This window comes from Caulobacter sp. CCG-8, from assembly GCF_037402475.1.
Lineage (GTDB): Bacteria > Pseudomonadota > Alphaproteobacteria > Caulobacterales > Caulobacteraceae > Caulobacter.
Map to the genome: position 1 here is coordinate 1 of NZ_JBBEUD010000009.1, position 56847 is coordinate 56847.

The 56847-nt window shown below is 69.3% G+C and carries 50 protein-coding genes and 1 tRNA gene (1 of these 51 only partly in view); 29 read left to right on the forward strand and 22 right to left on the reverse strand.

From position 1 onward, the window contains the following. The first annotated feature begins 149 nt into the window (after positions 1–149). The gene (locus WAE60_RS10365; protein WP_029914524.1) at positions 150–644 is read left to right on the forward strand and encodes a nuclease; all 495 of its coding nucleotides are present in this window, start codon (positions 150–152) and stop codon (positions 642–644) included. Positions 645–692: 48 nt separating this feature from the next. On the opposite strand, the gene WAE60_RS10370 is transcribed toward WAE60_RS10365, so the two are convergent. The 4 genes from WAE60_RS10370 to WAE60_RS10385 form a co-directional block, all read right to left on the reverse strand. Next, positions 693–3812: an efflux RND transporter permease subunit gene (locus tag WAE60_RS10370; RefSeq protein ID WP_337686196.1), complete on the reverse strand. Its 3120-nt coding sequence runs from the start codon at positions 3810–3812 to the stop codon at positions 693–695. After that, positions 3812–4888 (reverse strand): efflux RND transporter periplasmic adaptor subunit, encoded by a 1077-nt coding sequence (locus WAE60_RS10375; RefSeq protein ID WP_051695817.1) that lies wholly within the window; start codon positions 4886–4888, stop codon positions 3812–3814. The genes WAE60_RS10370 and WAE60_RS10375 overlap by 1 nt, the downstream gene beginning before the upstream one ends. Next, on the reverse strand, positions 4885–6405 hold the full coding sequence (locus tag WAE60_RS10380) for a TolC family protein (RefSeq protein WP_337686200.1): 1521 nt from the start codon (positions 6403–6405) through the stop codon (positions 4885–4887). The genes WAE60_RS10375 and WAE60_RS10380 overlap by 4 nt, the downstream gene beginning before the upstream one ends. Before the next feature lie 61 nt (positions 6406–6466). Next, complete coding sequence (locus WAE60_RS10385) at positions 6467–6877, reverse strand: MarR family winged helix-turn-helix transcriptional regulator (protein WP_337686201.1); 411 nt, start codon at positions 6875–6877, stop codon at positions 6467–6469. Between the two features lie 765 nt (positions 6878–7642). On the opposite strand from WAE60_RS10385, the gene WAE60_RS10390 reads away from it, so the two are divergent. Continuing rightward, entirely contained in the window at positions 7643–10648 is a 3006-nt protein-coding gene (locus WAE60_RS10390; RefSeq protein ID WP_337686203.1) for a TonB-dependent receptor, read from the forward strand. Positions 10649–10691: 43 nt separating this feature from the next. Here the strand turns inward: WAE60_RS10390 and WAE60_RS10395 are convergent, their stop codons facing one another. From WAE60_RS10395 to WAE60_RS10405, 3 genes are all read right to left on the reverse strand, one after another. Beyond that, positions 10692–11738, reverse strand: coding sequence for a hypothetical protein (locus tag WAE60_RS10395; protein WP_337686204.1), 1047 nt, complete (start codon positions 11736–11738; stop codon positions 10692–10694). Between the two features lie 72 nt (positions 11739–11810). Further along, positions 11811–13046, reverse strand: a complete 1236-nt coding sequence (locus tag WAE60_RS10400) for a TetR/AcrR family transcriptional regulator (protein ID WP_337686207.1) — start codon at positions 13044–13046, stop codon at positions 11811–11813. Between the two features lie 168 nt (positions 13047–13214). Next, positions 13215–15173 carry a response regulator gene (locus WAE60_RS10405; RefSeq protein WP_337686208.1) on the reverse strand — a complete coding sequence of 653 codons (1959 nt, stop codon included), beginning with the start codon at positions 15171–15173 and terminating at the stop codon, positions 13215–13217. 143 nt (positions 15174–15316) lie between these two features. On the opposite strand from WAE60_RS10405, the gene WAE60_RS10410 reads away from it, so the two are divergent. Then, the gene (locus WAE60_RS10410; protein ID WP_337686209.1) at positions 15317–16543 is read left to right on the forward strand and encodes a serine hydrolase domain-containing protein; all 1227 of its coding nucleotides are present in this window, start codon (positions 15317–15319) and stop codon (positions 16541–16543) included. Here the strand turns inward: WAE60_RS10410 and WAE60_RS10415 are convergent. Continuing rightward, a complete protein-coding gene (locus tag WAE60_RS10415; RefSeq protein WP_029914503.1) occupies positions 16540–17445 on the reverse strand; it encodes a LysR family transcriptional regulator in 906 nt (301 codons plus the stop codon). The two genes, WAE60_RS10410 and WAE60_RS10415, sit on opposite strands and share 4 nt — an antisense overlap. A gap of 126 nt (positions 17446–17571) precedes the next feature. Between WAE60_RS10415 and WAE60_RS10420 the strand changes: the two genes are divergently transcribed. The 4 genes from WAE60_RS10420 (at position 17572) to WAE60_RS10435 (ending at position 23942) form a co-directional block, all read left to right on the forward strand. After that, positions 17572–18594: an NAD(P)-dependent alcohol dehydrogenase gene (locus tag WAE60_RS10420; RefSeq protein ID WP_337686211.1), complete on the forward strand. Its 1023-nt coding sequence runs from the start codon at positions 17572–17574 to the stop codon at positions 18592–18594. Positions 18595–19005: 411 nt separating this feature from the next. Then, positions 19006–21096, forward strand: a complete 2091-nt coding sequence (locus tag WAE60_RS10425; RefSeq protein ID WP_197026723.1) for a 3-hydroxyacyl-CoA dehydrogenase NAD-binding domain-containing protein — start codon at positions 19006–19008, stop codon at positions 21094–21096. A gap of 180 nt (positions 21097–21276) precedes the next feature. Continuing rightward, positions 21277–22827 (forward strand): class I adenylate-forming enzyme family protein, encoded by a 1551-nt coding sequence (locus WAE60_RS10430; protein WP_337686215.1) that lies wholly within the window; start codon positions 21277–21279, stop codon positions 22825–22827. A gap of 131 nt (positions 22828–22958) precedes the next feature. After that, on the forward strand, positions 22959–23942 hold the full coding sequence (locus WAE60_RS10435) for a DegT/DnrJ/EryC1/StrS family aminotransferase (RefSeq protein WP_337686216.1): 984 nt from the start codon (positions 22959–22961) through the stop codon (positions 23940–23942). Between the two features lie 138 nt (positions 23943–24080). Here the strand turns inward: WAE60_RS10435 and WAE60_RS10440 are convergent, their stop codons facing one another. Then, positions 24081–25100 carry an adenosine deaminase gene (locus WAE60_RS10440; protein ID WP_337686218.1) on the reverse strand — a complete coding sequence of 340 codons (1020 nt, stop codon included), beginning with the start codon at positions 25098–25100 and terminating at the stop codon, positions 24081–24083. A gap of 887 nt (positions 25101–25987) precedes the next feature. On the opposite strand from WAE60_RS10440, the gene WAE60_RS10445 reads away from it, so the two are divergent. Further along, a complete protein-coding gene (locus WAE60_RS10445; protein ID WP_337686220.1) occupies positions 25988–26410 on the forward strand; it encodes a hypothetical protein in 423 nt (140 codons plus the stop codon). A 100-nt stretch (positions 26411–26510) separates the two neighbouring features. Beyond that, a complete protein-coding gene (locus WAE60_RS10450; protein WP_337686222.1) occupies positions 26511–26891 on the forward strand; it encodes a hypothetical protein in 381 nt (126 codons plus the stop codon). 3 nt (positions 26892–26894) lie between these two features. Here the strand turns inward: WAE60_RS10450 and WAE60_RS10455 are convergent, their stop codons facing one another. From WAE60_RS10455 to WAE60_RS10475, 5 genes are all read right to left on the reverse strand, one after another. Further along, positions 26895–27785 carry a pirin family protein gene (locus tag WAE60_RS10455; RefSeq protein ID WP_337686225.1) on the reverse strand — a complete coding sequence of 297 codons (891 nt, stop codon included), beginning with the start codon at positions 27783–27785 and terminating at the stop codon, positions 26895–26897. A 114-nt stretch (positions 27786–27899) separates the two neighbouring features. Beyond that, positions 27900–28313 (reverse strand): GFA family protein, encoded by a 414-nt coding sequence (locus tag WAE60_RS10460; protein WP_337686227.1) that lies wholly within the window; start codon positions 28311–28313, stop codon positions 27900–27902. Between the two features lie 42 nt (positions 28314–28355). Next, a complete protein-coding gene (locus tag WAE60_RS10465) occupies positions 28356–28838 on the reverse strand; it encodes an SRPBCC domain-containing protein (RefSeq protein WP_029914484.1) in 483 nt (160 codons plus the stop codon). Next, positions 28835–29164, reverse strand: coding sequence for a metalloregulator ArsR/SmtB family transcription factor (locus WAE60_RS10470; RefSeq protein ID WP_337686231.1), 330 nt, complete (start codon positions 29162–29164; stop codon positions 28835–28837). The genes WAE60_RS10465 and WAE60_RS10470 overlap by 4 nt, the downstream gene beginning before the upstream one ends. 130 nt (positions 29165–29294) lie before the next feature. Further along, complete coding sequence (locus WAE60_RS10475) at positions 29295–29792, reverse strand: Lrp/AsnC family transcriptional regulator (RefSeq protein WP_029914476.1); 498 nt, start codon at positions 29790–29792, stop codon at positions 29295–29297. A 142-nt stretch (positions 29793–29934) separates the two neighbouring features. Here WAE60_RS10475 and WAE60_RS10480 point away from each other — a divergent pair, with 142 nt between their 5' ends. Then, positions 29935–33366 carry an indolepyruvate ferredoxin oxidoreductase family protein gene (locus WAE60_RS10480; protein WP_029914474.1) on the forward strand — a complete coding sequence of 1144 codons (3432 nt, stop codon included), beginning with the start codon at positions 29935–29937 and terminating at the stop codon, positions 33364–33366. 96 nt (positions 33367–33462) lie between these two features. Here WAE60_RS10480 and WAE60_RS10485 read toward each other — a convergent pair whose 3' ends face one another. Further along, the gene (locus WAE60_RS10485) at positions 33463–34590 is read right to left on the reverse strand and encodes a hypothetical protein (protein WP_337686240.1); all 1128 of its coding nucleotides are present in this window, start codon (positions 34588–34590) and stop codon (positions 33463–33465) included. A 154-nt stretch (positions 34591–34744) separates the two neighbouring features. Here WAE60_RS10485 and WAE60_RS10490 point away from each other — a divergent pair, with 154 nt between their 5' ends. The 3 genes from WAE60_RS10490 to WAE60_RS10500 all read left to right on the forward strand — a co-directional run bounded on the left by WAE60_RS10490 (position 34745) and on the right by WAE60_RS10500 (position 36624). Beyond that, on the forward strand, positions 34745–35044 hold the full coding sequence (locus tag WAE60_RS10490) for a hypothetical protein (RefSeq protein ID WP_029914471.1): 300 nt from the start codon (positions 34745–34747) through the stop codon (positions 35042–35044). Between the two features lie 22 nt (positions 35045–35066). Continuing rightward, a complete protein-coding gene (locus tag WAE60_RS10495; RefSeq protein WP_337686243.1) occupies positions 35067–36182 on the forward strand; it encodes an NAD(P)/FAD-dependent oxidoreductase in 1116 nt (371 codons plus the stop codon). A gap of 70 nt (positions 36183–36252) precedes the next feature. Further along, entirely contained in the window at positions 36253–36624 is a 372-nt protein-coding gene (locus WAE60_RS10500; RefSeq protein ID WP_029914468.1) for a hypothetical protein, read from the forward strand. A 156-nt stretch (positions 36625–36780) separates the two neighbouring features. Here the strand turns inward: WAE60_RS10500 and WAE60_RS10505 are convergent, their stop codons facing one another. Beyond that, positions 36781–37998: a PQQ-dependent sugar dehydrogenase gene (locus WAE60_RS10505; RefSeq protein ID WP_337686246.1), complete on the reverse strand. Its 1218-nt coding sequence runs from the start codon at positions 37996–37998 to the stop codon at positions 36781–36783. Between the two features lie 189 nt (positions 37999–38187). Here WAE60_RS10505 and WAE60_RS10510 point away from each other — a divergent pair, with 189 nt between their 5' ends. After that, positions 38188–39252: a glycosyltransferase gene (locus WAE60_RS10510; RefSeq protein WP_337686249.1), complete on the forward strand. Its 1065-nt coding sequence runs from the start codon at positions 38188–38190 to the stop codon at positions 39250–39252. A 44-nt stretch (positions 39253–39296) separates the two neighbouring features. Further along, positions 39297–39373: transfer RNA gene (locus WAE60_RS10515), tRNA-Met, on the forward strand. Positions 39374–39455: 82 nt separating this feature from the next. On the opposite strand, the gene WAE60_RS10520 is transcribed toward WAE60_RS10515, so the two are convergent. Next, entirely contained in the window at positions 39456–39587 is a 132-nt protein-coding gene (locus WAE60_RS10520; protein ID WP_255347302.1) for a hypothetical protein, read from the reverse strand. Positions 39588–39791: 204 nt separating this feature from the next. Here WAE60_RS10520 and WAE60_RS10525 point away from each other — a divergent pair, with 204 nt between their 5' ends. From WAE60_RS10525 to WAE60_RS10545, 5 genes are all read left to right on the forward strand, one after another. Further along, complete coding sequence (locus WAE60_RS10525; protein ID WP_029914462.1) at positions 39792–40196, forward strand: YciI family protein; 405 nt, start codon at positions 39792–39794, stop codon at positions 40194–40196. Positions 40197–40200: 4 nt separating this feature from the next. Beyond that, on the forward strand, positions 40201–41463 hold the full coding sequence (locus tag WAE60_RS10530) for an RNA polymerase sigma factor (RefSeq protein WP_337686251.1): 1263 nt from the start codon (positions 40201–40203) through the stop codon (positions 41461–41463). Between the two features lie 71 nt (positions 41464–41534). Next, positions 41535–41969: a nuclear transport factor 2 family protein gene (locus tag WAE60_RS10535; protein WP_337686253.1), complete on the forward strand. Its 435-nt coding sequence runs from the start codon at positions 41535–41537 to the stop codon at positions 41967–41969. A gap of 24 nt (positions 41970–41993) precedes the next feature. Beyond that, positions 41994–42416: a VOC family protein gene (locus WAE60_RS10540; RefSeq protein ID WP_029914457.1), complete on the forward strand. Its 423-nt coding sequence runs from the start codon at positions 41994–41996 to the stop codon at positions 42414–42416. 57 nt (positions 42417–42473) lie between these two features. Beyond that, the gene (locus tag WAE60_RS10545) at positions 42474–43001 is read left to right on the forward strand and encodes an SRPBCC family protein (protein WP_337686256.1); all 528 of its coding nucleotides are present in this window, start codon (positions 42474–42476) and stop codon (positions 42999–43001) included. A 157-nt stretch (positions 43002–43158) separates the two neighbouring features. Here WAE60_RS10545 and WAE60_RS10550 read toward each other — a convergent pair whose 3' ends face one another. Then, complete coding sequence (locus WAE60_RS10550; RefSeq protein ID WP_029914451.1) at positions 43159–44151, reverse strand: glucokinase; 993 nt, start codon at positions 44149–44151, stop codon at positions 43159–43161. 258 nt (positions 44152–44409) lie between these two features. Between WAE60_RS10550 and WAE60_RS10555 the strand changes: the two genes are divergently transcribed. After that, positions 44410–44739 (forward strand): PilZ domain-containing protein, encoded by a 330-nt coding sequence (locus WAE60_RS10555; RefSeq protein WP_231499491.1) that lies wholly within the window; start codon positions 44410–44412, stop codon positions 44737–44739. 85 nt (positions 44740–44824) lie between these two features. Here the strand turns inward: WAE60_RS10555 and WAE60_RS10560 are convergent, their stop codons facing one another. Together WAE60_RS10560 and WAE60_RS10565 are read right to left on the reverse strand one after the other, a co-directional pair. Next, a complete protein-coding gene (locus WAE60_RS10560) occupies positions 44825–45265 on the reverse strand; it encodes a helix-turn-helix domain-containing protein (RefSeq protein ID WP_029914447.1) in 441 nt (146 codons plus the stop codon). Positions 45266–45454: 189 nt separating this feature from the next. Next, the gene (locus WAE60_RS10565) at positions 45455–46279 is read right to left on the reverse strand and encodes an acyl-homoserine-lactone synthase (protein ID WP_029914445.1); all 825 of its coding nucleotides are present in this window, start codon (positions 46277–46279) and stop codon (positions 45455–45457) included. Between the two features lie 132 nt (positions 46280–46411). Here WAE60_RS10565 and WAE60_RS10570 point away from each other — a divergent pair, with 132 nt between their 5' ends. The 4 genes from WAE60_RS10570 to WAE60_RS10585 all read left to right on the forward strand — a co-directional run bounded on the left by WAE60_RS10570 (position 46412) and on the right by WAE60_RS10585 (position 50552). Beyond that, positions 46412–46741: an Mpo1-like protein gene (locus WAE60_RS10570; RefSeq protein ID WP_337686259.1), complete on the forward strand. Its 330-nt coding sequence runs from the start codon at positions 46412–46414 to the stop codon at positions 46739–46741. Positions 46742–46832: 91 nt separating this feature from the next. Beyond that, positions 46833–48821, forward strand: coding sequence for a protein meaA (locus WAE60_RS10575; protein WP_337686262.1), 1989 nt, complete (start codon positions 46833–46835; stop codon positions 48819–48821). Between the two features lie 33 nt (positions 48822–48854). Continuing rightward, positions 48855–49634, forward strand: a complete 780-nt coding sequence (locus WAE60_RS10580; protein ID WP_337686263.1) for a hypothetical protein — start codon at positions 48855–48857, stop codon at positions 49632–49634. Between the two features lie 3 nt (positions 49635–49637). Then, positions 49638–50552: a hypothetical protein gene (locus tag WAE60_RS10585; protein WP_337686265.1), complete on the forward strand. Its 915-nt coding sequence runs from the start codon at positions 49638–49640 to the stop codon at positions 50550–50552. Here the strand turns inward: WAE60_RS10585 and WAE60_RS10590 are convergent. Beyond that, on the reverse strand, positions 50549–51937 hold the full coding sequence (locus WAE60_RS10590) for an MFS transporter (protein ID WP_337686267.1): 1389 nt from the start codon (positions 51935–51937) through the stop codon (positions 50549–50551). The two genes, WAE60_RS10585 and WAE60_RS10590, sit on opposite strands and share 4 nt — an antisense overlap. 140 nt (positions 51938–52077) lie before the next feature. Here WAE60_RS10590 and WAE60_RS10595 point away from each other — a divergent pair, with 140 nt between their 5' ends. Continuing rightward, a complete protein-coding gene (locus WAE60_RS10595; RefSeq protein WP_337686269.1) occupies positions 52078–52830 on the forward strand; it encodes an extensin family protein in 753 nt (250 codons plus the stop codon). A 179-nt stretch (positions 52831–53009) separates the two neighbouring features. Here WAE60_RS10595 and WAE60_RS10600 read toward each other — a convergent pair whose 3' ends face one another. Further along, the gene (locus WAE60_RS10600) at positions 53010–53492 is read right to left on the reverse strand and encodes an SRPBCC family protein (RefSeq protein WP_337686270.1); all 483 of its coding nucleotides are present in this window, start codon (positions 53490–53492) and stop codon (positions 53010–53012) included. A 191-nt stretch (positions 53493–53683) separates the two neighbouring features. Between WAE60_RS10600 and WAE60_RS10605 the strand changes: the two genes are divergently transcribed. From WAE60_RS10605 to WAE60_RS10615, 3 genes are all read left to right on the forward strand, one after another. Then, the gene (locus tag WAE60_RS10605; RefSeq protein WP_337686272.1) at positions 53684–54427 is read left to right on the forward strand and encodes a hypothetical protein; all 744 of its coding nucleotides are present in this window, start codon (positions 53684–53686) and stop codon (positions 54425–54427) included. Between the two features lie 92 nt (positions 54428–54519). After that, entirely contained in the window at positions 54520–55287 is a 768-nt protein-coding gene (locus tag WAE60_RS10610; RefSeq protein WP_029914427.1) for an SDR family oxidoreductase, read from the forward strand. A 151-nt stretch (positions 55288–55438) separates the two neighbouring features. After that, positions 55439–56847: the 5' portion of a response regulator gene (locus WAE60_RS10615; RefSeq protein ID WP_337686274.1), read on the forward strand. Its footprint extends 1156 nt past the window's final position; 1409 of the gene's 2565 nt are visible here — the first part of the coding sequence; it begins with the start codon at positions 55439–55441; its stop codon lies beyond the right edge, outside the window.

The following is a 56847-nucleotide window of genomic DNA, read 5'->3' on the forward strand; positions in this document are numbered from 1 at the left end:
GATCCGATCTCAGCGACTAGCTGACTAAGCGAAGGCCCCGGAGGAGACTCCGGGGCCTTTTGCTTTGGTGGCTCACCCGAGGAGGGCCTTCACCGGTTCACGGCTCCGGACGAACACGTTATCCTGGTGTCCGAATTCGGGGTGAGCTCTTGATCCGCAAACGCCATATCGTGCTGGCCCTGGCCGTCCTGACGACCGCCTGCCAGAAGACGCCCGATCCGCCGTCCACGCTCGACGTCCCGCCCGGGCTGGGTGATCGCGTGCGGGTGCTCAGCGCCGACGCCCTGGTCATCGACGGCAAGCACGTGCGCCTGGCCAACGCCTATGCGCCCCAGGGCGTACCCGACGCCCGGTGCTGGGCCGAGGCCGCCGCCGCCAAGCAGGCCACGCAGTGGGTGCGCCAGCGCATGCACGAGGCGCGCGACGTGACCGTCCAGCCGACCGGCGGCTTCGACGAGTTCCATCGCGAGCTGGCCGTGGTCCAGCTGGACGGCGTGGACCTAGGCCAGCTGATGTTCGAGACCGGCCTGGCCAGCCGGCGCAGCACCGGCCGCGACAGCCGCTTCCCCTGGTGCGAGCCGATCAGCGCCAAGGCCCCGGACGCCCCGGTGGTGGGCTCGCTGCTGGACGACAGCAAGCGCTAGGACGGCTCGGCGCCGTCCGTCACGAACGGACGGACGACGCCGGCTTCATCACAGACGATCGACCGGCGACAGCGTCCCCTCGGCCTCGCGCGGGGTGGTCATGCGCGAGAGCTTGGGGGTCAGCCAGCGCTCGATGTCGTCGACGATCTCGTAGACCACCGGCACCAGCACCAGGGACAGCACGGTCGAGGTGATCAGCCCGCCGATCACCGCCACGGCCATCGGCTGGCGGAACTCCGAACCGGTGCCGATGCCCAACGCCGTCGGCAGCATGCCGGCCATCATGGCCAGGGTGGTCATGATGATCGGCCGGGCCCGCTCGTGGCAGGCGTCGAGGATGGCCTCGCGCTGGCTCATGCCGGCCCGCTCCTGCTCGATGGCGTACTCGACCAGCAGGATCGAGTTCTTGGCCGCCAGGCCCATCAGCATCAGGAAGCCGATCAGCGACGGCATCGACAGCGACTGGCCGGTGACCAGCAGGGCGAAGAACGCGCCGCCGATCGCCAGGGGCAGGGCCGACAGGATGGTGATCGGCTTGAAGAAGCTGCGGAACAGCAGGACCAGCACGCCGAACACCAGCCCCACGGCCGAGAGCAGGGCGACGGCGAAGCCGGTGAACAGCTCGACGAACGCCTCCTGGTCGCCGGCCGTGGCCGGGCCCACGCTGGCGGGCAGGTGCTTCATGGTCGGCAGCTTGCCCACGTCGCCCATCGCCTGGCCCAGCTGGGCGCCGTTGGCCAGGTCGGCCTCGATGGTCACCTGACGCTTGCGGGCGAAGCGGTCGATCTTGGCCGGACCGGCCTGGAACGACAGGTCGGCCACGGTGTCGAGCCGGGTGGTGCCGCCGCTGGCCGTGGGGATGCGCAGGGCGCCCAGGGCGTCGAGGTCGGCGCGGGTCTCGGCCGGCAGGCGCACGCGGATCGGGATCCGCCGCTCGCCCTGGGTCATCTTGGCGACGTTGGCGTCGATGTCGCCCACCGTGGCCACGCGGGCGATGGCGGCGATGTCGGCGGCGCTGACGCCCAGGCGGGCGGCCTCGTCGGGCTTGGGCCGGATGACGATCTCCGGACCGCTGGGCGGCGAGGAGGGGCGCGGATCGGCCACGGTGGCCAGGCCTTGCATCTCGCGCTCGATCTGGGCGGCGGTGCGCTCCAGCAGCGGGCCGTCGTCCGAGATCAGGATGGTCTGGACCTCCGACGTGCCCCAGTCGCCCAGCAGGTTGACCCGGGCGTCGGGGATGTCGTGCAGGCCGTTGCGCACCGCCTGCTTGATTTCGGTCACCGTCATGTCGCGCTTGCCGTTCAGCACGATGGTGACCGTGGCGTCGCGGATGTCGGCCCCGCTCTGGCCGCCCCAGCCGCTGCCGATGTTCGACCCGACCTGGGCGAAGACGTGGGCGGTCTCGGGACGCTTGCGGAACATGGTGGTCACCGCCTGGACGGTGCGGTCCATGTCGGCCGTGGTCGCCCCGGGCGGGCCCTGGACCTTCAGGTAGTAGTAGTTGGCGTTGCCGGCCGGCTGGAAGGCCGTGGGCAGGAAGGCGGCCAGGGCGAACGAGCCGATCAGGATCACCGTGCCGATGATGATGCTGAGGAAGCGGTGATCCAGCGACCAGTCCAGCACGCCGCGATAGAAGCCCTGGAAGTCGCGCCGCGGGTGCGGGTCCTTGGAGGGCTTGAGGAAGTAGGCGGCCAACAGCGGCGTCAGCAGGCGGGCGACCACCAGCGAGAACAGCACGGCCACGGCGACGGTCAGGCCGAATTCCTTGAAGAACTGGCCGGGCGTGCCGGGCATGTACGAGACGGGCACGAACACCGCCACGATGGTGAAGGTGGTGGCCACGACCGCCAGGCCGATGGCGTCGGCCCCCTCCATCGCCGCCATGAACGGCCTCTGGCCGCGCGCGACGCGTTTCTCGATGTTCTCGATCTCGACCACGGCGTCGTCGACCAGGATGCCGATGACCAGGGTCAGGGCCAGCAGGGTCACGACATTGAGCGAGAAGCCCATGATCGACATGAAGGCGAAGGTGGGGATCAGCGACACCGGCATGGCGATGGCGGTGATCAGGGTGGCCCGCCATTCGCGCAGGAACAGGAACACCACCAGCGAGGCCAGCAGCATGCCTTCCAGCAGGGTGTGCTCGGTGGCCGCGAAGCTGGCGCGGGTCTCGTCGACGGTCGAGAAGATCTTCACGAACGTCACGCCCGGCTGCTTGGCCTCCAGGGCGTCCACGGCCTTCTTCACGCGGTCCTCGACGGCCACGTCGCTGGAGTCGCGGGTCTTCATCACCTGGAAGGCGACCACGGGCTTGCCGTCGAGGCGGGCGAAGCCGCGCTCCTCTTCCGAGCCCTGGCCGACCTGGGCGACGTCGGTCAGCTTCACATAGCGGCCGCCGGCCACCGGGATGGTGATGGCGCGCAGCTGCTCGACCGTGGTGGCCGCGCCCAGCACGCGCAGAGTCTGCTCGCGGCCGCCGATCTTGGCGCGGCCGCCGGGGGCGTCGACGCTGAAACTGGCCAGGGCCTGGTTCAGCTGGGGCGCGGTGACGCCGAAGCTGGCCATGCGGTCGGGATCGATGATGACGTTGATCTCTCGATCCACGCCGCCGACCCGGGCCACCTGGGCCACGCCCTTCTCGCCCTGCAGGGCGCGGGTGACGGTGTCGTCGATGAACCACGACAGCTCGGTCGCGCTCATGCCCGGGGCCGAGACGGCGTAGGTGATGATCGGGGCGCTGGTGATCTCCAGGCGCTGGACGATCGGCTCGTCCACCTCGCGGGGCAGCAGCGAGCGGGTCTGGTCGACCTTGGAACGCACCTCGTCGGTGACCTTCTGCAGGTCCTCGCCGAGGTTGAACTCGATCGTCGTGGTCGAGGCGCCCTGGACCACGGAAGACCTGATGGTCTTGACGTTGGAGATGCTGGCCACCGCGTCCTCGATGGGGCGGGTGACCTGGGTCTCCATCTCGCCGGGCGCGGCGCCGCTCTGGGTGACCGTCACGGTCACGGCCGGGAACTCGACGTTCGGGAACTGCTTGATGGGCAGGCCCAGATAGCAGCCGACGCCGGCGATGATCAGGGCGATGAACAGGACCGCGACGGGGATCGGGTTCTTGATCGCCCAGGCCGAGACGCGGAGTTCGCCTGTCTTGTGTTCGTCGGCCATCAGCGCGCCGCCTGCTGAGTGGTGGCCGCGGGACGGATGACGTCGCCGTCGGTGACGAACGAGGCGCCGCCCAGCACGATTCGGGTCCCGGCCGGCGGGCCCTGGACCAGCTGGGCCCAGCCGCCGCCCTTCTGGCCGACCTTGATGGCGACCTGATGGGCCTTGTTGTTGCTGTCCACGGTCATGACGTACAGGCCGTCGGCCTCGTAGCGGATGGCGGACTCGGGGACGGCGGTCACCGACGCGCCCGAGGCGCCGAAGGTGGCGCGGCCGAAGCCGCCGGGGCGCAGGTCGGGCCGGACGGGCAGGCGCACGCGCACCTTGCCCAGGCGGCTGGCGCTATCGACCCGGGGGCTGACCAGGCGCACGACGCCGGACACGGCCTGGCCGCTGGGCAGACTGACCTGGACCGGCTGGCCGGCGCGGATGCCCGCCAGGTCGGCCTCGTTGACTTCGGCGTCCAGCTCGACCAGGCCGTCGCGGGCGATGGTGAACCAGGGCGTGGTCCCGCCACCGGCGATCTGGCCCGGCTGGACGCCGCGCTGCAGGACCAGGCCGCTGACGGGCGCGGTGATGGTCATGCGCGAGACGCGGGTGCGCAGCTCCTTCAGGGCCGCTTCCTGGGCCTTGGCCTGGTAGCGGCGGGTCTCGATCTGCTCCTGGCTGAGCACGCCCTGGCCGTCCAGGCCCGAGACGCGCCGGGCCTCGGCGTCGGCCTGGGCGGTGACGGCGGCCTGCTGGTCGACCTGGGCCCGCAGCAGGGTGTCGTCCAGCTGGGCCAGAGGTTGGCCGGCGCGGACATAGTCGCCCTCGTCGGCGTAGAGGCGGGCGACGCGGTAGCCGGAAAGCTCGGAGCCGACGGCGGCCTCCTCGCGCGAGACCAGCAGGCCCGAGGCCTCGACCCCGCCGCCCAGCGGCCGGGTCTCGACCGAGCCGACGCTGACGGCGCGGGCCGCGGCGGCGGGGGCTTTCGGAGCGGCTTTGTCCTTCTTCTCGCCGCAGGCGCTCAGGCCCGTCGCGGCGATCAGGATCATGGCGGCGAGCGCGGTGCGGGTCGTCATGGGGGAGGGGCTCATTTGGCGGAGACTTGGGTCGGGGTGGTGTTCTGGGGACTGTTCTGGGCGGACACGACGGCGTCGGGCGTCCAGCCGCCGCCCAGGGCCTTGTAGGTCTGGACGGCGTGCAGCAGGGCGTCGGTGCGCGCGTCGGTCAGGGCCGTGCGCGACAGGCGCCAGGACTGCTCGGCCTGCAGGGTGGTGGTCAGGTCGATCAGGCCCAGGCCGTAGCCCTTGCGGTTGGCCTGATAGGCGCGTTCGGCCCGCGCCTCGCCGGCGGTCAGCACCGCCACGCGGCGCTGGTCGGCGGCCAATTGCAGCATGGCGTTCTCGGCCTCGCCATAGGCGGTCTGGATCGACTTCTCGAAGGCGATCGCCGCCTGCTGGGTGCGGGCGTTCTGGGCGTCGATGTCGGCCAGCAGGGCGGGGATGTTCAGCACGGGGATCGAGACGTTGGCCCCTATGGTCCAGGCCGAGCTGGTGGTCGAGGTCTTGCCGCCGCCGCCGCCCGCGAACGGAAACGAGGGCTGGACGCTCTTGGTCAGGCCCACGCCCGGCGTGATGTTGAAGGTCGGCAGCAAGGCCAGTTCGTCGATCTTCAGCGTGCCGGAGGCCGAGGCCAGGCGGGCCTGGGCTTCGCGGACGTCGGGACGGCGGCCCAGCAGCTCGCCCGGGATGGTGGCGGGGACCGGCGGGGCCAGGTCCAGGCGGGCGTCCACCGGCAGGCTGGCCAGCGGATCGGTTCCACGCCCGATCAGGATCAGCAGGCTGCGCCGGGCCGAGTCCAGCTGGGCCTCCAGGTTGGAGACCCGGGCCTGGGTCGAGGCCAGGTCGGACTCGGCGCGGTCGGCTTCCGACGTGGCGATCAGGCCGGCGTTGGCCTTCTTGACCGCGAAGTCGCGCAGCGAGGCGTTGATGCGCTCGGTCTGGCGGGCGTCGTCCAGCTGGACGGCCAGGCCGCGCGCCTGGAAGTAGGACTGGGCGACATTGGCGGCCAGCGAGGCGCGGGCGCCCTCGTAGGCGAAGCGGGCGGCGGCGAAGTCGTTGTCGACGATGCGCATGCCGGCGCGCTTGCGGCCGAACAGGTCCAGCTCCCACGACACGTCGAAATTGGCGGCGTAGTTCTCGCTGTCGCCGCCCTGGGTGAAGCCGGCGGCGCCGCTGCTGTCGAGGATCTCGGTGTGGGTCTTGCCGGCGCTGCCGGTCAGCGGTGTGCCCGGGATCCAGATCTGGCGCACCTGGCCCTTGCGGACGGCGCGCGCCTCGTCCAGCCGCGCCGAGGCGGTGCGGGCGTCGGGGGCCTTCTCCAGCGCCGTCTCGATCAGGCCAGTCAGCTGGGGGTCGTTGAAGCTGGTCCACCAGTGGTCCAGGTCGGCCTGGGCCGCACCGGCAGGCGCCTCGTAGGCGGCCGGCAGGCGGGTGTCGGGCGTCGGGCGCGGGGTGTTCACGCAGCCGGCCAAAGCCAGACCCGCCAGGCTCAGCGCCAGAAGCGAGGCTCCGGATCGGAATGGCCGAGGGCGCTGGCGCTCTCCGGTCATGATTTCACTCATCAACTCTCACCTGAAGCGGGACCGAAGGGGGAGGACGGTCGGCGTGATCTCAACAAGGGGTCTCGGAAGCGGACGGGGTGGCGATGGCGCCGTAGACGTCAGCGACCTGGTCCAGGAAGCGCTCGATGACATGGCGCTCGCCCGGGGAGAGGCCGGCGATGACGCCGTCCAGGCCGTCCAGCATCGGCGCCAGCTGGGCGAAGGCCCGTTCGACCGAGGCCTCCACGGGTACGATGCAGACCTTGCGCCGGTCGTGGGCTCGTCGTTCGCGGGCGACGTGGCCGGCCCGTTCCAGGCGGTCGACGATCTGGGTGGCGGCGGCGGTCGTCACCTTCAGGTGCCCGGCCAGCTGGCCGGGCGTCATCGGGCCGTTGTTCAGCAGCTGCTCCAGGGCGGCCATGTCGGTGACGTTGACGCCCAGGCTTTCGCCGATCTTGCGGCCGATTTGGCGCGTCAGCATCGAGATGGTCTTCAGGCGCTGACCGATGGGGTCGCGGGGCACGTGTGAGGTGCGCCATACGCCTTTCGTCGAACCGGGATCGCCTGTCGTCATGGAGGCGATCCATATTGTTAAGTGATTTAATAGTCAAATCGCTTAGCGATATGATCGGCCGCAATGCGTGGGCCGCTCGCTCGGCCGCCAGGACAATCATGGCCAGATCCCCAAGAAGCCGAGCGCGGGACTAACGCGAACGACCGTCGTTCGTTCAATTGGGGACGAGGGCGGCGGGATGAAAGGGCGGGACGTCATCGCTTTTTTCTCCTGCCGGCGCCGGGGGATGCAGGGCCCCCATCCGGCGGTCGCGCATCGGTCCTTCCTGGAGATGACGAACGAAGGCGCAGCTTTGCGACACGGCGCGGCGATTATTTCGCCGACCGGTTCCAGCTGGGCCGTGCCGCGTGTTCGAAGGGGCGGCGCCGATGCGCGGTTGACGTGGCGTCAAAACATACCGCATCATCGAAACAGATGTTCGACTTCACGGTCGAGCTTCCGCCCGCGCGGAATTGCGGGCTTTCAGTCAAGCGTTTCCAGTATCCGGCCCAGGGGGACCCCAGAGTTGTCGGCGCGCGAATACGCATCTTCAATTTTCGAAACGCGTCCCCGCGACGACGTGGGGGCGAAGGCCGCCGCGAGCGCCGGGCGACGCGCGAGACGCGCCGCCGACTAGGTTTCCCGAAGCCCAAAAGACCTGCGTTCAAAAAAAGCAGCTCGGGAGGGAAGACCATGAAGAAAGCGATGTTCCTGCGCGGGGCCTCGGCCCTGACACTTGTCTTGGGCATGGGGGCCGGCGCCGCCCACGCCCAGACCAGACCCTCGAACGACCAGGGACCGGTCATGGTGGAAGAGGTCATCGTCACCGGTTCGTTCATCAAGGGCACGCCCGAGGACGCCTCGCTGCCGGTCGACGTGATCGGCGTCGAGGACCTGCAGAAGCAGGGCTCGCCCTCGACGGTGGAGATGCTCAAGGCCCTGCCGGTCTCGAACGGCGTGCTGGGCGACACCAATCAGTTCGACGCCCGAGCCCAGGGCTCGGAAGGCTCGGGCTCGGTCAACCTGCGCGGCCTGGGCTCGCAGCGCACCCTGGTGCTGCTGAACGGCCGGCGTCTGGCGATCAACCCGCTGGCCGCGGCCGGGGCGGGCATCGTCGACACCAACATCATCCCCGGCGCCGCCATCGGCCGGATCGAGGTGCTGAAGGACGGGGCCGCGGCGACCTACGGCTCGGACGCCATCGCCGGCGTCGTCAACTTCATCACCCGCAAGAACTTCAACGGCCTTGAGGCCGGGGCCGACTACCGGTTCATCGACGGCTCGAAGGGCGACTACGGCCTGAACGTCACCTACGGCAAGGTCTGGGACCGCGCCAACCTGCTGGCCAGCATCGGCTGGCAGCATCGCTCGAAGCTGACGGTCGCCGACCGCGACTGGGCCAACAAGCCCTATCTGGACAACCCCGAGGCGGGCTGGTCGGCGGCGGGCAACCCCTCGACCTTCATCCCGGCCGCGGCCTCGACCACGGGCTTCCGCGATCCCAGCTGCTCGTCCCTGGGCGGCTACGCCGGCTTCAGCGGCCTGACGCCGGTCTGCTACTGGCACTACACGCCGTTCGACAACCTGGTCGAGAAACAGGACGCGCTCCAGGCCTATGGCGAGATCAACGCCGACCTGTCGGACAAGACCAAGTTCCACATGGAGGCCCTGGTCAGCCACACCGACGTCCCCGACTGGAACACCTCGCCGTCCTACGCCGCCCTGGCGGTTCCGACGGCCGAGGTCGCGCTCGCGCCGTCGCTGGTCGGACGCTACTACGTGCCGGCCAACAACCCCGGCCTGATCGCCTTCATGGCCGCCAACCCCACCATCGTCACCACCAGCCTGGTGACCGGGGCCCAGACCACGGTGCCGTCGGCGATCCTGGCGGGCGGGGCGATCAACGCGGCCAACCGGCCCTACGGCCTGGGCGGCAATCCGGCCTTCGGCTACGGCCCCTCGATCGGCGCGCGGTCCTACAACGCCTATCGCGTGTCGGGCGACCTGTCGGGCGAGTTCGACAACGGCATCGGCTGGGACCTGGCCCTGACCTATTCCCAGGAGGTGGGCATCCGGACCGGCTACGACACGCTGGTCAACCGCTTCCAGCTGGCCCTGCGCGGCCTGGGCGGTCCGCGCTGCGACACCGACCCGGCCACCCCCGGCATCCAGGGCGTGCCTGGCGTCAGCGGCTGCCTGTTCTACAACCCGTTCGCCAACGCCATCCCCGGCAACGCCATCACCGGCGTGGCCAATGCGGGCTACAACGCCAACCTGGCCAACAGCGAGGAGGTCACGCGCTGGTTCTTCCAGAAGCTGACCACCAAGCAGGCCTCGCGCCTGTTCGTCGGCGAGGCGGTGCTGAACGGCAAGACCAACATCACCCTGCCGGGCGGCGACATCGCCTGGGCCGCCGGGGTGCAGTACCGCCTGACCTACTTCAAGTCCGACTACAACGACATCTCCAACGCCCTGATCAATCCGTGCGTCAACACGCCGGACTACGGGGTGACCAACTGCACCGGCTCGGTCCGCAACGGGCCGTTCATGTTCCTGGGCGTGAACACCCCGGCCGACAAGCAGAGCGACGTCATGGCCGGCTTCGGCGAGCTGTCGGTGCCGATCACCGAGGACCTGCAGATGCAGCTGGCGGCCCGCTACGAAGACTACGGCGGCCCGACGGGCTCGACCTTCAATCCCAAGGTCGCGCTCCGTTGGCAGGCCACGCCCTGGATGGCGCTGCGCGGCTCGGCGGGCTCGACGTTCCGCGGTCCGCCCGATCCGCAACTGGTCACCTCGTCGGTCACCTCGCTGCAGAGCATCCTGGGCGTGTTCCGCGCCGTCGACATCTACGGCAATCCCAACCTGCAGCCGGAAAAGGCCGACACCTTCAACGCCGGCGTCCTGTTCAACGCCGGCAACTTCAAGGCCAGCATCGACTACTTCCAGTTCGACTTCGACAAGCCGATCGTGGCCGAGCCGGTGGGCGGGATGGTCAACGCCCTCTATCCGAACGGCGCGACCGGGGCCAACAACTGCGGCAACCCCGCCTATGCGGCCCTGCAGGCCCGGTTCACCTTCACCACCGGCTGCAGCACGATCTCGTCGCTGGCCCGCCTGAAGACCTATTACGTCAATGGACCGTCGATCAAGAATTCGGGCGTCGACTTCTCGGCCGACTACATCTTCGAGGACGTGATCGGCGGCGATCTGCGCCTGGGCGCCAACGCCACCTGGATCTCCGAATACAAGATCGACGCCCAGACGGTGGAAGGCGTGGTGGTCACCCCCGCGTTCGACGCCGTAGGCCAGCTGAACTACCAGACCATCGCCGTGCCGATCCCGCAGTGGAAGGGCGACGCCTTCGGCGAGTGGACCCGGGGGCCGCACAACGTGCGTCTGACGGTCCACTACATCGACAGCTATGTCGATCAACGCACCGCGCCGTTCGCGGCCGGGGCCTACAAGGACTCCACCGGCGCGCCGGTGCAGGTGGCGGCCGGCAAGAAGATCGACAAGCAGATCCTGACCGACATCTCGTATCGGGTGTTCCTGCCCTGGGACACCACCCTGTCGGCGACGATCACCAACATCTTCGACCAGGATCCCTCGTACGCCCGCCTGGACCTCGGGTACGACCCGTTCACGGGCGACCCGCTGGGCCGGACCTACAAGTTCGGCATCAAGAAGAAGTTCTAGAGCCGTCGGCGGGAGGGGCGGCTCAGGCCGCCCCTCTTCTCGATCACGCCGTCCCGCGTTGTCGGATCGCGAAGGCCTCCGCCGGATTGGCGACCATCAGCGTGTTGATCTCCGCCGGGGTGAAGCCCTTGGCCCGAAGCGCCGGCAGGAATTGGGTGAAGATCAGCTCGTAGCTGCGGGCCTGACCGCCTCCAGCTTGGCCGACATTGTACCAACCCGCGTCCTGCGAGATGAGCACGCGGTTCAGCAGGCCTTCGTCCCGCAGGCGGGTCACCAGGCCGACGTGCTGGTCCATCGACTTGGCGTCGATCCCGTCGAACTCCACCCAGGCCTGGCGCCGCGCCGCCGCGATATGCCGCGTGACGTCCGGCTCGTTCTGGGCGTGGATCCAGATCCAGGCGGACGGGTGCACGCCTTCCTTCTCCAGGACCTCCAGCTGCTCGAACGCCGAAACGGCCGGACCGGTATGGGCGCCGATCGTCAGGCCCGTCCGTTTGTGAGCGATGGCGCCGGCGCGGATCAGCTTGCGCTCGACCTCGCTGAGCGGACCGCCGTTGAAGCCCAGCTTGATGAAGCCCGGCCGGACACGGGTGCCGTCGATCCCGTCCTTCCATTCCAGCACCCAGCGCTCGGCCAGGGCCTCGGCGGTGTCGGTGAACACCCAGGGCGGCAGGTGGGTGTTGTCGAAGGCGGCGTAGTTGCCCGTGACCGTCAGGATGTTGAGCCCGCTCTCCCGCGCCAGGCGCTCCAGCAGGATCGGGTCGCGACCCAGATAGGCCGCCGTGGCGTCGACGAAGGTCCGGCAGCCGCGCGCCTTGAGGCCGAGCAGGCGAGGCAGGACGACCTTCACCACCTCGTCGCGGTCATAGGGCAGGGGCGCCTTGGCCCACTCGGCATAGGTCTGGAAATTCGCCAGGATGTGTTCATGCACGAGCGTGACGCCCATCTGGTCGGCGTGCATCTGGCCTCGGACGGTCATGACCTGCGGCTCGGGTCCGTACTCGTCCCGCGCCAGGGCCCTCGCGCGGCCACCGACCACCAGGATCGCGGCGGCGCCGAAGATCCCCTGAACCAGGTCCCGCCTGTGCATGACCGCTCACCCCGTCCGACCACGGCCGCGAGTTGAGCTGGAAATTACGGCAATGAAAAGTCGTGGCGCGGCCTAGCGCGTGAACAGCCCCGTCAGCAGCGGCCGGGCGAACAGCCGGGCCGCTTCCTCGCGCTCCAGCCCGGGGACCCAGATGCCCAGCGAGGCGGCGGCGTTGAGCATCGAATTGATCATGTGGGCCGCGATCATCGGATCGACCGCCCGCACCGAGCCTTCGGCCACGCCGTCCGAGATGATCGCCGCGAAACGTTCGGAGCCGCGGGCGTAGCCCTGGGCCATCTCGGTGCGGATCTCGATCGGCAGGGCGCCCATCGACGAGGCGCGCAGCAGCGGGCCGTGGTCCGACAGCTGGTAGGCGACCAGGGCGGCGGTCGCCGACGACAGCTGCTGCCAGCTGTCCTTGGCCAGGTCGCGGGCGTCGATCTGGGCCTTGCGGGTGACGGCGAAGGTGCGCTCGAAGCATTCGACCACCAGGGCGTCCTTGTCCTCGTGGTGGTGGTAGAACGAGCCCTTGGTGACGTTCAGCTGGGCCGAGATGTCCTCGACCGAGGCGCCGCGATAGCCGCGCTGGTTGATCAGGCGGGTGGCGGCGACCAGGAAGGTCTCGCGCCATTCCTGGCCCTCGGGCGATTGCGGCGTCGGATCGGGCAGGGTCAGCGGCGCCCAGGCTTGGGTCGAGCCTTTCGGCGCTAGGCCGTTGACCAGGATGTCGTACATCTTGTCGCGCACGCGGCCGTAGTCGTCGACGTCGTAGCGACGCAGCCACGAACCCGACCAGAACACCTGCTCGAGCAGCAGGTGGGTGCGGGCGTTGCGGTCGCGCTTGTCCAGATGGTCGAACTCGGGCCCCTCGAAGAAGCCGCGAACCCGGCGGAAGAGGTCGTTGAACGCGCCCTGCACCGAACCGCGCAGCGGCTCCTTCAGGGCCCGCATCTCGGTGAAGCTGGTCAGGGGCGCGGCCTCGCCCAGGCGCACCCGACGGTTCAGGTCCAGATAGAGGTCGAGGAACTTCAGCAGCCGGCCGGGGGCGTCGGGCGCCTTGGCCGCTTCGGTCACCAGGGCGTCGAACCGCTCCAGGCCGCGCATGAAGCAGGCGGCCGCCAGGTCGTCCTTCTTGCGGTAGTAGTAGGTGACGCTGGTGGTGATCAGCCCGACCTTGGCCGCCACGTCGGCCAGGGTCATGCCCTTGACGCCCTGACGGTTCAGGATGGCGGTCGCGGCGGCGAGGATCGCCTCTTTCTTCTTCGCGTACCGCTCGGTGGCGGGGCTCGCGATCCGGCCGTCGTCCATGTGTCGCCCCCTAGTTCGCGGCCTCGCGCGCGTCCCTTGGACCCGCTGGTCCAATTTAGGAAGCCCTGACTTCACGACAAGGCGCGCGACTCGCTTCGGCGCCGCTTTCGTGGGCGCGGAATCTTGCGCCCGTGTTGCAGGATTGAGGCGGCGAGGTGGTTCGAAGGTCTAGGACGCCAGGGGAGTCCGCTCCGGGAGGGCCTCTTCGCGGTCGGTCTGGCCGAGCACGGCGGCGATGGCCTGGACCAGGGCGGCGGGCGACAGGGGCTTGGCCACCGCGCCGTCCATGCCGGCGGCGAGATAGGACGCCTGCTGGTGGGCCAGGGCGTTGGCGGTCATGGCGATGATCGGGGTCGCGCCCGCCTCGCCGCCCAGGGCGCGGATGCGCCGCGTGGCCTCGACACCGTCCATGCCCGGCATCTGGATGTCCATGAAGATCAGGTCGTAGCCGGGACCGCCGCGTTCGACGGCCTCGACGCCCAGGACGCCGTCCTCGGCGGTCTCGACGACCGCGCCCATGGCCTCCAGCAGCCGGCCGGCGATCAGGCGATTGGTGGCGTTGTCCTCGACGATCAGCACGCGCAGGCCGGCCAGCAGGCCGGTGTCGGCCTCGATCGGCGCGGCGGCCTCGGAGGCGGGCGGGGCGGCGATCTCCAGCCAGAACAGCGAGCCGCCCTCCGGCGGGCTGGTGAAGCCGACGTCGCCGCCCATCAGAATGGCCAGGCGCCGGGTGATGGCCAGGCCCAGGCCCGCGCCGCCGAAGCGGCGGGTGGTCGAGCCGTCGGCCTGGCTGAAGCGCTGGAACAGGCCCTCGGCCGTTGCCTGGTCGACGCCCACGCCGCTGTCCTGGATCTCGAAACGCAGGCGCCGCGCGCCGGGCGGACCGGCGGTGGTCAGGCGCGCCTCGACGCCGCCCTCCAGCGTGAACTTCACGGCGTTGCCCAGCAGGTTGAACAGGCCCTGGCGCAGCCTGAGGGGATCGGCGCCGACCCAGCCGATGCCGGGATCGACCGTGACGGTCAGGCTCAGGCCCTTCTGCTTGGCCTGGGGACGCAGCAGGTCGGCGACGCTTCGCAGCAGGGCGGCCGGGTCGATCGGCTCGGGATTCAGCTCCAGCTTGCCGGCCTCGATCTTCGAGAAGTCGATGATGTCGTTCAGCAGCTCCGACAGCATGGCGCCGCAGCCCAGGGCCTCGGTCAGCAGCTGGCGGCCGTCGTCCGACAGCTTCTCGCGCTTGAGCAGGTGCATCACGCCCAGCACCCCGTTCATTGGGGTGCGGATCTCGTGGCTCATATTGGCCAGGAACTGCGACTTGGCCTCGGCCGCGCCGAGGGCGGCGTCTCGGGTGGCCACCAGCTCGGTGACGTCCTGGCTGATGCCGATCACGTCCCAGGCCTTGGCGCTGGAGCCGCGCACGCCGCGCCAGGCGGCTCGCATCCAGATCCAGGACTGGCTGGAGGGATCGAGGTAGCGATAGGTCTGGATGTGGTGGTCGCCCGTGGCCAGGGTCCGGCTGAAGGCTTCCCAGACGGCCTGACGCTCTTCGGGATGGGTCGAGGCGGTCATCTCCTGGACCGTCATGATCCGGACCCCGCCCTGGGGCGAGGAGGGCGTGGGGATGTCCTGCTCGAAGATGTAGACGCCCTTGCGCGGGTCGAACCGCCAGACATAGACGCCCGCCGTGTTGCGCAGCAGCTCGTTGGCGCGCTCGGACTGCTGGCGCTCGATCCGGCGGGCGCGATCCTCGGTGAAGTCCTGGAAGACGATCAGCAGCGCCTCGCGCCCGAACGCCTCGGGCAGCAGCTTGGACTGCGAGCGGACCCACAGCCAGCCGCCGCCCTTGCGGGCCAGGCGGTGCTCGGAGCGGGCCTCGCCCTCGGCGCGCAGGGTGGCGCCGATGCCGCGGATGGTGTCGGTGTCGTGCAGGTGGAAGAAGTCGCGGATCGGGCGGCCCAGGGTCTCGTCGGGCGTCCAGCCGGTCAGGGTGGTCCAGGCCGGATTGACGCGGACGATCGCGTCGTCCTCCAGCACCACGAACATGTCGAGGCTGGTCTCGAAGAACCAGTCGGCGGCGGCCTGCTCGATACTGAGGCCGCCGGGGGTCTCGTCGCGCAAGTGCTTGCCCATCCCCGTTCCCTAGTTTTCAATCGATATGCGCACGAACGGGTAAAGGGCGGGTTTCGACGTACCGCCTCTTCGATCGCGCCAATGAAAAAGCACGCCGCCCGCCCGCGATCGTCCGGGCGGTCCGTCGCAGGAGGGATATCGTCTTGAGCACGCCTGAAGCCGTGGGTCTGTCGTCGGACCGACTGAAGCGCATCGACGCCTTCGTCCAGGACCGTTACATCGCGCCCGGAAAGCTGCCCTGCGCCTTGGTCCAGGTCTGGCGTCGCGGCCAATTGGCGCACACCACGATCCTGGGCTCGGCCGACAAGGAACGCGGGCGTCCGCTGCAGGCCGACAGCCTGTTCCGCATCTATTCGATGACCAAGCCGATCACCTCGATCGCCTTCATGATGCTGGTCGAGGAGGGCAAGGTCGCGCTGGACGATCCGGTGCACCGGTTCATCCCGTCGTGGAAGAAGCTGGGCGTGTTCCAGGCCGGCGTGCTGGGCGCCTTCCAGGCCAAGCCGGTCGATCAGCCGATGCGGATCGTCGACCTGCTGCGCCATACCGCCGGTTTGACCTACGGCTTCCAGCAGCGCTCGAACATCGACGCCGCCTATCGCAAGCTGAAGCTGGACGGGGTCGACAGCGAGGGCGGGCTCGACGCCTTCGTCGAGGCCCTGGCGGCCCTGCCGCTGGAGTTCTCGCCGGGCGAGGCGTGGAACTATTCGGTGGCCACCGACGTGCTGGGCTACCTGGTCCAGGCGATCTCGGGCCAGCCGTTCGACGTGTTCCTGAAGGAGCGCATCTTCGACCCGCTGAAGATGATCGACACCGGCTTCTTCGTGCCCGACGACCAGCGCCATCGGTTCACCGCCTGCTACACCCTGAACCCCAAGGGCGAGGTGGTGCTGCAGGACGATCCGACCACCAGCCACTACCTGTCCGAGCCGTCGGTGAAGTCGGGCGGCGGTGGGCTGGTCTCGACGGCCGACGACTACATGCGCTTCTGCCGCATGCTGCTGAACGGCGGCGAGCTGGACGGGGCGCGGATCGTCAGCCCCAAGACCCTGAAGCTGATGACCATGAACCACCTGCCGGGCGGCCGGGAGCTGACCGAGATGTCGCGCTCGCTGTTCAGCGAGACGGTGTTCGAGGGACTGGGCTTCGGCCTGGGCTTCGCCATGACCATCGACCAGGCCCGGACCCGGAACCTGGGCTCGCTGGGCGAATATTTCTGGGGCGGCATGGCCTCGACCGCCTTCTGGATCGATCCGGTCGAAGACCTGGCGGTGGTGTTCATGACCCAATTGATCCCGTCCTCGGCCTATCCGATCCGGCGCGAGCTGCGGACCCTGGTCTATGCGGCCCTGACCGAGAGCAACGGCTAGGTCAGCATCATCTTCGGCAGCTCGGCCGCCAGGGCGTCGATCGCCGCCCGCACGCGCAAGGGCAGGTGCGGGGCCTGGGGCCAGATCAGGTGGGTGTCGAACACCAGGCCGGGCAGGTCGGTGAGCACCCGCTCGAGCCGGCCCGAGGCCACGGGCTCGCGCACCAGCCAGCACGGCAGCCAGGCCAGGCCGAGACCCGCCGCCGCCGCCTCGGCGATGGCCTCCAGGTCGTCGAAGCGGATGCGGGCGACGGGCGTGACCTCGCGGTCCGGTCCGCCGGGCGTGGGGAACAGCCAGCGTCGCGAGCGATCGCCGCGGCCGTAGAGTACGGCCCGGTGCCCGGCGATGTCCTCAAGGCGCTGGGGGCGGCCGTGGCGGTCCAGATAGGCGGGCGAGGCGCAGACCGTCATCCGCTGCCCGGCCACGCGTCGCCCGACCAGGCCGGCCCGGTCGGGCAGGCCGCCGTTGCGGACCGCCAGGTCGAAGCCGTCCTCGATCAGGTCGGCGGGGCGGTCGCTGAACGACAGGTCCAGCTCCAGGGCCGGATGGCGGCGGACCAGGTCCAGCAGGATCGGGGCGACGCAATGGCGGCCGAAGATCACCGGGGCCGTGACGCGCAGTCGGCCGGCCGGCTCGGCGCGGCCGGACTCCAGCGCCGCCTCGGCCGCCTCCAGTTCGGCCAGGGCGCGCACGCAGCGCTCGTAGAACATCTGGCCGTCCTCGGTGAGGCTCTGGCTGCGGGTGGTGCGATGGAACAGCCGCACGCCCAGGCGCGCCTCCAGCCGGGCGATGGTCTTGCCCACCGCCGAGCGCGTCAGCCCCAGGCGAGGGGCGGCGGGCGCGAAGCCGCCGGCCTCCACCGCCTCGACGAAGGTCGCGATCCCGCTCAGGCGTTCGCTCATGGCGTCGCTCCATTGGTTCCGTATAGGCTACAGTCATCGGACAAATGGCCGCCACCGTAGAATTCTGAAGTACATATGGTCCGCCTCCTCCCGGCCCGGCAAGGGCGAGATGTCGAGGAAGACGTGATGGCGAACCTGATGAAGCGGTGGACGATGGACGGCCTGGGCCGCGACCGCCTGGTGCTGAGCGAAGTCGAAATCCCCGCGCCCGGCCCGGGCGAGGTGCTGGTCAAGACGGGGGCCCTGTCCCTGAACTATCGCGACAAGATGGTGGTCGAAGGCGGCATGGGCCTGGACCTGCGATTCCCGTTCACCCCGCTCTCGGACCTGGCGGGGACGGTCGCGGCGGTCGGCCCGGGCGTGACACGGTTCGCGGTCGGGGCGCGGGTGATCTCGACATTCGTGCCGCACTGGATCGACGGCCCGGCGCGGGGCTCGGCGGCGGCGCCGGCCTATCCCACCCTGGGCGGCCTTCATCAGGGCGTGGCGGCCGAATATGTCGTGCTGTCGGAAGAGGTGCTGTCGGCCGCGCCGGTCGGCCTGACCGACGCCGAGGCCTCGACCCTGCCGGTCGCCGGCCTGACTGCCTGGTTCGCCCTGATCGAGGAAGGCCGCCTAGCGCCGGGCCAGACCGTGGCGCTCCAGGGCACCGGCGGGGTCTCGCTGTTCGGCCTGCAGATCGCCAAGGCGGCCGGCGCGCGGGTGATCGTCACCTCGGGCGACGACGACAAGCTGGTCCGCGCCGTAGCCCTGGGCGCCGACCATGGCGTCAACCGGCTGAAGGCGGATTGGGCCGGCGAGGTCATCGCCCTGACCGACGGCCGCGGGGCCGACCACATCCTGGAAGTGGCCGGCGGCGACAACTTCGACCGTTCGATCGCCGCCGCCGCCGTGCGCGGCCAGATCGCGGTGATCGGCCTGCTGGAAGGCAGCGAGTTGAAGGGCACGGTCTTCCCGATGCTGCTCAAGCAGCTGGCCGTGCGGGGTCTGGTGGTGGGCCACCGGCGGGCGCTGGAGGACTTCGTCCGCTTCGTCGACCAGCAGGGGCTCAAGCCGGTGATCGACCGGGAATACGCCTTCGCCGATCTGCACGCGGCCCTGGACCATCTGGACCGCGGGCCGTTCGGCAAGATCGTGCTGAAGGTCTAGACCGCACAAGAAAGCGGCGCGGGAGGCAGGCTCCCGCGCCGAGTGCGCTTCACCTAAGTCGACACGCCGAGGCGGCGCGCCACGTGCGTGCAGGATTGTCGGCTTAGAAGATTTGGGACGTGTGCAAGTCGCGTCCCGACGCCGACCCCCCTACGCGTACGCCCTCGACAATCGGAGCACACATCGGCGTTCCCGCTCGCTTTGCGGGCACATCCCTCGGCGGCTTCCCCCCGCCCGCACGGATTGGCTCCGGCTGAAACTTCTATTTTCGAATTTCAAGTATGAATGCAGCGGCGTCAATGGGCGGCGCCTAAAATCGCGGCGCCGTTACGGACCTCTGGACTTCGTCGCCGGGTCGTGCAGGGTTTGCTTCAAACAACCGTTCAAAAGAACGCAACCACGAACTCAGGGGTGGAGCACGCCATGGCCGCGATCAACAACGTCACCGATCTGACCGTCGAAGGCGACATCGGGGTCGTCACGCTCAACTCGCCGCCGGTCAACGCCCTGTCGGCGGCGGTGCGGGAAGGCCTGTCCAAGGCCTTCGACGCGGCCATCGCCGACCCGGCAGTCAAGGCCATCGTGCTGATCTGCGAAGGCAAGACCTTCATCGCCGGCGCCGACATCACCGAATTCGGCAAGGCCATGACCGGTCCGTCGCTGCAGGAGGTGCAGAACACCATCGAGAACTCGCCCAAGCCGGTGGTCGCCGCGATCCACGGCACGGTGCTGGGCGGCGGGCTGGAGGTGGCGCTGGTGGCGCACTACCGCGTCGCCGTGCCCTCGGCCAAGGCCGGCCTGCCGGAAGTTAACATCGGCCTGCTGCCCGGCGCCGGCGGCACCCAGCGGCTGCCGCGCGTGGTCGGCGTCGAGAAGGCGCTGGAGATGGTCACCACCGGCCAGCACGTACCGGCCAAGGCCGCCCTGGCGATGGGCCTGTTCGACTCGATCGTCGAGGAAGGCGCCCTGCGCGACGGGGCCATCGCCTTCGCCCGCGTGGTCCTGGCCGAGGACAAGCCCCTGCGCCGCATCCGCGACCAGAACGAGAAGGTCGAGGCGGCCCGAGGCAAGCCCGAGATCTTCAGCGAGTACCGCAAGGCCAACGCCAAGAAGTTCCGCGGCTTCATGGCCCCCGAGAACAACATCAAGTGCATCGAGGCGGCGGTGAACCTGCCCTTCGACGAGGGGCTGAAGGAAGAGCGCCGCCTGTTCATGGAGCTGATGACCGGCTCGCAGTCGGCCGCCCAGCGCCACGTGTTCTTCGCCGAGCGCCAGGCCGCCAAGATCCCGGACGTGCCGGACGACACCCCGCTGATCCCGGTCAAGAAGGTGGGCGTGATCGGGGCCGGCACCATGGGCGGCGGCATCTCGATGAACTTCCTCAACGCCGGCATCCCGGTGACGATCATCGAGGCGAAACAGGAGAACCTCGACCGCGGCGTCGGGGTGATCCGCAAGAACTACGAGAACACCGCCAAGAAGGGGCGCCTGACCCAGGACGACGTCGAAAAGCGCATGGCGCTGCTGACGCCGTCGATGAACCTGGAGGACCTGGCCGACTGCGACCTGATCATCGAGGCCGTGTTCGAGCTGATGGAGATCAAGAAGGAGGTCTTCGGCAAGCTGGACAAGATCGCCAAGCCCGGCGCGATCCTGGCCTCGAACACCAGCTATCTCGACATCGACGTGATCGCCGCCAGCACCAGCCGGCCGGAAAGCGTGATCGGCCTGCACTTCTTCTCGCCGGCCAACGTCATGCGCCTGCTGGAGATCGTGCGCGGGGCCAAGACCGACAAATCGGTGATCGCCACCTCGATGCAGATCGGCAAGAAGATCGGCAAGGTCGCCGTGCTGGTCGGCAACTGCCACGGCTTCGTCGGCAACCGCATGCTGGCCCAGCGCCAGCGCGAGGCCCAGAAGCTGATCCTGGAAGGCGCCATGCCCTGGGATGTCGACCGCGTGCTCTACGACTTCGGCCTGCCGATGGGCCCGTTCGCCATGAGCGACCTAGCCGGCCTCGACATCGGCTGGGACCCGGCCAAGACCTCCTCCTCGACCGTCCGCGAAGTGCTCTGCGAGATGGACCGTCGCGGCCAGAAGAACGGCAAGGGCTTCTACGACTACGACGAGAACCGCGTCGCCAAGCCGTCGAAAGAGGTCGAGCAAGTGATCCTCGACTTCGCCGAGAAGCGCCAGATCCAGCGCCGCGAGATCAGCGACCAGGAGATCCTGGAGCGCTGCCTGTATCCGATGGTCAACGAGGGGGCCAAGATCCTGGAGGAGGGCAAGGCCATCCGCGCGTCCGACATCGATACGGTGTGGGTCAACGGCTACGGCTGGCCCGTCTACACCGGCGGTCCGATGTTCTGGGGCGAGCTGGTCGGCCTGGATAAGATCCTCGCTAAGATGCAGGAGTTCCAGGCCAAGCTGGGCGACGACTTCAAGCCGTCGGCCCTGCTGGAGCGGCTGGTGGCCGAGGGCAAGGGCTTCAAGGACGCGTAGCGTCCGAAAGCCTCTCCGTTTGTGAGAGGCTATAAAACCTCCGCTGATCCCCGCGAAAGCGGGGGCCCAAGCTGACTTTCAGCTTGTGGCGCGGTCCAGGATCGATCGTCGGACCCGGCCTGGGTCCCCGCTTTCGCGGGGATCGGCGGGGTTTGGGAGATCAGAGTTAGAGGCGTTTCCATGACCACCATCGCCGCCATGATGACCGCCGACTACGGCGTGATGGGCGACATCCTGCGCCAGCGGGCCGCCGAGCATCCCGACCATCCGGCGGTGATCATGGAGACCGGCGAGGCGGTGACCTACGCCCGGTTCGACGCCCTGGCCGACCGGGTCGCCGCCGCCCTGCAGCGCGACGGGATCAGGCCCGGCGAGGCCGTGGCCGTCTGCGCCCTGTCGTCGATCGCCTATGCGGCGCTCTTCCTCGGCGCGCTGCGCGCCGGGGTGGCGGTGGCGCCGCTGGCCCCGTCGTCGACGCCCGAGGCCATCGCCGGCATGGTCGCCGACTGCGGGGCGCGATTGTTCTTCCTCGACGCGGGCGTCGCCGAGGCCCAGAAGCCGCATCCGATCGCGGTTCGCCAGATCGCCCTAGACGGCTCGGACTTCGGCGAGGCCTTCGACGCCTGGCTGGCGCCCGTCGGCGCGATCCCGGTCGCCGTGGCCATCGCCCCCGACGACCCGTTCAACATCATCTATTCCAGCGGCACGACCGGCGCGCCCAAGGGCATCGTCCAGTCGCACGGCATGCGCTGGAAGCACGTGTTCCGCGGCGACGCGGTCGGCTACGGCCCCGAGGCGGTGACCCTGCTGTCGACGCCGCTCTATTCGAACACGACCCTGGTCTGCTTCTTCCCCACCCTGGCGGGCGGCGGCACGGTGGTGCTGATGAGGAAGTTCGACGCCGGCCGCTATCTGGAGCTGGCCCAGGCCCATCGCATGACCCACACCATGCTGGTGCCGGTGCAGTACCGACGCCTGATGGACCGGCCCGACTTCGGCGACTTCGACCTGTCGTCGACCCATCTGAAGTTCTGCACCAGCGCCCCGTTCGCGGCCGAGCTGAAGGCCCAGGTGCTGGCGCGCTGGCCCGGCGGGCTGGTCGAGTATTTCGGCATGACCGAGGGCGGCGGCACCTGCATCCTGATGGCCCACGAGCACCCGGACAAGCTGCACACGGTGGGCAAACCCGCGCCCGGCCACGACATCCGGCTGATCGACGAGGACGGCGTCCAGGTCGGTCCCGGCGTGGTCGGCGAGATCGTCGGTCGCTCGGGCGGGATGATGAACGGCTATCACGGCCAGCCGGGCAAGACCGCCGAGGCGACCTGGACCTCGCCCGAGGGCTGGCGCTTCATCCGCACCGGCGACGTCGGCCGGTTCGACGAGGAGGGCTTCCTGACGCTGATGGACCGCAAGAAGGACATGATCATCAGCGGCGGCTTCAACATCTATCCCAGCGACATCGAGGCCGAGATCGTCAAGCACCCCGACGTGGTCGAGGCGGCGGTGGTCGGCGTTCCCTCGGACGCCTGGGGCGAATCGCCGGTGGCCTTCGTGGCGCTCAAGCCTGATGCGCGGATTGACGCGGAGGCCCTGAAGGCCTGGGTCAACGCCCGCCTGGGCAAGACCCAGCGGCTGGTCGACCTGCGTCTGGTCGAATCCCTTCCCCGCAGCCATATTGGCAAGGTATTGAAGCGTGAACTCCGCGATGGCTGGACGGCTTCTGCCTAGGTCGAAGATTCCGGCCCTATTTTTGCCGCGACGGCGCGCCGCATCTGGGGCGCCCGAGTCAGTCGATACGTTTGCTTAACCATAACGGCGCTGTCGTGTGACAGAGCTGGACTGTTCGGAAGCGACGTCTGATGCAAGCCCTCCCCAAAGTCTCGCCGGAAGCGCGCAAGAAGGCCAAGGCCGAAGCCGCTTTCGCGGCCGCCGGCGTCCCGATGGACTTCGCGGCCGTGGAGAAGGTGCTTCGACAGGGGCTGACGCCCGGCCTCGACGCCAAGCTGGCCGACCGCTTCGACCGTCCCACCGCCGTCCGCGCCGTCGCCGACCGCGTCTGCGCCCTGACCGCCGCCCTCGTCGCCTCGGGCGTCCGCCCCGGCGGCGTCTGCATCGTCCCCGCCCTGGCCAGCGCCGCCACCCTGGAGGCGGTCGCCGCCGCCGGCCTGCGGGCCTGGCTGGTGGACGTCGATCCCTACAGCTGGATGTTCGACCCGGCCCACCTGCGCGAACGCCTCGGCGAGGCCCCGCCGCCGATCGAGGCCATCGTCCCCACCTGCGCCTTCGGCCGCGCCCCCGACATGACCGCCTGGGCCGCCTTCCAGCGCGAGACCGGCCTGCCGATCGTGGTCGACGCCACCGACGGGTTCGACGTGATCATGGACGCCCCGGTCCCCGTGGTCGTCGGCCTGCCTGGCGGCCAGGGCGTGTTCGTCGCCAGCCAGGACGCGTCCTTCATCGCCCGCCTCGATGCGCCCGCCTTCGAAGGCGAGGCCGGGCTCGAGGGCTGGTCGGGCCAGCGCCTGCGCCTGGCCACCGCCGCCCAGCGCCTGCGCATGCTGCTGCTGGGCGCGCCGATCGGCTTCCAGCCGGGCTGGGGCATGAGCTGGGTGTCGGACGCCTGGGTCGTCAGCGTCTCGGAAGGCGCCGCTCCGATCGTGGCGGAGAAGCTGGCCGACCTGGGCTACGCCACCAACCCCGTCGGTCCGGGCGTCGTGATCCGCGACCAGACCCCGGTCGCCGACCGCCTGGCCCACTCGGTGCTGAGCCTGCCGTTCCACGCGGACCTGGGCATCACCGAGCTGGACGAACTGGCCGAGGCGGTGCGGAAGGCGCTGGTCTAAACTCCGCTCATCCCGGCGAATGCCGGGACCCAGGTCCCAAAGCGTTTGGGCTGACTGGAAGAGCGCGGAGCTTTTGGACCCCACCTCAAAGCCATTCCATCTGGGTCCCGGCATTCGCCGGGATGAGCGGATATAAAATCAGTTGGCCGCCGCGTACGCCTCGACCTGCGCCACGCGCCGGGCCTTTTCCGCCTCGTCCAGGAACGAGCCCGTGAAGCTGTTCTTGGCCAGGGTCACCAGCTCGTCGCGCGTCAGGCCGACCGCCTGCGCGGTCTGCAGGTAGTTCTCCAGCAGGTAGCCGCCGAAATAGGCCGGGTCGTCGGAATTGACGGTGGCCTTCAGGCCCAGCTTCAGCATGCGCTTCAGCGGATGCTCCTTCAGGTCGCTGACCCCGCACAGCTTCAGGTTCGACAGCGGGCAGACCGTCAGGGTCGTCCCGTCCTGCACCAGGCGAGCGGTCAGGCAGTCGTCCTCCAGGGCGCGGTTGCCGTGGTCGATGCGGTCGACGTCGAGGATGTCCACCGCCTCCCAGACATAGGCCGGCGGGCCTTCCTCGCCGGCGTGGGCGACGACCTTGAGGCCCAGGTCCCGGGCGGCCTGCATCACGCGGGCGAACTTGGCGGGCGGGTGGCCCACCTCCGAGGAGTCCAGGCCGACCCCGGCGATCTTCGACAGGTGCGGCTTGGCCTGCTCCAGCGTCACGAACGCCGAGGCCTCGTCCAGGTGGCGCAGGAAGCAGAGGATCAGCTTGGACGTCACGCCCAGCTCGCGCTCGGCGGCCTCCATGCCCTCGACCAGGCCGTCGATCACCGTCTCGAAGGCCACGCCCCGGTCGGTGTGGGTCTGGGGGTCGAAGAAGATCTCGGCATGGGTCCCGCCGTCGGCCGCCAGGCGCCGGAAATAGGCCAGGGCCAGGTCCTTGAAGTCGGCCTTGGTCAGCAGCACGCCCGCGCCCTGGTAGTAGATGTCCAGGAAGTCCTGGAGGTTGGAGAAGGCGTAGGCGGCGCGGATCTCGTCCACCGTCTTGAACGGCAGGGTCACGCCGTTGCGCGCGGCCAGCTCGAACATCAGCTCGGGCTCGAGGCTGCCCTCGATGTGCATGTGCAGCTCGGCCTTGGGCAGGCCGCGGACGAAGGTTTCGAGAGCGGTGTCGGTCATGGCCGGATTATGAGCGCCGGGGGCGGGGGTGTTCAACAGGGATCGTAGGGTAGGGGACATGCCCTTGGGCGTGTCCCCAAAACGCGCACTGCCTCTGCTGGGGACACGCGCGAGCGCATGTCCCCGACCGGGGAGCCCGGCGGGTGGGAGGCGGCGGAGCGTCCGGGCCATGCCCGGATGAGTGTGTTTGCAGAGTACCGTTTCGACAGGGTCTGGACGCTCCGCGCGGATCGTTTTCCGGTGAGCCTTCGAGGTGCGGGGTTTTAACCCGCTCCCGATGGAGGCCCCCGACGGGCGGGGAGTGGCTAGCTCCCCGGACCGCCCGGGCGATTTCAGCCCGGGCCTGCCGCGTCCGCCGATCCTTCGCCGCCTGGGCTTCGTCCCGATGTTTCAGGGAGCCTGCCCAGGACCGTCGCGAAGGAGGTCCGAAGACCACCGACGAACGCTTCCCGCTCGACCGCCCCTGTCGCACGTATCGGTCGCCGGCCGGACGTCCTCCCCACGACAGGGCGAGGACAAGTATGGGGTCGGTTTGAGCGCGGCGGCGGATGTGACGCTGCTTTTTCTGCAGGGTGTTGGATTGGCTGGAGTTTGTCAGGCCGTTCGTGGGGATGGAGCGGGCTGTATCCCCGTCGAAATTCCTTCGACCGGTCGAAGGGAGCCATCCTTACATCTCACGGCGAGACGATCGCCGGGCTGGGCAGGTCACTCAAGGACGACGCTGCGCGTCGCCGCGGAGCGGCCGCCCGCAGGGCGGTCCTTGACTGACCTGCCCAGCCCGGCACGCTGCAGCCTCCAAGAGATGTAAGGCTCACACCGACCAGAGGGTCGGTTTTCGACCCGTTGCAGGCGTTGACCGACAGAACGGCAGCGCTACAGCTTGCCCCATGCGCTTTCCTATCAATCCGCAAACTGGTGTTGGTCCGCTCCGGTTCGGAATGCTGCGAGACCAAGTCCGGTCTGTGTTAGCCGTTCCGGTGGAGATATTCAGACGCACGCCGAAAGATGTTGAAGCCGACCTTTTCAAATCGTTGGGCGCGTTCGCCTACTACGATGGAAATGGCGCCCTTGAGGCGGTCGAATTCTTTTCCCCCGCGAAAGTCACGTTCAATGAACTCGACATTTTGAACACTAGCGCCAGCGAACTGATTGGCGAAATGTCTGAAGTCGATCCCGACCTTGAGTGTGAGGGTTCGGGGTTCACTTCGAGATCGTTCGGCTTTGGTGTCTGGAGCGAAGATGACAGCGAACTCCCACCGCAGAGCGTCATCGTGTTTGCTCCGGGCTACTACGAGAGCCCGCAACGATAGGGCGCCTCACCACCCGTTGCGGGCGTTCCAATGGTCGGCTCCCGGCGCGGAAGCCAGCGCCCGGGTCCCCATTCTCCGCCCGATGGCCTAGAAACCTCCGGTGAGCCCCCACCTGCCCATCCCCCGCGAAGACCTCGGCCCCGACATCGGTTTCGCCGAGGCCCAGGCCGCCGAGCTCTACGGCCGCGACTATCGCAAGGCGCTGGCCAGCGACGACGGCTTCCAGCGGCTGGACGCGGTGGAGCGGCTGGCCGGGGCCCGCGCGGCGCTCAGCGTCCAGGAGGTGGCGGTGATGGACATGGCCGCCGGGCGCGGCCACGCCCTGGCCGAGATCGTGCGCCTGACCGGCCGCGAGACGGCCTTCGTCGAGGCCCTGGTCCTGGGCGCCTGCGCCAAGCTGGTGCTCCACTACCAGGCCGTGGGCGAGGCCGACGACGAGGTGGGCCCCGGGCCGCTCAGATTGCCGGGACCGTTCCTCTAGCCGCTAAGACATCGGCGGCGGCGGGGGCGGCGGCTCGGGCAGGGGGGTGAATTCCTGGTCGTCCAGGTCGGGCAGCTTCATGCGCTGGGCCTTCCAGTCGGCCTTGGCCTGCTCGATGCGTTCCTTGGACGAGGAGACGAAGTTCCACTCGATGAAGCGCGGCCCCACCGGTTCGCCGCCCAGCAGCATGACGGTGGAGGGCTCCAGCGCTTCGAAGGTGATCGTCTCGCCCGGCTTGAACACCGCCATCTGGCCGGCGTGCAGCACCTGGCCGGCGGCCTCGACCTTGCCGACGGCCACATAGGCGGCGCGCTCGGGATATTCGGCCGGCAGGCCCGCCTTGGCGCCGGCGGCCAGCTCCCAGTGCACGTAGAACAGCGGCGAGAACACCGGCACCTTGGCCTCGACGCCGAACGCCTTGCCGGCCACCAGGGCGGCCTTCAGGCCGTTGGCTTCATAGACCGGCATCTCGTCGCGCGGGTGGTGCGAGAAGCGGGGAGCGATCTCCTCCTGGCCGTCGGGCAGGGCCACCCAGGCCTGGATGCCGTGCATCGGGCCGCCGAACTCGCGCAGGGTCTCGAAGCGCTCGGAGTGGGTGATGCCGCTGCCGGCCGTCATCCAGTTGACCTCGCCCGGACGGATGGCGATGTCGGAGCCGACGCTGTCCTTGTGGGTGATCTCGCCCTCGAACAGGTAGGTCAGGGTCGACAGCCCGATATGCGGGTGCGGGCGCACGTCGACATTGCGCGGGAAGCCCGGCTCGAACTGGACCGGCCCCATGTGGTCGAAGAAGGTGAAGGGCCCCACCATCCGCCGGCTGTGAAACGGCAGCACGCGCCCGACCTCGAAGCCGCCGAGGTCCTTGCGGCGCTGGTCGATGACGAGGTCGATCATGGGAAGGCTCCGAAGCGATGGAGCCCTTACTCTAGAAGGGAAGGGCGGCTTGCCTCTAGAAGAAAACGGGTGGCGTCGACGTTCCGTCGGACGCCGCCGCGAGGTCCGCGCCGCCTAGCCCGTCGGCATGCCCTCGAACGCCTGGTGATCGGACGGGACCGGGTCCCAGGGAAAGCCGCTGGCGGTGAAGAAGGTCATGGCCGGGGCGTAGCGCTTGGGATCGTCCAGGCTGGCGGCGTGGATCGTGAACAGGTCGGCCATGGCCGGGAAGGCCAGGTAGATCGGCGCGCCGCAGGTCGGGCAGAAGGCGTGTGACTTCACCGTGCCCAGGTCGCCGACCGCCTCCCAGCGCCTCGCCTCGCCTTGCAGGGTCACGGTCGCGTCCTTGAAGGTCAGGTAAGAGCCGTGGCCCGTGCCGCTGACGCGCTGGCAGGTCCGGCACTGGCAATCGGCCTGCACCATCGGCTCGCCGACGATGGAATAGCGCACGGCGCCGCACGCGCAGCCGCCCGTGAAGGGGTCGCTCATCGAAGTCTCCTGGTTGTCGGATTGGGGTAGGGGAGGGCGACCCTAGTGCTGGGTCTCGTCCTGTTCGGCCGCGCAGGTCTCCAGGCGCTCCATCACCACCTGCCAGCCCTTGCTCATGCCGTCATAGGCGCTCTGGTTGCGCGGCAGGACGAAGCCCGAGTGGACCAGCCGCACCCGCGTCCCGGCCTCGCTGGCCGTCAGGGTCCAGGTGACCACGGTCTCCAGCGGCGCGCCGTAGCCGGTATTGGCCGCGTGGCCGCCCTTCCAGCCATAGACCAGGCGCCGGTTCTCGACCGCCTCCAGGACCTGGCAGTGGATCACCCCGTCCCATTGCCCGCCCGGCGTGGTCTGGAAGGTGAAGCGACAACCCTCGACGGGCTCGAACCCGGTCGGCGCCATCAGCCAGCGGGCCATCAGGGCGCCGTTGGTCAGGGCCTTCCAGACGGTGGAGGGGGCATGCGGGAAGACCTCGTCGACGACGATCTCGTGGGTCTCGGGGCGGGTCTGGAGAGCCGCGTCGCTCATGGGTCGATCTCCTGGAGAAGGTTGCGCAGGTCGGCGAACCGGTCGCGCCAGAACACGCCGTAGTGGGACATCCAGTCGACCAGCGGCGTCAGGCCGTCGGGCTGGGCGCGGTAGTAGACGTTGCGGCCTTCCGGACGCTCGGCGACCAGGCCGGCGGTCTTCAGCGACTTCAGGTGCTGGGAGACCGCGCCCTGGCTGACGCCGGCGTGGCGGGTCAGCTCGGCCACGGTGATCTCGTCGGACCGCGCGATGCGCTCGAAGACGGCGCGCCGCGTGGGGTCGGCCAGGGCGCGCATGACGCTGTCGATGGGGGCGGCTTCGATCATGGCGGATCAATTAGCAATGGCTAATGCATTAGTCAACGCTAATCTGTTTAGGCGAAGCCGAAACGAAAAACGCCGCGCTCGACCTTTCGGCGGAGCGCGGCGTCTTTGTCTCGCCGATTGGAAGTCGGGCCTAGCTCAGCGGGCTCACATACGGGCTGACGAGGCCCAGCGGCACGGCCGTGGAGTTCTTCACGCCGCGGATGACGATCCGGCTCTCGATGTTGCTGACCAGGCCCAGCGACAGCAGCTTGTCGCGCAGGAACTCGTCGAACGCGCGCATGTCGCGGGTGACGATGCGCAGCTCGTAGTCGGCCGCGCCGGTCACGGTGGCGCACTGGACGACCTCGGCCCATTTGCCCACGGCCTGCTCGAAGACCTCGAGGTTTTCCTTGGTCGGCAGTGACAGCTTGGCGGTGCAATAGACCTCGAAGCCCAGGCCCAGCTTCTCGCGGTCCAGGATGGTCACGCGGCGCTGGATGACGCCCGCGTCCTCCAGCCTTTTGATGCGCCGCCAGCACGGGCTGGACGACAGGCCGACTCGTTCAGCGATCTCCGCAACGGACAGACCGGCGTCGTGTTGGATGAGATCGAGGATCTTGGCATCCACGGCGTCGAGTTGTTCGGACAAGAATTCCTCCCCCCAGAGGGTGATTGACGCGTTGATCTTGCGCAAAGCGGCCTTGAGTCGGGCAAACCTTGGGCAAACAATTTCCCCGCTTCTATAAGATATTGCTGAGCGGGCAGGAAGACCCCGGAGGAAAATTTTTGCTATGCGGCACTCGGAAATCACGCTCGACGACAAATATCTGCTCGAAGATGGTCGTGCGTTCATCACCGGCGTGCAGGCGCTGATCCGGGTCCTCCTCGATCGCAAGCGGCTCGACACCCGGGCCGGCCTCAACACCGCGGGCTTCCTTTCCGGCTATCGCGGCTCGCCCCTGGGCGGGCTGGACCAGCAGGCGGCGCGGATGTCCAAGCTGCTCACCGCCCACGACGTGGTCTTCAAGGAAGGCCTGAACGAGGACCTGGCCGCCACCGCCGTGTGGGGCAGCCAGCAGGCGAACCTGTTCCCGGGCGCGACTCACGACGGCGTCTTCGGCATGTGGTACGGCAAGGCCCCGGGCGTGGACCGCACCGGCGACGTCTTCAAGCACGCCAATTTCGCCGGCAGCTTCCCGACCGGCGGCGTCCTGGCGGTGGCCGGCGACGACCACGGCTGCAAGAGCTCGACCCTGCCGTCGCAGTCGGAGTTCGCCTTCCAGGACTTCGAGATGCCGGTGCTGTCGCCGGCCGACGTGCAGGAGGTGCTCGACTACGGCCTGCTGGGCATTTCCATGTCGCGCTTCTCGGGCCTGTGGACGGGCATGATCGCCCTGGCCGACACCATGGATTCGGGCGTGACCATCGACGTCTCGCTGGACCGCCACAAGCTGGTGATCCCCGAGTTCCCCATGCCGCCCGGCGGCCTGGGCATCCGGCTGAAGGACCAGCCGATGGAGAAGGAGCGCCGGCTCCGCCTGCACAAGATCCCCGCCGCCCTGGCCTTCGCCCGCGCCAACGGCGTCGACCGGGTGGTGCTGGGCGCCCACCACGTGCGCGTGGGCAAGGCGCGGCTGGGCATCGTCTGCCAGGGCCAGGCCTACAAGGACGTGCTGGAAGCCTTCACCGCCATGGGCATGACCCTGGAGGAGGCGTCCGACCTGGGCGTCTCGATCTACAAGGTCGGCATGCCCTGGCCGCTGGAGCCGCTGGGCCTGCGGGCCTTCGCCGCCGGCCTCGAGACCCTGATGGTCATCGAGCACAAGCGCGGCCTGATCGAGCCCCAGGCGCGCGCCGCGCTCTATGACCTGCCCGCCCAGGCCCGGCCGCGCATCATCGGCAAGGTCGACGAGAAGGGCGCGCCGCTGCTGTCGGAACTGGGCTCGCTGTCGGTGGCCGAAATCGCCCTGGCCATCTACGACCGCCTGCCCGACGGCCCGCACATGGCGCGGGCCCAGGCCTATCTGAACCGCGTCTCGGCCGCCGGCGTCGCCGCCGTCAGCCTGGCCGCCGACCAGGCCCGCAAGCCCTTCTTCTGCTCGGGCTGCCCGCACAACACCTCGACCAAGCTGCCCGAAGGCAGCCGCGCCCTGGCCGGCATCGGCTGCCACTACATGGCCAGCTTCAACGACCCCTCGACCGACCTGAACACCCACATGGGCGGCGAAGGCCTGACCTGGGTGGGCGCCGCGCCGTTCACCACCGAGAAGCACGTCTTCCAGAACCTGGGCGACGGCACCTACAACCACTCCGGCTCGCTGGCGATCCGGGCCGCCGTCGCGGCCGGGGCCAACATCACCTACAAGCTGCTGTTCAACGACGCCGTCGCCATGACCGGCGGCCAGCGCGCCGAGAGCGGCTTCACCCCCGCCCAGATCACCCGCCAGCTGGCCAGCGAAGGCGTGGCCAGGACGGTGATCGTGGTCGACGAGCTGGAGCGCTATCAGGGCGTCACCGACCTGGCCCCCGGCGTCGAGGTCTTCCCGCGGTCCGAGCTGATGAGCGTGCAGAAGATGCTGCGCGACACGCCCGGAACGACGGTGCTGCTGTACGACCAGACCTGCGCCACCGAGAAGCGCCGCCGCCGCAAGCGCGGCACCATGGCCAAGGCGACCAAGCGCGTGTTCATCAACCCGCTGGTCTGCGAGGGCTGCGGCGACTGCTCGATCAAGTCCAACTGCGTGTCGGTGGAGCCGCTGAACACCGAGTTCGGCCGCAAGCGCAAGATCAACCAGTCGACCTGCAATCAGGATTACAGCTGCGTCGACGGCTTCTGCCCGTCGTTCATCACCCTGGAAGGGGCCGAGGGCGCCCAGGCCAAGAAGGCCCCGGCCCTGACGGCCGACTCCACGCCCCTGCCGGTGTTCGACGACTTCCACGGCGTGCGCCGGATCATCTTCACGGGCGTCGGCGGCACGGGCGTGACGACCGTGGCCTCGATCCTGGCCATGGCCGCCCACGTGGACGGCCGCGCCGGCAGCGTGGTCGACATGACGGGCCTGGCCCAGAAGGGCGGCTCGGTGTTCAGCCACGTCAAGATCGGCGAGACCGAGGAGACGGTGGTCGGCGGCCGCGTGCCCGCCGCCAGCGCCGACGTGCTGATCGCCTGCGACATGCTGGTGGCCGCCTCGCCCGAGGGTCTGTCGCTCTACGCCAAGGACCGCACCGCCGCCTTCGGCAACAGCGACTTCGCCCCCACGGCCGACTTCGTCACCAGCCGCGACATCCGCTTCGACAGCGGGGCCATGGCCCGGCGGATCAAGGGCGCGACCAAGGCGTTCGACGCCTGCCCGGCCCAGCACCTGGCCGAGACCCAGTTCGGCGACGCCATCTTCGCCAACATGATCATGGTCGGCTTCGCCTGGCAGCACGGGGTGATCCCGGTCTCCAGCCGCGCCATCTACCGCGCCATCAAGCTGAACGGCGTGGACTACGAGGCCAACCTGGCCGCCTTCGAGCTGGGCCGGAAGGTCGCCCACGATCCGTCGGCCATGGGGCCGCGCGACGCCGACGTCCCGACGCCGGAAACGATGCCGCTGGACGCGCTGATCGCCAAGCGCACGGCCGACCTCGTCGCCTACCAGGACCAGGCCTATGCCGACCGCTACGCCGCCAAGGTGGCCAAGGTCCGCGCGGCTGAAGTGGCGGCGGGCGGCGAGGAGAAGGGCCTGCCCCTGACCCGCGCGGCGGCCGTGAACCTCTACAAGCTGATGGCCTACAAGGACGAGTACGAGGTCGCCCGCCTTTATACCGACGGCCGGTTCGCGGCCGAACTGGCCGGGACCTTCAAGGGCGGCAAGGCCAAGGTCTGGCTGGCCCCGCCGATCATCGGCGCCAAGAACAAGGACGGCACGCCGCGCAAGATGGCCTTCGGCGGCTGGATGCTGGACGTCGCCTTCCCGATCATGGCCAGGATGAAGGGCCTGCGCGGCGGTCCGCTGGACGTGTTCGGCAAGACCGAGGAGCGCCGCATGGAGCGCGGCCTGGTCACCGACTACGAGACCACCCTGGATCGCCTGGCCGGCGGCCTGACTCCCGAGCGCCTGCCCCTGGCGGCCCGCATCGCGGCGGTTCCCCAGGACATCCGCGGCTACGGCCACGTCAAGGACGCCTCGGTGGTCAAGGCCAAGGCCGAGGCGGCGACGCTGTGGAGCCAGTGGTGATCTGATCCGGGGACATGCCCTTGAGGCGTGTCCCCAAGACTGGGTGCGGCGCTTGTAGGTGGGGACACGCCGCAAGGGCATGTCCCCGACTTGCGCCTACTTCTGCGCGGTCCCATCCGCCCGATCCGGCTTGATGCCGGTGGCGCGGATGTTGGTCACCGACTGCAGGGTGCCGAACCAGAACGGCGAGCCCAGGGACACCGCCAGGCCCGTGATCGCCAGGCCCAGCAGGCTGAGGAAGACCTTCACGGTGACGCCCCAGCCGTCGCGCTTGAGCGCCTTGCAGCTCTTGCTCCAGTCCTGCGGCCGCTGCCGCAGCTGGCCGGGCGTCGGCTTGGCGCGGGGGTCGGTCCAGAGGTCGCAGATCGCCTCGTGGGTCCAGCCGATCGGCAGGGCCAGCTTCTGGCCGATGTCGGCGGCGTCCTGGTCCTTGTCGCAGGCGCATTCGGCGCCGTCCGCGCCCGAGGCGTCCGACGAGGCGTCCGACCCGGAGGGGGCGGGGGTCGACAGCTGGGCCTGGAGGCCCTGGGCGGTCTCGGCGTCCTTGGCCGACTGCGAGGCCTGGGCCACCAGCCCGGCCCGGGCCACCGGGTCGCGCCACAGGTTGTCGATCAGCTGCAGCGAATTGACGTTGAAGGCGATGGCCACCGCGAAGCCCGCCCAGAAGGTCAGGCGATGAATCCAGCGCTTGTAGGCGCCGCTGGTGCGGTCCATGGCCCCGTCGAACCAGGTGGCCACGTTGGTCTGGAATTTCTCGACCTTGCCCTCGGCCTCGTCGAGCATCGGCAGCAAGGCGTTCTTGAGGGCGTCGTTGTTCTCGATGCCGGCGACGGCGGTCTTCAGCTGCTGGAAGCTGAGATGGGCGGTCTCCGACGGCTTCAGCGTCTCGGTCAGGGCCACCGCGAAGGTCTTGCCGGGGATGTAGGACGGCGCGTTCTTCAGCAGCGCCCCGCGCTTGGTGCAGTGGTCCTCGGCGGTCTGGTGCGACTTGAGGGCGCTGATCAGCGGGTGGTTCCACACCGAGCACATCTCGGGCGACCATTCGCCGGTCTTCTTCTCCGAGCCGTCGCCGCCCAGCAGGCTCTGCACCCGCGACAGCAGGTACTCGCTGCGCTTGTTGAGGAAGCTGGAGATGTATTCGTTGAGCGCCGTGACGAACAGGCTGACCAGCAGATAGACGAAGATCAGTCCGACCGCGACGTCGAGCGCTGCGCCGAAGTTCATGATGGCCCTTCCCTGAGGCGCCGACGCGTGACGACGGCGCGCCCTCAACCTTGTCGAGCAAGGGTTTCACAGCTCTCGAAAAAGGGCAATGAAGGTCGAGGCGGGGGCGGCCGCGCCATCTGGCGCGTCGCCGGGGCCGTGCTAGGCTGGCCGCATGAACAAGCCGGTTCCATCCAAGCCTGTCGTGGTGACGCTCAGACCCGAGGACGCCTTCGATCTCGGCCAGCGCGTCGCGCGGGGCGAGTTCTCGTCGCTGGACGAGGCGGTGGCGGCCGAGCTGGCCGATCTGAACTACCGGCGCGCTGTCGAGATCATGGGCGGCGACGACAAACTGGAAGCCTTGGTGACGAGGCTGGAGGCCGAGGGCGACCCCAGGGGAGACGTCGAGGCCAAGGGCTTCTTCGCCGAACTCCGCGCGGGGCTGAAGCAGCGCTTGGATGCATCGCGCGGGTGAAGCGGCGGCTGGTGACCTCGGAATGACCCAAGAGTTCGATTTCGACGCCGTCGTGGTCGGCGCCGGCGCCGTGGGCCTGGCCTGCGGCTACGCCCTGTCCCAGCGCGGCCTCGTCGTGGCGGTGCTGGAGGCCGAAGGGCACATCGGCCAGGGCGTGTCGTCGCGCAATTCCGAGGTGATCCACGGCGGGCTCTACTATCCCATCGGCTCGCTGAAGGCCCGGTTCTGCGTCCAGGGCCGGCGGCGGCTGTACGCGTTCCTCGACAAGCATCACATCGACTACAAGAAGTGCGGCAAGCTGGTGGTGGCCACCAACGAAGGCGAGATCCCGCAGTTGGAGGCGATCTTCCAGCAGGCGCTCGACAACGACGTCGAGGGCATGGAGCACCTGACCGGCGCCCAGGCCCGGGCGCTGGAGCCCGGCCTCAACGCCCACACCGCCCTGCTGTCGCCCGAGAGCGGCGTCTTCGCCAGCCACGACTACATGCTGGCCCTGCAGGGCGAGATCGAGGCGGCCGGCGGGGCGGTGGTGGTCAACACCCCGTTCGAGGGCGCCACGCCCCTGGCCGGCGGCGGCTTCACCGTGCGGATCGGCGGGGCCGAGGCGGCCAACCTTTCCTGCCGCCTGCTGGTCACCGCGCCCGGTCTTTCGTCCCAAGCCGTGGCCGCGACGATCGAGGGCTTCCCGGCCGACAAGATTCCCGCCGCCCACTACGGCAAGGGCGTCTATTTCCGTCTGGCGGCCAAGGCCCCGTTCCAGCGCCTGATCTATCCGCCGCCGATCCACGGGGCCCTGGGCACCCACTATCGCAACGATCTCGGCGGCCAGGCGGTGTTCGGGCCGGACCTGGAATATGTCCCGGCCCCCGACTATTCGGTCGACGAGGGCCGTCGCGCCGCCTTCGCCGCCTATATCCGCAAGTTCTGGCCGGACGTGCCGGAAGAGCTGCTGGTGCCCGACTACGCTGGGATCAGGCCTAAGATTCACGGGCCGGACGAGCCCCAGCCCGACTTCCAGCTGAGCGGCGCCGACGTCCACGGCCTGGAGGGGCTGATGGCCCTGTTCGGCATCGAGAGCCCCGGCCTGACCAGCTCGCTGGCGATCGGCGAAGAGGTCGCCGCGCGGCTGACGGCGTAGGGGTCAAACCCCAGTCCTGCCACCAACTCCCGCTTCGCGCGTTGCAATCTTGGCTTTTCAGGAGGGCGCGATGCTGGACGATTTCATCGACAGGCTGATCTCGCGGTTGATGGCGGGGGCGGGTCTGATCATGGCGGCGGCGATCGCCGCGGTGGCCGGGGCGATGGCGGTGTTCGCCTTCCTGGCCCAGTGGGTCGGTTCGGCCTGGTCCTACGCGATCGTGGCGATCACCGCCTCGGTGGTGGTCACCGTCTGGTCGCTGCTGCACAAGCGGCACCTGGCCCGCACCCGCCAGCCGCCGCTGGACAAGCGCGTCCTGGCGATGATGCAGGAGCACCCCACCGCCTCGTTCCTGGCCGGCATGGCGGCGGCGACCCTGCTGAAGGGCAAGCCCTCGCTGGCGGCGACGCTTTGGGAGGCGCGGAAGGGGAAGCCGAAGTAGGTCAACGGCTCACGCACTTGCCCCCACCTGACCGCTTCGCGGTCTGTCCGCCCCCATAGGGGGCGGAGCCTTCGCGCCGGCATCGGCTACAGCGCTCTTCCCCCTATGGGGGAAGACGACCGCGAAGCGGTCCGTAGGGGGCAAGTGTTCGCCGCTTTAGCGTTTGGGCGAAACCCGCAGCACCCGCCCGTCATCCTCGTCGGTCACCAGGTAAAGCGCCCCGTCCGGGCCCACGACCACGTCGCGGATGCGCTGGTTCAGCTCCGACAGCAGGCGCTCCTCGCCGACCACCTGCTTGTCCTTCAGCGTCAGCCGCACCAGGTAGCCCTTGAGCCCGCCGACGAACAGGCTGCCCTTCCAGGCCGGGAACAGGTCGGCGTTGTAGAAGGCCATGCCCGACGGCGCGATCACCGGGTCCCAGTAATAGATCGGCTGTTCCATGCCCTCGTGCTGGGTGATGCCGTCGCCGATCGGCTTGCCGGAATAGTCCTCGCCATAGGTGATGGTCGGCCAGCCGTAGTCCTTGCCGGCTTTGGGGGTGTTCAGCTCGTCGCCGCCCTTGGCGCCGTGCTCGACGGTCCACAGCTCGCCGGTCCAGGGATTGATCGTCGCGCCCTGCAGGTTGCGGTGGCCCTTGGACCAGATCTCGGGCTTGGCCTGAGGGTTGCCGACATAGGGGTTGTCGGCCGGGATCGAGCCGTCGGGGCGGATGCGGATCACCTTGCCCAGGGCCGCGTCCAGCTTCTGGGCCTGCATGCGGCCGGGGATGATCGAGCGCTCGCCCGTGGTGATGAACAGCGCCCCGTCGCGGGCGAAGGCCAGGCGGCCGCCGAAGTGGAGGGGCGAATCCATGGTCGGCATCTGCCGCCAGATCACCTGGACGTCCTCCAGCCTGGGCGCCGCGCCCAGCACCAGCTTGCCGCGCGCCGCGGTGGTGCCGTTGCCGCCCTCGCGGGGCTCGGCATAGGTCCAGTAGACCAGGCCGTTCTTGGCATAGTCGGGGTCAAGCGCCACATCGAACAGGCCGCCCTGGCCCTCGGCGAACACCGCCGGCAGGCCGGCGACGGCGGGCGACAGCTTGCCGTCGGTCCCCAGGACACGCAGGCGGCCGGCGCGCTCGGTGACCAGCTTGGAGCCGTCGGGCAGGAAGGCCAGGCCCCAGGGATGGTCCAGGCCCGTGGCCAGGGTCTCGACCTGATAGGCCACGCCCAGCTTCTCCTCGGGCGCGCGGGTCTGCTGCGGGAAGGCCGGCTTCTGGTCCGGCGCGTTGGGCGGGCCGGTCTCGACCGGCGGATTGGGCTGGGCCTGGACCGCGGGGGCGGGGCCGCACGCCGACAGGACCAGCGCGGCGAGGGCGAGATGGCGAAGACGCATGGAAACTGTCCTGACGAGAGGGGCGAGGGGGCGACGATTGGTCAGGTGACTACGTTGTCATCGTGACGCGCCGTTGTCATCCAGATCGTTTCACAGCTGTCATCCCGGCGGCGCCGGCGCGTTGACTTCCCGGCGTCGCCCGACGAAGGTCCGGCCTCGCCAGCCTCTGGCGTTCCTGGGGAGCTCGCCTTGACCGCCATCCTGCACGCCATGTTGGGCAAGGGCCTGGGCGGCCTGGAGCAGGTGTTCCTCGACTACCAGCCGATCCTGGAGGCCTACGCCGCCGCCGATGGCGGAACGGCGACGGGCGTGGTGCGGGCCGGCGGCAAGGTCGCGGTCCAGCAGGCCGGGCGCGTTCCGCCCCTGGCGGCGATGCCGGCCTATACCGACTGGGACCCGATCACCGTGGGCGCGGCCCGCAAGCTGGTCAGGGCCACGGCGCCCGACCTGATCCTCAGCCACGGCCAGCGGCCCGCCCGCCTGATGGCCAAGGTTGCTCCGGCCAAGACGCTGCTGGCGATCTGCGTGCACAAGCCGGCCTTCGACATCGAGATCACGCGCACCCACTATGTCTGCGTCGGCAAGCACCTGGCCGAACTGGCGGTCGAGCGCGGCGTGCCGGCCGAGCGCGTGCACTTCGTGCCCAACGCCGTGAAGCCGCCCGCCATCCTGGCCAGGCCCTTCGCCGACACGTCCCGCCCGCCGCGCATCGTCGCCGCCGGCCGGCTGCATCCCAAGAAGGGCTTCGACGTGCTGATCGCCGCCCTGGCGCTACTGCGCGACGGGTGGGAAGGATTTGGGGGCCTGGCCTTCGATTGCGAGATCGCCGGCGAGGGCGACGAGCGGGCCAGGCTGGAGGGCTTGATCGCCCAGCACGCCCTGGGCGAGCGCGTGCGACTGGTCGGCTGGCGCGACGCCCCCGCCTTCCTGGCCACCGGCGACGTCTTCGCCTTCCCCTCGTACCAGGAGGGCTTTCCGCTGGTGCTGCTGGAGGCCATGGCCGCCGGCCTGCCGGTGGCGTCCAGCGCGATTCCCGGGCCCGTGGAGATGATCGGCGAGGGCGTCGACGGCGTCCTGGTCCCGCCCGGCGACCCGGCCGCCTTGGCGCGAGGCCTGGCCGGCCTGATCGCCGCCCCGGAAAAGGCCGTGGCCCTGGGCGCGGCGGCCCGCGCCAAGGTGCTGGACGACTACGGTCCGGAAAGCCTGAAGCGGCGTCTCGACGCGGTGCTAAATCTGATGCTCGGACGGACTTGAAGCCGCCCCCGCTTTGCGCTTATAAGCCCGCCTCCGCTTCGTGCGGCTGGGTAGCTCAGATGGTTAGAGCGGTGGATTCATAACCCACAGGTCGGCGGTTCGATCCCGCCCCCAGCCACCACCCTCGGGTCCTGAAGGTCCCGCAAGCCGGGCGGTTTCTCAAAAAGTCGATGATTTCGCGCCGGCGTCGACCGATGCTCGGCTCAATCCTGGAAATACCGCCGCCTGACCCCGCGCCGCTTGCGGCGCATCGCGTCGATGCGGGGAGCGACGCTCGGCCAGGCCAGCATGCCGAGCAGGAACACGATGAAGAACGTCGAAATCCACAAACTCACGAACGGCTCCTGGCTTGCGAGCGTCTCCTCCCCTTTGCCGTTTTCTGTTTATGGTTTTGTGTCGGCGGGCTGACGATCAGGGAACGCCTGGGCGAAAATAGGGCTCCTTGACCGTGGCGAAAACAGCCGAGCCCGATTTTTAGCGGCCGTCGTGTCGGATTGCCGAGGTCCTGATCGTCCTGGCTACGACAAGGTGCGCAGCCGATGCTCTATGCCATTCTTTGCTACAATTCCGAGGACGTGGTCGGGGACTGGTCGCCGGCCGAGGACGCCGCGGTCATGGCCCGGCTGGGGACGGTCGAGGCCGGCCTGGCCGCCGTCCATCGGCTGGGCGCGGTGGCCCGGCTGCTGCCGACCACGGCCGCCGTCACCCTGCGCAAGGCGCGCGACCACCTGGTGATCGACGGCCCGTTCGCCGAGACCAAGGAGCAGTTGCTGGGCTTCTACGTGGTCGACTGCGGCGACCTGGACGCGGCGATCGCGGTGGCCCACGACCTGGCCGTGGCCAATCCCGACCGGGGCGCCTATGAAATCCGTCCGCTGGCCGTCTATCGTCCCGGCGGCCTGGGCGAGGCGCGTCCCCGGCGCGCTGTCAGCACGAGGGGTTGAAGGCATGACCATCGCCAACATCGACGCGGCCTGGATCGACGCGGCCCTGACGGCGGCCCGGCCCCAGGCGGTGGCCGCCCTGCTGCGCTATTTTCGCGACCTGGACACCGCCGAGGAGGCCTTCCAGGACGCCTGCCTGCGGGCCCTGAAGGCCTGGCCCAAGAACGGCCCGCCGCGCGATCCGACGGCCTGGCTGATCCTGGTGGGCCGCAACGCCGCCCTGGACGGGGTGCGCAAGTCCAGCCGCTCGGCCCCCCTGCCGGCCGAGGAGCTGATCTCGGACCTCGAGGACGCCGAGGCCGCCCTGGTCGACCGGCTGGACGGCGAGCACTATCGCGACGACGTGCTGCGGCTGCTGTTCATCTGCTGCCATCCCGACCTGCCGGCGACCCAGCAGGTGGCGGTGGCCCTGCGCATCGTCTCGGGCCTGTCGGTCAAGCAGATCGCCCGCGCCTTCCTGGTCGGCGAGTCGGCGATGGAGCAGCGGATCACCCGGGCCAAGGCCAAGATCGGGGCGGCCGACGTGCCGTTCGGCGCGCCGGGCCTGGAGGAGCGCGAGCAGCGCCTGAGCACCGTGGCGGCCATGGTCTACCTGGTCTTCAACGAGGGCTATTCGGCCGGCGGCAAGGAGCTGCTGACGCGCGGCTCGCTGTGCGGCGAGGCGATCCGCCTGGCGCGCCTGCTGCTGCGCCTGTTCCCCGGCGAGCCCGAGGTCATGGGCCTGACCGCCCTGCTCCTGCTGCAGCACGCCCGCGCCCCGGCCCGGTTCGACGCCGACGGGGCGGTGGTGCTGCTGGAGGAGCAGGACCGGAGCCTGTGGAACGGCCGGATGATCGCCGAGGGCCTGGCCCTGATCGACAAGGCCGTGCGCCACCGCCGGCCGGGGCCCTATCTGGTGCAGGCCGCCATCGCCGCCGAGCACGACCGGGCCGAGCGGGCCGAGGACACCAACTGGGCGCGGATCGACCTGCTGTACGGCGACCTGGAGCAACTGGCCCCGTCGCCGGTCGTCACCCTGAACCGCGCCGTGGCCGTGTCGAAGGTGGCCGGGCCCGAGGCGGCCCTGGAGATGATCGAGCCCCTGGCTTCCAAGCTGTCGGGCTATTTCCACTTCTTCGGCCTGCGCGGCGGGCTGCTGTTCCAGCTGGGCCGGCGGGACGAGGCCAAGGTCGCCTTCGACCAGGCCATCGCCCTGGCCAACACCGCCGCCGAGGCCGCCCACATCCGCCTGCACCTGGACCGGCTGCTGAAAGAAAGCGCCGGCTAGAAAGTTTTCCCGCCGGTGTCGGGACGGCGGGGGCGCGACCGTCCTTTGGCTGAACCGAACGGGAGCTCGCCATGATCGACGCCGCCGCCGAAGAGATCGCGATCCGCTGCGTGATCGACGCCTGGACGCAAGGCCTGCACGACAAGGACGCCGCGGCTGTCGCGGCCTGCCTGGGCGACGCGCCGGTCGTCTATTCCCTGGCCCCGCCCCTGATCGCGCCCGACGACCACGGCGAGGGGCTGGCGGCCTGGTTCGACACCTGGTCCAGCCCCATCGGCTACGCCTTCCGGAACCTGGCGATCGCCGCGGCCGGCGACGTCGCCTTCGCCCACGGCCTGGCCCACATGACCGGAACCAAGACGGACGGCGAGACCCCCGACCTGTGGTTCCGCTGCACCCTGGGCCTGCGCAAGCTGAGCGGCGCCTGGAAGATCGTCCACCAGCACGAGTCCGTGCCCTTCCTGATGGACGGCAGCTTCAAGGCCGCCGTCGATCTCCAGCCCTGACCCCGAAATCGGAGAGGAACGACCATGACCGACGCCCAGCAACCGCCGCCCAAGCTGCCCGCCGTTTCCGGCGGCATCGTGCCCTATCTGTCGCCCAGCAACGCCACCGAGGCGGCCGATTTCTACGCCAAGGCCTTCGCGGCCGAGGTGATCTACCGCATCCCGCCGGACGAGCAGGGCCGGACCATGCACATCCACCTGCTGATCAACGGCAATTCCCTGATGCTCAGCGACTTCTATCCCGAGCACGGCTATCCGTTCGAAAAGCCCGCCGCCTTCACCCTGCACCTGCAGGTCGACGACGTGGACGCCTGGTTCGAGCGCGCGGTGGCGGCCGGCTGCACGGTGTCGCTGCCGGTGCAGCTGATGTTCTGGGGCGACCGCTACGGCCAGCTCAAGGACCCCTACGGCTTCTCGTGGTCGATTGCGACGACGCCCAAGACCTGACCTCATGAAAGAAAGGGCGGGGCCGTCGGTCCCGCCCGCGACAAGGCGGGGAAAGCCATGCTCAAGATCATCGTCATCGTCGTGGTCATCGCGCTCGTCGCCCTGCTGGGCTACGCCGCGACCAAGCCCGACCAGTTCCGCGTCGCCCGCTCGACCGTGATCAAGGCGCCGCCGCAGAAGATCTACGCCCTGATCGAGGACTTCCACCAATGGGGCGCCTGGTCGCCCTACGAGAAGCTGGACCCGGCCATGACCCGCACCTTCGGCGGTCCGGCGCGTGGCCTGGGCTCGACCTACGCCTGGAGCGGCAACAACAAGGCCGGGGCAGGGCGCATGGAGATCATCGAGGCCGCCGCGCCGTCGAAACTGGTGATCCGCCTGGACTTCACCAAGCCGTTCAAGGCCAGCAACAGGGCGATCTTCACCCTGGAACCCGAGGGCGACGCCACCCGCGTGACCTGGGCCATGGAAGGGGACTCGCCGTTCTTCTTCAAGCTGATGGACGTGCTGTTCAGCATGGACAAGATGGCCGGCAAGGACTTCGAGACGGGGCTGGCGAGCCTGAAGACGGCGGCGGAGGGGTAGGGGAGGTTTCCCCGAGCTCGCAAAATCGTTGTCATCCCGGAAGCCCCGCAGGGGCTGTCCGGGACCCAGGAGCTGGGCCAAGGTTTTTGCGGTTCACCTGGGTCCCGGACAAGCGCTGCGCGCTTTCCGGGATGACAACCGTTGGGCGGTGTCCCCCTCAGCAATCCAGGAACTTCACCTCCGTGGCGCCGTAGCGCATGTCGCTGGGGGTGAACAGGCTGGACAGGCCCAGCAGGGCGGGCCGGCCGGGCATGCGGAACACCGGCACCTCGGCCAGGTAGTAGCTCATCCGTCCCTTGGCCCGGTAGCGGCGCGCGAAGGCTTCGCGGTCCAGCAGGCCGTCGATGGTCTCCAGCAGGGGGCTGTTCAGGAACACCCCGCCGCGGGCCGCGAACAGCAGGGCCATGTCGCCGGCGAAGCCGCCCAGCAGGGCGCTGAAGATCGAGATCGCCTCGCGGGCCTTGGCGTCGCCGGCGCGCGCCAACTCGATGATAACGTTGTCATTTTCGGGCACGACGAGGGGATCCCCGTCGCCGACCAGCGCGCAGTGGATGTCGCTGAGGCCTTCCTTGGACAGCAGGCGCTCGGCCGAGACCTCGCCGTGGCGGGCGCGCACGGCCGAGAAGACCGGCGCCTCGCGCGCCTCGACCGGGCAGAAGTCCATGTGGCCGCCCTCGCTGGGCACGGCCAGCCAGCCGTCGCCGCGCAACGGCGCCAGCCCCGCCACGCCCAGGCCGAGGTTCGGGCCCAGCACGGCGATGGCGGCGTTGCGGGCGGCCTTGCCGGGATGGATCACGGTCAGGTCGGCCTCGGGCACCTTGGGCGCGCCCATGGCGCAGGCGGTGAAGTCGTTGACCAGATAGACCCGGGGCGTGCGCAGGACGGCGCGCAGCCAGGTCAGGGACAGGCTCAGGCCGGTGGCGGTCACGATCACCGTCCCGTCGATCTCCGGGCCCGCCGCGGCGATCGCCGCGCCGACCAGGTCGTCGGGACCCACTTCGGCCAGGACCGACTTGAGGCCGGCCTCCAGCTCCAGCGGGGTCGAGCCGGGCAGGACGCGATGCTCGCCGGGACCGTCGCCGGGCCGGGCCAGGGCGACGATCAGATCGCGGCCGTTCACGTCGGCCAACAGCGCCACGCCGTGGGTCATCGGGCGGTCCTTTTTGTTTCCCCGGGGCGGCCGGTCTACGCCGGCCTGATCGCATCATAGCCCCAAGCGGGTTACTCGCTAAATAACCGCGTTCGCGGAGGGTTCCCCGCGCGGCGGCGCGATCGGCGCGAAACGGCGTTTTTGCTGGGGAAAACCGTGACTTCCGGCGTGGTCAGCGGGAAATAAACCTTGCCCCTGCACCGCCGATTAACGGCGCCGCGCGTTGTTAGGGGTATGTCGAAGTTTGGTTCCGACGGGATGACCGACCGCCGCGCCGGTCCCCGCACTGCGATGCAAACCCCCGCCAAGGTGCTGTGCGGCGCCTTCGCGTGGGACTGCGTCGTGCGCGACCAGTCGGACTCGGGCCTGCGCATCCAGATGCTGTCCAGCGCCATACCGCCGTCCAGCGTCCAGCTGGTCGACCTGGTGTCGGGCTATGCGCACGAGGTGAAGGTGGTCTGGCAGAAGGACCGCGAGTTCGGCCTGAAGATCCTGCGCAGCCACGATCTGCGCGGCCTGGCCCCCGCCTCGCTGCAGACGGCCAAGCGTATTTGGCAGGCCAGCCCGCGACGGGCCTCGGCCAGCTGAGGCCGGAAGAGCGCGCCTGAAAACGCGATCGGGCCCCGGCGGGGGGTGCCGGGGCCCGAACAGGCTACTTCGTCTTGGCCGGCGCTTAGGCGGCGGCGTTCTCGGCGCGGGCGGCTTCCTCGGCCATGGCGCGGACCAGGTCCAGGACCTGACGACGCACGCGGCCGCGGCCGATCTTCGGGAACACCTCAGCCAGTTCCAGACCCTCGGGGGTGGTCAGGAATTCCTGGACGATGCGTTCGGCCTGTTGACCGATCTCGTCGCCGTCGGAACCGTCCATCGGGTCGGCCAGGCCGTCGAAGAAGAACGACACCGGGACCTGCAGGGTCTTGGCGATCTCATACAGCTTGGAGGCGCTGACGCGGTTGGCGCCGCGCTCGTACTTCTGCACCTGCTGGAAGGTCAGGCCCAGCGAGTCGGCCAGTTGTTCCTGGCTGACGCCCAAAAGCTTGCGACGCATCCGGACGCGGCCGCCAACGTGCAGATCGACGGGATTCGGGCGTCGGCCCTCGGTTTCTTCGCTCAAGTTTCGCCTCCAAAGGTTGTCCAGGCACAATGCCACGTCCAACACGTTCGTGGAACGCTGATGCGGCAAAGCGCGGCGTTAGGTCGCTGAGGTTTAGCTAATTAACCCCATGCTTGCGCTAACGCACGGACGTACACGCCTAGATCGAGGCGATTTCCAGGCAAAATTGTTTCGGCGCCGCAGCAGGGGCTAGGCGTTGAGTCGCTCCGCGGGCGGAACAGCGTCGCGTTCGGCCCAGATTCGGCGGGCCTGTAGGGTGGTGTCGTTGAGTCGATACAGGGTCTCGGCCGCCAGGGCCTCGTCGCGCGGCGAACCCGGGTCGAACTGCGGGGTCTGGGCGCGGATCACCTGGTGCTGGACGGCCGCCAGGCCGCCGAACGCCCGCAGGTCCAACTCGTCGATGTGGTAGCCCACCGGCCCGTCGACGCCGATCGCCTCGCGCACCCGGTCCAGCAGGGCGTAGGAGAGGGCGATCTCCGAGCCGGCCACCACGCCGAACGCGTAGGGGCGGGGCAGGCCGACCAGCCGCGTGTCGATCGGCGAGTTCATGATCCCCGGATACAGCGACATGTCGATCATGCCGACGAAGCGCTCGACGCCGTTGACCAGGGCCAGCTCCATGGCCGCGGCCCAGACCTCGAACACCCGCAGGCCCCGGTTCGGACCCTTCCGGGCGCGATAGGCCTCGGTGGTGAACAGCCGCGTGGCTTCCCATACCGTCGGACCCTTCTTGGGCGTCTCGTCCGGCGCGATCAGGTGGGGGAACTTGTCGGCCAGCATGCAGCGGTCTTCGGTGGGATGCAGGCGCAGGCCCACCTCCAGCCGCATGGCCGCGTCGAAACCCAAGAGGTAGACGGCCTGGGAGTCGTCGTAGTCGTCGACCTCCCCGCCTTCCAGGACGACCAGGTCGACCCAGCCGTTCTTCTCGACGCACTGCTCGCGCCGCTGTTCGTGCATGGCCCACAGCTGGGGGCCGTAGAGATGTCGGTTCTGAGACGTGACGACGTGGATCATGGCCCGGCCCCCCGGCTGTCTGGATGGGGCATTAGGCGGCCGATCCTCCGCGCGACGCGATAGGCCAAACGGCCTATGCCGGGCCCGCGTGGCCCCTTGCAACCGGGCTCCGTCGGGCGGAACATCGGGTCCATGACCGCGCATGATCAGCCTGCTAAGGATGGGGAACGCTACCGCACCTTCGCGGCGTTCTACCCGTTCTACCTGACCGAACACGTCAACCGGACCAGCCGGCGGCTGCATGTGGTCGGCACGACCCTGGTCATCGCCGCCCTGGTCTGCGGTTTCCTGGTCGACTGGCGGTTCTTCGTCGCCGCGCCCTTCGTCGGCTACGGCTTCGCCTGGGTGGGCCACTTCGTGTTCGAGAAGAACCGGCCGGCCACGTTCAAGTACCCGCTCTACAGCCTGGCGGGCGATTTCCGGCTGTGGTTCGAGGTGGTGACGGGCAAGCGCCCCTTCTGAGTCTCACCTTCGCTCTTGCGATGTTGCGTTGCAGCAAAACCCGGTTCATGATCGTTGGTAATTAAGAACAACGATAAACGGGAAGCGCAGGATGTCAGCCAAGCCGTTCCAGCACGCGCCTGACGCGCCCTGGATCTTCCGCACCTATGCGGGGCACTCCACGGCCGAGAAATCCAACGCCCTCTATCGCGCCAACCTGGCCAAGGGCCAGACGGGCCTGTCCGTCGCCTTCGACCTGCCCACCCAGACCGGCTACGACGCCGACCACATCCTGGCGCGGGGCGAGGTGGGCAAGGTGGGTGTGCCGATCGCCCATCTGGGCGACATGCGGACCCTGTTCGACGGCATCCCGCTGGAGCAGTCCAACACCTCGATGACCATCAACGCCCCGGCCGCCTGGCTGCTGGCGATGTACGTGGCCTTGGCCGACGAGCAGGGGGCCGACCGCGCGCTGCTGCAGGGCACCACCCAGAACGACCTGATCAAGGAGTATCTTAGCCGCGGCACCTACATCTTCCCGCCGGAGCCGTCCTTGCGGCTGATCGGCGACATGATCGCCTGGTGCTACCGCGAGGTCCCCAAGTGGAACCCGATGAACGTCTGCAGCTACCACCTGCAGGAGGCGGGGGCGACGCCGGAGCAGGAGCTGGCCTTCGCTCTGGCCACGGCCATCAGCGTGCTCGAGACCGTCAAGGCCGGCGGCCAGGTCCCCGACGAGGACTTCGAGATCGTCGCCTCACGCATCAGCTTCTTCGTCAACGCCGGCGTGCGGTTCGTGACCGAGCTCTGCAAGATGCGCAGCTTCACCCGGCTGTGGGACCAGATCCTGTTGGAGCGCTACGGCGTGCAGGACAAGAAGGCCCGGCGGTTCCGCTACGGAGTGCAGGTCAACAGCCTGGGGCTGACCGAGCAGCAGCCCGAGAACAACGTCTACCGCATCCTGATCGAGGCCCTGGCGGTCACCCTCAGCAAGGACGCCCGCTGCCGGGCCCTGCAGCTGCCGGCCTGGAACGAGGCCTTGGGCCTGCCGCGTCCGTTCGACCAGCAGTGGTCGCTGCGGCTGCAGCAGGTGTTGGCCTACGAGACCGACCTGCTGGAATACGAGGACCTGTTCGACGGCAGCCACGTGGTCGAGGCCAAGGTGGCCGAACTCAGCAAGGGCGCGCTGGAGCAACTGGCCCTGATCGACGGCATGGGTGGGGCCAGCAACGCCATCGACTACATGAAGACGCAGCTGGTGGCGTCGAACGCCGCGCGGGTGCGCTCGGTCGAGACCGGCGACCTGACCGTGGTCGGCGTCAACCGCTGGACCGACACCGAGGCCTCGCCCCTGGCCGCCGGCGGCAAGGCGATCGAGACGGTCGATCCGCTGCTGGAGGCGGGCGTCGTCGAGCGGCTGAAGGCCTGGAAGGCGGCCCGCGACCCCGCCTCCGTCGAAACGGTGCTGGCCGATCTGAAGGCCGCCGCGCGCGATGGCCGGAATATCATGGAGCCCTTGATTTCCGCCGCGAAGGTCGGCGTCACCACCGGCGAGTGGGCCGGGGCGCTGCGCGAGGTGTTCGGTGAGTATCGCGGCCCCACCGGCGTGGCCGTGGTCGTCTCGACCGGCGAGGCCGAGGACGTCGAGGCGGTGAAGGCGCAGGTCGAGCGGGTGTCCCAGCTGCTGGGCCGCACCCTGACCTATCTGGTCGGCAAGCCGGGCCTGGACGGTCACTCCAACGGCGCCGAGCAGATCGCCACCCGGGCCCGGGCCTGCGGCATGGAGGTCATCTACGACGGCATCCGCTCGACGCCGGAGGAGATCGTTCGCCGCGCCAAGGAAGGCCGCGCCCACGTGGTGGGGCTGTCGATCCTGTCGGGCTCGCACCTGGACCTGGTGCAGGAGGTGATCCGCCTGATGCGCGCCGAGGGCCTGGGCCACATCCCCGTGGTGGCCGGCGGCATCATCCCCGACGGCGACGCCCTGATCCTCAAGCAGATGGGCGTGGCGCGCATCTACACGCCCAAGGACTTCAAGATCACCGAGATCATGGGCGACGTGGTGCGGCTGGTGGAGGCCGCGGCGCTGGCGGAAGCTTGAGCGGAGGGCCGTTACACGCCTAGAGTGCGCCCCATGGCGACCTTCGGCGCAGACTATACCCCCACGACGGCCGAGCGCTTCCGGACCGGCGCTTTCTGGGCGCTGCTGATCGGGTTCGGGATCGGGGCCACGTGGACGAGCCGGTGGCTCGACGCCATGAGGCCGCAGGCGATGGAACTCCCAAGCCTCGGTTCCGTGTCGCTCTTCGTCGTCTCCTGGCTGCTCTCGCGCCCGAAGGTGAAGACGTGGCTGGAACGAGGCCGCCCGGTCCAGTCGGGAAAGTGGCGCACCGCGCGGGCCCTTCGGATCGACGTCGGCCTATGGACTCTGGTGCTGGCGGGGTGGGGTTGCAGGTTCGCCGACCAGGCCGTTTACGCCTGGCGCATCGGCGACACGCCCAGGCTTCTCGGCGCGTGCGGCGTGGCGGCGGCCCTGACGGCGTTCGCGGTGGCCGCTTTCGCACGGCGGGGGAGGTCCGTTCTGGAGCTGTCCGTCGACCGGACCGGAGTCTCCGCGCGCGAATGGAAGGGCGTCGTCCCGTGGAGCGCCATCGACTTTGTCGTCCGGCCGGACAAGGCGGACTCGTCGTTGCGCCTCGTGCTGAGGCCCGAGGCTCTTGCGACCTTGCCGGACTACGTGCGTCGGCGGAACGGCTTCCTGGATCTGGACCTGTCGCCGACGGTCCTTTCACCGATCACGGCCGTGGACGCCCTGCGCGCGGCCTGCCCCGATCTGGAGGTCCGTCGTCCGCGCTCGGCCGGCCTGGTCCTGCCGGTGCGCGGCGCGACCGACATCGTCGAAGCCGATCTCTAGGCCATGAGCCCTTTGCGCAGGATCGCCGACGGCGCGGCTGTCCCTACCCGAGCGTTGGAGCTGGCGATCGAGGCCGCCCCCGCGATCCCCTGGGTCCTGCTGGTCACGGCCGTGGATCAGGGCACGCCCGGTTCGGTGGTGGGCGGCATGTTCCTGTACCTTGTCGGCGCGGCGCTGAAGCAGCCCTTGCCTTTGGGGCCGCGCCTGGACCGCGTCGCTTCGCCGAAGCCGGGTGTCTGGCTGACCAGCCCGACCCGCCGGTTCCGGCGCCTGGTGGCCTTGGTCCTGCCGCTGGCCGGGCTGGCGTGCGCGATCGGCATGGCGGTCGCGTCGTTCGACGCAGGCGACGCCTTGGCCTTGGCGCTGGACCTGTTCGTCGTGCTGGGCTTCGTCGCCAGCGTGGCGTGGGACGCCTGGCGCGGCCTGTCGGTCAGGGTGGAAACGCGGATCGACGCCGAGGGGCTCTACAGTCGCGCGCTGGGCGGAACGATCCGCCTCGACCAGATCCTGGAGATTCTGCCCCGACCCCGGGGAGAGAAATTCAAGCTGCGGCTGCGTGTGGGACCGGGCGCGGCGGGCCTGCCCTCGTACCTCAAGCATCGCGGCGGCGACGTGACGATCGACATGTCGGCCGCCTGCCTGACCTACGACCTGGCGGTGAACGCCCTGCGCGAGGCGGATCCCGCCGTGAATTTCCACCCCGACGCGGCCCCGCTGGACAGGCCTTTCGTCGTGCCGATCCGGGGTGTCGACCACGAGGAGAACGTCACCACCGCCTGGGAGGAGATGGAGGATCAGAGCCGGCGGTTCGACCGGGACCTGTCGGAGTTGCGCCTACCCCCGGAAACCTATGGCTATAGGCCCGTCCTGCTGGAAACGATCGATGACGCCGAGCCCGGCGCCGGGACCGGGTCCTAGGCGGCGGGTCGGTCCCGCCCCAGCCGCCACGCCGCCAGCAGGCCGATCACCGCCAGCGGCAGGAAGGCGTAGAACAGCAGCAGGCCGTGCGCCAGGCCGCCCTCCGGCGTCACCCCGTGGGCGAAGCCCAGGGCGTTGGCGAGGGCGCCGGCGGCGGCCGCGCCCGTGGCGCCGCCCATCAGCTGGGTGGTGGGCACGGCGGCCGAGGCCAGGGGCTGCTCCTCCAGCGGCGCGCCGCCGATCACCCGCTTGGCCAGGAAGGCCCAGCAGATCCCGAAGCCGGCGCCCAGCAGCACCATCGAGGCCGTGATTCCGACCAGGCCGCCCCGCACCATCTCGAACGCGCCCCAGGCCACGCCCGCGGCGATGACCACGGCGCCCAGGCGGATCGCCAGGCCCTCGTGTTCGGGCTTGAGGCCGGCCACCACGAACGACAGGGCCGTCCAGCCCGCCGCGATGCCGCCGATCACATAGCCGCTCAGCAGGGGGCCGGCGCCGTGCAGCGTCTGGATGAAGGTCGGGCCGTAGACCGAGAAGCCGACCGTCGCGGCCTCGCAGAAGAAGATCACCATCAGCCCCAGGCCCGTCGCGGTGCGCAGGTCGCCAGCGGCGCGCGGCAGCAGGCGCTCGGCCGTGCGGCCGTTGACCAGCAGCATGGCGGCCAGGGCCAGGGTCCCGAACGCCGCGCAGGCGGCGGCCGCGACCTGACCGGGCACGACGCCGGCGGCGGCGATCAGCGTGACGCCGACGGTCAGCAGGGCCAGCTGCCGCTTGGGGATGCGCCCGCCTTCCGGGGCTTTCGGCGCGCCGGGCACCATGACCAGCACCGCCCCGACGAAGATCACCGCCTGGACCACGAAGAACCAGAAGGCGCCGCGCCAGAAACCGGCCTCGGCGAACAGGCCGCCGCACAGCGGGCCCAGCAGGGTGGCCGCGCCCCAGACTCCGGCGATGGCGCCGTAGACGCGCGGCCACAGGCTTTCGGGGAACATGGCGCTGATGGCCACGTAGCACAGCGAGACGATCGCCCCCGCGCCCAGGCCCTGGACCAGGCGGCCGGCCACGAAGGTCAGGAATTCCGGGGCCAGGGCGCCCATGGCGCAGCCGACGGCGTAGACCACCCCCGCCAGGGCGGTGGCGCGGCGCAGTCCGAAGCGGATCGACAGCTTGCCCGCGCACGCCCCCGCCAGGATCGAGCCCAGCAGGAAGGCGGCGATCGACCAGCCGAAATACTGGAACCCGCCGATCTCCTTGGCGACGCTCGGCATGATCGTCACCGTCACCAGGGTGTCGGCGGCGTTCAGCCAGATGCCCAGGCACAGCAGGGCGAAGCGCGGGGCCAGTTCGGCGTTCAGCAGGCCGCGCCAGCTGTTGGTGGGGGTCATGGGCGTCTCCGGGACGCGGTAGATGGCCCTTTCCGGCCGCCAAGCCAAGCCTTGTGGTCTTCGCTCTCCGGAGAGGGTTGTAAGGCGCGCGCGCCTAAGGCAAGGCTTGGCCGTTAACCTTTTCGGGCGCTCCCCCCGCCATGGCCTACCGCGTTCCGCGCCATCAGAGCGTCGAGCACCGCACGCGCCGCCAGAACCGCCTGGCGGGGCTGACGGCGCTCGTCCTGCTGTGGTCGCTGGTGCTGGTCATGGCCCTGGTGGCCGAGCGCGGCATCGCCCGCCAGCACCTGCCGTGGAAGCCCCTCAGCATCGTCGACCCGGTGGGCATGGCCACGCGGATCAAGGCGGCCCGGGCCGGCGCCGATCCGGCCACCTGCCGGGCGATCCTGCGCAAGGCGGGTCTGTCCTACGAGGAGGTCCCGGAAAAGACCGACGGCGGCTTCTGCACGGTGCGCGACGCCCTGAGGATCGACGGCGGCATGGCCGGCCTGTCGCCCACGGACGCGCCGATGGTCTGCAAGGAGGCCCTGGCCCTGTCGATCTGGGAGCGCCAGGTGGTGCAGCCGGCCGCCTACGAGGTGCTGGGCCAGGGCGTGGTGGGCCTGGAGCACTACGGCACCTATTCGTGCCGGCGGCAGTACGGCAGGACGGCCGGCCCGGTCAGCGAGCACGCCACCGCCGACGCCATCGATCTGGCCGGCTTCAAGCTGGCCGACGGCCAGACGGTCTACGTGGCCCGCGACTGGAACGATCCCGGCCCCAAGGGCCAGTTCCTGCGCCGCGTGCGCGACGGGGCCTGCCGGGTGTTCATCACCACGCTGAGCCCCGACTTCAACGCCGAGCACCATGACCACTTCCACCTGGACATGCACGGGTGGAGCAAGTGCGCGTGAGATAGGGGGCGCGGAACGCGCACCCTATCTCCGTCATCCTCGGACTTGTTCCGAGGACCCCTTTGGCCGCCGGTTTGTCGGTTGGGTTCGGCCGCGCACGCGCCGCTCCCCTGGTCCACGTTCTTCGTGTCTGAACGAGGGGTCCTCGGAACAAGTCCGAGGATGACGAGCGGAGTGGATCAGAACGTCTTGGCCACCTCGGCCAGCTGGTCGGCGACGATGCCCCAGCCCTCGTGAAAGCCCATCTGCTCGTGGGTCTGGCGGTCCTCGACGGTCCAGTGGCGGGCGGTGGCGGTGTAGCGGGTCGTGCCGTCGCCCAGGTCGTCGAACTCGATGGTCGCGACCATGAAGGGCTTGCCGGCCGGGACCCAGTCCGAGGCGAAGGCGTCGGTGAAGACCAGGCGCTTGTTCGGAACGACCTCGAGGAAGAGACCCGGGTTGGGGACCTCCTCGCCGTTCGGGCCCTGCATGACGATCAGGCTGGCGCCGCCGGGGCGGATGTCCATCTCGGCGTGCGAGACGGTCCAGGGCTTGGGGCAGAACCATTCGTGCATGCGCTCGGGCGTGGTCCAGCACTTGAACAGCTTGTCGGCGGGCACGTCGAGGACGCGGGTCAGCACCAGTTCGCGGTCGGCGACGGGCGAAGGGGCGGGGGTGTCCATGGCGTTTCTCCAAGGGAGTGGGGTGTTGCGCCCGAAGGACGGCCCCGACGTCGGCGATCCGACATCGGGTGCGAACTTTTGTCGAGACCGCGAGTCGATGGCGGGAAGCCGAGGCCCGTCTCGGGTGTTCACCTGATTTACCCCTCGGCTGGACAGTTCAGGCTCTCCCCGGGTCGCCAGGGAGCGGGTTGATGAAGGTTGCGGTGGTTCTGGGCTGCGCCGCGGCGCTGGTCCTGGGGGCGACGGCCGTCCAGGCCAGGGCCGACGACGACGTGACGTTCCGCATGGGCACCTATGTCTGGCTGCCCACCGTCAAGGGGCCGCTGGGGCTGAACCCCGACCGGCCCACGCCCGTGCTGGGCGACGGCAATATCCTGGATAACCTGCAGTTCTTCGGTTTCGGCGTGGCCGAACTCAGCAAGGACCGGGTCGGGGCCCTGGTCGATTTCGCCTATGTCGACATCGGCTTCGGCGACGACGTCGAGCTGCCGCCGGCCTTGCCCCTGAAGCCCGACCTCGACACCAAGGCGATGGTCGGCAGCGTGAACGGCTTCTACCGCGTCGTCGACGGCGACAAATGGGACGTGGACCTGACCGCCGGCGTCCGGGGCTACTGGCTGGAGACCGACTTCACGCTCAGCGCGCCCAACACCGACCTGATCGACGCCAGCGCCGACACCAACTGGTTCGACGGCGTCATCGGCGCGCGGGCCCGCGGCCAGTACGGCAAGTGGGGCTTCATGGGCCAGATCGACAGCGGCTGGGGCAGCGACACCACCAGCTGGCAGGGCCAGGGCATGGTCGAGTACGACGCGTCCAGCCATTGGCGGCTGATGGGCGGCTATCGCTTCCTGCATTTCGAGAACGACAAGGGCCGTCGCAACGTCGACCTGGACCTGAAGGGTCCGCTGTTCGGTTTCACCTACCGGTTCTGAGGCCGCTTCGGCGAAGGCTTGACCTGGGCGGGCCTTCCTCCCAATGTGCCGGCAATTCAAACGATCGTTTTGATGTTTGCCGGGAGCCCGCCATGACCAACCTCTTCGACCTCGCCGGCAAGGTGGCGATCATCACGGGCAGCTCGCGCGGCATCGGCAAGGCCATCGCCCAGCGCATGGCCGAGCACGGGGCCAAGGTGGTGATCTCGTCGCGCAAGGCCGGTCCCTGCGACGAGGTCGCGGCCGAGATCAACGCCCGGCACGGCGAGGGGACGGCCATCTCGGTCCCGGCCAACATCGGCTCTAAGGAGGACCTGCAGCGGCTGGTCGACGAGACCCGCAAGGCGTTCGGGAAGATCGACATCTGCGTCTGCAACGCCGCGTCCAACCCCTATTACGGCCCGCTGTCCGGCATCGCCGACGACCAGTTCCGCAAGATCCTGGACAACAACATCATCAGCAACCACTGGCTGATTTCGATGGTCGCCCCGGAGATGCGCGAGCGGAAGGACGGCTCGATCATCATCGTCAGCTCGATCGGCGGCCTGCGCGGCAACGCCATCATCGGGGCCTACAACATCTCCAAGGCCGCCGACTTCCAGCTGGCCCGCAACCTGGCCCACGAGTTCGGCCCCGACAACGTGCGGGTCAACTGCATCGCGCCGGGCCTGATCAAGACCGACTTCGCCAAGGCCCTGTGGGACGACCCGGCGACCCTGGAGCGTTCGACCAAGGGCGTGCCGCTGCGCCGGATCGGCGAGCCCGACGAACTGGCCGGGGCGGCCGTCTACCTGGCCTCGAAGGCGGGCAGCTTCATGACCGGCCAGGCCCTGGTCGTGGACGGCGGCGCCACGATCTAGGGGCGCCGCGAGGTCGGGCGGACGACGCCGCGAAAGGGCGATATTTGCCCCTGGCGGAGTCATCTGGGGACAGAACGTCGCGCCGCGCCGATCTTAACTTTGGATACAGGCCGTTTTCGTACCTTGCCAAGGTTCACCAGGAAACCACGGCTTGCGGCGCTACGTCCTGTTCCTCGCGGCGATCGCAACCCTGTTCGTCGCGAGCGGCGGAACGGCGTTCGCCCGTTCGCAGCAGTCGGCCAAGCTGGACGCCCTGTACCGCGAGATCAGCCGCGACGAGATCAAGCCCCCCGCCCGCGAGAACGACGACATCGAGCGGGTCGGACGCCGGGCCCTGAAGCAGCACGGCGACAAGCGCCTCTACGGCCTGTGGTCGGTGCTCTATGCCTACAAGAGCAACCAGGTGCAGCCGCAGTTCGACGACTGGACCCGCCGCGTGCGCCGCCTGGCCAAGGAAGACAACGACGCCGAGCTGCTGAACCTGGTCGACCTGCTGACCACGGCCTATCGCCACGAGTCCGGCGGCTTCCGCACGTTCAACGACGCCGACTGGGTGCGCTATCTGGAGCGCTCGGGCCCGAACATCCGGATGATGGCGGCCATCGAGCGCATCCGCAGCCTGGGCCGCTCGGGCCATTGGGCCGAGGCCTCGCGCCTGGCGACCGAGGTCATGGGCCAGCTGGAACGCAAGGGCGCCGTCGCCCGGCCGATGCTGGCCGAGGCCCACCAGGTGCACTCCTACACCCTGTCCTACATCGGCGATAAGGAAGGCGCGCTGGACCACATGAGCGCCGCCGCCCGCCTGGACGAGGGCAACGCCTTCTACATGCGCAAGGTCGAGCGGATCTACGACATCGCCTACACCGCCGCCGAGGTGGGCGAGCTGGACGCCGCCGAGCACTTCGCCGGCGTGCACCACCACATGACCGAGGCCGCCGGCGATCCGGACCTGAAGACCTGGGATCGCTATCTCTGCGCCCGCATCGCCAGCGCGCGCCACGCGCCGGGCCGGGTCCTCAAGTGCCTGGAAGCGGGCGCGTTCGAGATCGACCATCCGACCAACCGCCTCACCGGCCTCAGCCTGCGGCTGCGGGCCCAGGCGCGGGCCGAGCTGGGCCAGGCCGCCGCCGCCCGGGCCGATCTGGACGTGGCGCGCGCCATCCCCCTGGAGACCCTGGAGCGTGATCCCCAGGCCGAGCTGCTGGTCAGCGCCTACATCGCCCTGGCCGAGCATCGCGGCGAGGAGGCCTTCCGCGACCTGGACCAGTGGCGGCGGCAGGACCACGAGAAGACCCAGGCCGCCCTGACCCGCAACGGCGCCCAGATGGCCTCGGCCCTCGAGACCGAACTGAAGTCCAAGCGCGACGAGAGCCGCCGGCTGACCGCCGAGGTCGAGCTGAACCGCCGCCTGGCCCACGCCTCGATCATCATCGCCATGCTGCTGGGCGTGCTGGTGCTGGGCGGCGTCGCCTGGGGCTTCTACCTGCGCCGGGCGTCGATGCGGCTGAAGGACGCCCGCGGCCGGGCCGAGGCGGCCAACGAGGCCAAGTCCGCCTTCCT

Coding starts and splice junctions, on each gene's coding strand:
- WAE60_RS10455 (WP_337686225.1), bottom strand. CDS start 27,785: ATGATCGACCTCGTCATCGACCAGCGCCGCAAGGACCTCGGCGGCTTC.
- WAE60_RS10400 (WP_337686207.1), bottom strand. CDS start 13,046: ATGGACGACGGCCGGATCGCGAGCCCCGCCACCGAGCGGTACGCGAAG.
- WAE60_RS10535 (WP_337686253.1), top strand. CDS start 41,535: ATGATCGACGCCGCCGCCGAAGAGATCGCGATCCGCTGCGTGATCGAC.
- WAE60_RS10505 (WP_337686246.1), bottom strand. CDS start 37,998: ATGCGTCTTCGCCATCTCGCCCTCGCCGCGCTGGTCCTGTCGGCGTGC.
- WAE60_RS10580 (WP_337686263.1), top strand. CDS start 48,855: ATGGCGACCTTCGGCGCAGACTATACCCCCACGACGGCCGAGCGCTTC.
- WAE60_RS10500 (WP_029914468.1), top strand. CDS start 36,253: ATGCTGGACGATTTCATCGACAGGCTGATCTCGCGGTTGATGGCGGGG.
- WAE60_RS10405 (WP_337686208.1), bottom strand. CDS start 15,173: ATGGGCAAGCACTTGCGCGACGAGACCCCCGGCGGCCTCAGTATCGAG.
- WAE60_RS10380 (WP_337686200.1), bottom strand. CDS start 6,405: ATGACCGGAGAGCGCCAGCGCCCTCGGCCATTCCGATCCGGAGCCTCG.
- WAE60_RS10590 (WP_337686267.1), bottom strand. CDS start 51,937: ATGACCCCCACCAACAGCTGGCGCGGCCTGCTGAACGCCGAACTGGCC.
- WAE60_RS10430 (WP_337686215.1), top strand. CDS start 21,277: ATGACCACCATCGCCGCCATGATGACCGCCGACTACGGCGTGATGGGC.
- WAE60_RS10395 (WP_337686204.1), bottom strand. CDS start 11,738: ATGCACAGGCGGGACCTGGTTCAGGGGATCTTCGGCGCCGCCGCGATC.
- WAE60_RS10415 (WP_029914503.1), bottom strand. CDS start 17,445: ATGAGCGAACGCCTGAGCGGGATCGCGACCTTCGTCGAGGCGGTGGAG.
- WAE60_RS10390 (WP_337686203.1), top strand. CDS start 7,643: ATGAAGAAAGCGATGTTCCTGCGCGGGGCCTCGGCCCTGACACTTGTC.
- WAE60_RS10445 (WP_337686220.1), top strand. CDS start 25,988: ATGCGCTTTCCTATCAATCCGCAAACTGGTGTTGGTCCGCTCCGGTTC.
- WAE60_RS10370 (WP_337686196.1), bottom strand. CDS start 3,812: ATGGCCGACGAACACAAGACAGGCGAACTCCGCGTCTCGGCCTGGGCG.
- WAE60_RS10545 (WP_337686256.1), top strand. CDS start 42,474: ATGCTCAAGATCATCGTCATCGTCGTGGTCATCGCGCTCGTCGCCCTG.
- WAE60_RS10525 (WP_029914462.1), top strand. CDS start 39,792: ATGCTCTATGCCATTCTTTGCTACAATTCCGAGGACGTGGTCGGGGAC.
- WAE60_RS10470 (WP_337686231.1), bottom strand. CDS start 29,164: ATGATCGAAGCCGCCCCCATCGACAGCGTCATGCGCGCCCTGGCCGAC.
- WAE60_RS10485 (WP_337686240.1), bottom strand. CDS start 34,590: ATGAACTTCGGCGCAGCGCTCGACGTCGCGGTCGGACTGATCTTCGTC.
- WAE60_RS10480 (WP_029914474.1), top strand. CDS start 29,935: ATGCGGCACTCGGAAATCACGCTCGACGACAAATATCTGCTCGAAGAT.
- WAE60_RS10595 (WP_337686269.1), top strand. CDS start 52,078: ATGGCCTACCGCGTTCCGCGCCATCAGAGCGTCGAGCACCGCACGCGC.
- WAE60_RS10555 (WP_231499491.1), top strand. CDS start 44,410: ATGACCGACCGCCGCGCCGGTCCCCGCACTGCGATGCAAACCCCCGCC.
- WAE60_RS10530 (WP_337686251.1), top strand. CDS start 40,201: ATGACCATCGCCAACATCGACGCGGCCTGGATCGACGCGGCCCTGACG.
- WAE60_RS10600 (WP_337686270.1), bottom strand. CDS start 53,492: ATGGACACCCCCGCCCCTTCGCCCGTCGCCGACCGCGAACTGGTGCTG.
- WAE60_RS10460 (WP_337686227.1), bottom strand. CDS start 28,313: ATGAGCGACCCCTTCACGGGCGGCTGCGCGTGCGGCGCCGTGCGCTAT.
- WAE60_RS10570 (WP_337686259.1), top strand. CDS start 46,412: ATGACCGCGCATGATCAGCCTGCTAAGGATGGGGAACGCTACCGCACC.
- WAE60_RS10585 (WP_337686265.1), top strand. CDS start 49,638: ATGAGCCCTTTGCGCAGGATCGCCGACGGCGCGGCTGTCCCTACCCGA.
- WAE60_RS10550 (WP_029914451.1), bottom strand. CDS start 44,151: ATGACCCACGGCGTGGCGCTGTTGGCCGACGTGAACGGCCGCGATCTG.
- WAE60_RS10435 (WP_337686216.1), top strand. CDS start 22,959: ATGCAAGCCCTCCCCAAAGTCTCGCCGGAAGCGCGCAAGAAGGCCAAG.
- WAE60_RS10605 (WP_337686272.1), top strand. CDS start 53,684: ATGAAGGTTGCGGTGGTTCTGGGCTGCGCCGCGGCGCTGGTCCTGGGG.
- WAE60_RS10565 (WP_029914445.1), bottom strand. CDS start 46,279: ATGATCCACGTCGTCACGTCTCAGAACCGACATCTCTACGGCCCCCAG.
- WAE60_RS10440 (WP_337686218.1), bottom strand. CDS start 25,100: ATGACCGACACCGCTCTCGAAACCTTCGTCCGCGGCCTGCCCAAGGCC.
- WAE60_RS10375 (WP_051695817.1), bottom strand. CDS start 4,888: ATGAGCCCCTCCCCCATGACGACCCGCACCGCGCTCGCCGCCATGATC.
- WAE60_RS10490 (WP_029914471.1), top strand. CDS start 34,745: ATGAACAAGCCGGTTCCATCCAAGCCTGTCGTGGTGACGCTCAGACCC.
- WAE60_RS10540 (WP_029914457.1), top strand. CDS start 41,994: ATGACCGACGCCCAGCAACCGCCGCCCAAGCTGCCCGCCGTTTCCGGC.
- WAE60_RS10420 (WP_337686211.1), top strand. CDS start 17,572: ATGGCGAACCTGATGAAGCGGTGGACGATGGACGGCCTGGGCCGCGAC.
- WAE60_RS10575 (WP_337686262.1), top strand. CDS start 46,833: ATGTCAGCCAAGCCGTTCCAGCACGCGCCTGACGCGCCCTGGATCTTC.
- WAE60_RS10465 (WP_029914484.1), bottom strand. CDS start 28,838: ATGAGCGACGCGGCTCTCCAGACCCGCCCCGAGACCCACGAGATCGTC.
- WAE60_RS10495 (WP_337686243.1), top strand. CDS start 35,067: ATGACCCAAGAGTTCGATTTCGACGCCGTCGTGGTCGGCGCCGGCGCC.
- WAE60_RS10385 (WP_337686201.1), bottom strand. CDS start 6,877: ATGCTGACGCGCCAAATCGGCCGCAAGATCGGCGAAAGCCTGGGCGTC.
- WAE60_RS10610 (WP_029914427.1), top strand. CDS start 54,520: ATGACCAACCTCTTCGACCTCGCCGGCAAGGTGGCGATCATCACGGGC.